We start from the raw sequence: 57,671 nt of genomic DNA on the forward strand, positions 1-57,671 counted from the left end.
GCGATTGCGCTTGATATTGATGCAGGTCTGACCGACAGCTCGGAAACTCTTTCGGTCACGGTTAGTGGTGTTCCGGACGGCGCAACCTTGTCTGCTGGTACGGACAATGGCGATGGCACGTGGACGCTATCTGCAGATGATCTTGAAGGTCTGACGGTCACGCCAGCCGATGACTTCTCCGGTAGTTTTGATCTTGGTGTGACAGCAACGTCTGCCGATGGTGAAGACGTTGCGACGACCACGGACAGCATCTCCGTTGATGTTGCCGGTGTGGCTGATGCGCCGACGCTTGAGACTGCTGATGCTTCTGGTTCTGAAGACAGCGCGATTGCACTGGATATTGACGCGGGGCTGACGGATTCTAGCGAAGTCCTGAGCGTAACCATCTCTGGTGTTCCGGATGGCGCAACCCTGTCTGCAGGTACGGATAATGGCGATGGCACCTGGAGCCTGAGCTCGGATGACTTCGAAGGTCTGACGATCACGCCAGCCGATGACTTCTCTGGTAGCTTCGACCTTGGCGTGACGGCCACATCTGCTGACGGTGAAGATGTCGCAACGACGACGGACAGCATCACGGTTGATGTGACAGGTGTGGCGGATGTACCGACGCTTGAGACGGATGATGCCAGTGGTTCGGAAGACAGTGCCATTGCACTTGATATCGACGCAGGCCTCACGGATTCCAGCGAAGTTCTGAGCGTGACTATCTCCGGTGTTCCGGAAGGTGCGACCTTGTCGGCAGGGACGGACAATGGGGATGGCACCTGGAGCCTGAGTTCGGGTGACCTTGAAGGTCTGACGCTCACGCCAGCTGATGACTTCTCTGGTAGCTTCGATCTTGGCGTCACTGCCCAATCTGCTGACGGTGAAGATGTTGCGACCACGACGGATACGTTGACGGTTGACGTTGCCGGTGTCGCGGATGCGCCGACGCTTGAGACGGCCGATGCCAGTGGTTCGGAAGACAATGCGATCGCATTGGACATCGATGCAGGTCTGACAGATTCGAGCGAAACTCTTTCGGTCACGATTAGTGGCGTGCCGGATGGCGCGACCTTGTCTGCCGGGACCGATAACGGAGATGGCACCTGGAGCCTGAGTTCGGATGACCTTGAAGGTCTGACGGTCACGCCAGCGGATGACTTCTCTGGCAGCTTTGATATTGGCGTCACCGCTCAATCGGCTGACGGCGAAGATGTTGCGACGGCAACTGACAGCATCACGGTTGATGTTGCCGGTGTCGCGGATGCACCGACTTTGGATGTGGCTGATGCCAGTGGTTCGGAAGACAATGCCATCGCATTGGATATCGACGCCGGTCTGACGGACAGCTCGGAAACCCTCTCAATCACGATCAGTGGTGTTCCGGATGGTGCAACCCTGTCTGCGGGTTCAGACAATGGTGATGGCACCTGGAGCTTGAGCTCTGATGACCTTGAAGGCCTGACGATTACGCCAGCTGATGACTTCTCTGGCAGCTTTGATCTCGGCGTCACCGCCCAATCGGCTGACGGCGAAGATGTTGCCTGTTGCGGGTGTTGCCGATGCGCCAATACTTGATGTCGCCGATGCTTCGGGTTCTGAAGACAGTGCGATCGCATTGGACATCGATGCGGGTCTGACCGACAGCTCGGAAACTCTCGCAGTCACGATCAGTGGTGTTCCGGACGGTGCAACCTTGTCTGCCGGTACGGACAATGGGGACGGCACCTGGAGCCTGAGTTCGGACGACCTTGAAGGTCTGACGCTCACGCCAGCGGATGACTTCTCTGGCAGCTTTGATCTTGGTGTCACCGCCCAATCTGCTGACGGCGAAGATGTTGCAACGACCACGGATACGTTGACGGTTGATGTTGCGGGTGTTGCTGATGCGCCGACGCTTGAGACTTCTGATGCTTCTGGTTCAGAAGACAATGCCATTGCACTCGACATTGATGCTGGTCTGACCGACAGCTCGGAAACTCTTTCGGTCACGATCAGTGGTGTTCCCGATGGTGCAACCTTGTCTGCCGGTACGGACAATGGCGATGGTACCTGGAGTTTGAGCTCTGATGATCTTGAAGGTCTGACGATCACGCCAGCGGATGATTACAGCGGATCATTTGATCTTGGTGTGACGGCAACCTCTGCCGATGGCGAAGATGTTGCGACGACCACGGACAGCATCACGGTTGATGTAGCCGGCGTTGCCGATGCGCCGATACTTGATGTCGCGGATGCGTCGGGCAATGAAGACACCGCGATTGCGCTTGATATTGATGCAGGTCTGACCGACAGCTCGGAAACTCTTTCGGTCACGGTTAGTGGTGTTCCGGACGGCGCAACCTTGTCTGCTGGTGCTATCTGCAGATGATCTTGAAGGTCTGACGATTACACCAACGGATGACTTCAGCGGTTCGTTTGACCTTGGTGTCACCGCCCAATCTGCGGATGGCGAGGATGTCGCAACGACGACGGATACGTTGACGGTTGATGTCGCTGGTGTGGCGGATGCGCCAACGCTCGAGACTTCAGACGCCAGTGGTTCGGAAGACAGTGCAATTGCATTGGACATTGACGCGGGGCTGACGGATTCCAGCGAAACTCTTTCGGTCACGATCAGTGGCGTGCCGGATGGCGCGACCTTGTCTGCAGGTACGGACAATGGCGATGGCACTTGGAGCCTGAGCTCGGATGATCTTGAAGGCCTGACGATTACGCCGGCTGACGATTACAGCGGTTCGTTTGATCTTGGTGTGACGGCAACCTCTGCGGATGGCGAAGATGTTGCGACCACGACGGATACGTTGACGGTTGACGTTGCCGGTGTCGCGGATGCGCCAATACTTGATGTCGCGGATGCGTCGGGCAATGAAGACAGTGCAATTGCACTCGACATCAATGCGGGCCTGACCGACAGCTCGGAAGCTCTGTCCGTGACCATCTCCGGCGTGCTGGATGGTGCAACCTTGTCTGCCGGGACCGATAACGGCGATGGCACTTGGAGTCTGAGCTCGGACGATCTTGAAGGTCTGACGATCACGCCAGCCGATGACTTCTCTGGTAGCTTCGACCTTGGCGTGACGGCCACATCTGCTGACGGTGAAGATGTCGCAACGACTACGGACAGCATCACGGTTGATGTGACAGGTGTGGCGGATGCACCGACGCTTGAGACGGATGATGCCAGCGGTTCGGAAGACAGTGCCATTGCACTTGATATCGACGCAGGCCTCATGGATTCCAGCGAAGTTCTGAGCGTGACCATCTCCGGTCTTCCGGACGGCGCGACCTTGTCTGCCGGGACGGACAATGGGGATGGCACCTGGAGCCTGAGTTCGGACGACCTTGAAGGTCTGACGATTACGCCAGCCGATGACTTCTCTGGCAGCTTTGATCTTGGTGTGACAGCAACCTCTGCCGATGGCGAGGATGTTGCCACCACAACCGATAGCATCACGGTTGATGTTGCCGGTGTTGCCGATGCGCCAACGCTCGAGACTTCTGATGCTTCTGGTTCAGAAGACAATGCCATCGGACTGGACATCGATGCCGGCCTTACAGATTCCAGTGAGGTTCTGAGCATCACGGTTAGTGGTGTTCCCGATGGTGCAACCTTGTCTGCGGGTACGGACAATGGGGATGGCACCTGGAGCCTGAGTTCGGATGACCTTGAAGGTCTGACGGTCACGCCAGCGGATGACTTCGGCGGTTCGTTTGATCTTGGTGTGACAGCAACGTCTGCCGATGGCGAGGATGTTGCGACGACCACCGACAGCCTCACCGTTGATGTTGCGGGTGTTGCCGATACCCCGACTTTGGATGTCGCGGATGCTTCGGGCAATGAAGACAGTGCTATTGCATTGGGCATCGACGCGGGGTTGACCGACAGCTCGGAAACTCTCTCGGTCACGATCAGTGATGTTCCGGACGGTGCAACCCTGTCTGCCGGGACGAACAATGGTGATGGCACCTGGAGCCTGAGTTCGGATGATCTTGAAGGTCTGACGATTACACCGGCTGATGACTTCTCTGGTAGCTTCGACCTTGGCGTCACCGCCCAATCGGCTGACGGTGAAGATGTTGCGACCACAAGTGGTTCTATCACTGTGGACGTTGCCGGTGTTGCGGATGCGCCGACGCTTGAGACGGCCGATGCCAGTGGTTCGGAAGACAGCGCGATCGCTCTTGATATTGATGCAGGCCTGACAGATTCGAGCGAAGTTCTGGGCGTGACGATCAGTGGTGTTCCGGACGGCGCAAGCCTGTCTGCGGGGACGGATAATGGGGATGGCACTTGGAGTCTGAGTTCGGATGACCTCGAAGGTCTGACGATTACGCCAGCGGATGACTTCTCTGGCAGTTTTGACCTTGGTGTCTCTGCCCAATCTGCTGATGGTGAAGATGTTGCGACGACCACGGATGCGTTGACGGTTGATGTTGCGGGTGTTGCCGATGCGCCAACGCTCGAGACTTCTGATGCTTCGGGGTCGGAAGACAATGCAATCGCTCTGGACATTGACGCAGGCCTCTCAGATTCCAGTGAAACTCTCTCGGTTACCATCAGGGGTGTTCCGGATGGCGCGACCCTGTCTGCGGGTACGGACAATGGCGATGGCACGTGGACGCTATCTGCAGATGATCTTGAAGGTCTAACGATTACGCCAGCCGATGACTTCTCTGGCAGCTTTGATCTCGGCGTCACCGCTCAATCGGCTGATGGCGAAGATGTTGCAACGACCACGGACAGCATCACGGTTGACGTTGCCGGCGTGGCCGATGCGCCAACACTTGATGTCGCGGATGCTTCTGGTTCGGAAGACAGTGCGATTGCGCTGGATATCGATGCCGGTCTGACCGACAGCTCGGAAACTCTTTCGGTCACGATCAGTGGTGTTCCGGACGGTGCAAACTTGTCTGCGGGTACAGACAATGGTGATGGTACCTGGAGCCTGAGCTCAGATGACCTTGAAGGTCTGACGATCACGCCAGCGGATGACTTCTCCGGTAGCTTCGATCTTGGCGTCACCGCCCAGTCGGCTGATGGTGAAGATGTTGCAACGACCACGGACAGCATCACTGTTGACGTTGGATACGCCGACGCTTGAGACTTCTGATGCTTCGGGCAATGAAGACAGTGCTATTGCATTGGGCATCGACGCGGGGCTGACCGACAGCTCGGAAACTCTTTCGGTCACGATCAGTGGTGTTCCGGACGGTGCAAACTTGTCTGCGGGTACGGACAATGGGGACGGCACCTGGAGCCTGAGCTCGGATGATCTTGACGGTCTGACGATCACGCCAGCTGATGACTTCAGCGGTTCGTTTGATCTTGGGGTGACAGCGACGTCTGCCGATGGCGAAGACGTTGCGACGACCACGGATAGCGTCACGGTTGATGTGGCAGGTGTGGCCGATGCGCCGACTTTGGATGTCGCGGATGCTTCGGGGTCGGAAGACAGTGCGATTGCGCTGGATATCGATGCCGGTCTGACCGACAGTTCGGAAAGTCTCTCGGTCACGATCAGTGATGTTCCGGACGGTGCAACCTTGTCTGCGGGTACAGACAATGGGGATGGCACCTGGAGACTGAGTTCGGATGATCTTGAAGGTCTGACGATTACACCGGCGGATGACTTCTCTGGCAGCTTTGATCTTGGTATCACCGCCCAATCTGCTGATGGTGAAGATGTTGCCACCACGACGGACAGCATCACGGTTGATGTTGCCGGTGTCGCGGATGCGCCGACGCTTGAGACGGCTGATGCCAGTGGCTCAGAAGACAATGACCGACAGCTCGGAAATTCTGAGCGTGACCATCTCCGGTGTTCCGGACGGCGCGACCTTGTCTGCAGGTGCCGACAATGGAGACGGTACCTGGAGCCTGAGCTCTGATGATCTTGAAGGCCTGACGATCACGCCAGCGGATGACTTCTCTGGCAGTTTTGACCTTGGTGTCTCTGCCCAATCTGCTGATGGTGAAGATGTTGCCACGACCACGGATGCGTTGACGGTTGATGTTGCGGGTGTTGCCGATGCGCCAACGCTTGAGGCTTCAGATGCCAGTGGTTCGGAAGACAGTGCCATTGCACTCGACATCGATGCCGGTCTGACCGACAGTTCGGAAAGTCTCTCGGTCACGGTTAGTGGTGTCCCGGATGGTGCAACCTTGTCTGCGGGTACGGACAATGGCGATGGCACGTGGACGCTATCTGCAGATGATCTTGAAGGTCTGACGATTACGCCAGCGGATGACTTCTCTGGCAGCTTTGATCTCGGCGTCACCGCTCAATCGGCTGATGGCGAGGATGTTGCCACCACGACGGACAGCATCACGGTTGATGTTGCCGGTGTCGCGGATGCGCCGACGCTTGAGACGGCTGATGCCAGTGGCTCAGAAGACAATTCACCGACAGCTCGGAAGTTCTGACGGTCATCATCTCTGGCGTTCCGGATGGCGCGACGCTGTCTGCGGGTACGGACAACGGCGATGGCACCTGGAGCCTGAGCTCTGATGATCTTGAAGGGCTGACGGTTACGCCGGCCGATGACTTCTCTGGCAGCTTTGATCTCGGCGTGACGGCAACCTCTGCGGATGGCGAGGATGTTGCGACGACCACGGATAGCCTGATTGTCGATGTTGAAGGCGTGGCCGATGCGCCGACTTTGGATGTCGCCGATGCTTCTGGTTCAGAAGACAATGCGATCGCATTGGACATTGATGCGGGGCTGACAGATTCCAGCGAAGTCCTGAGCGTAACCATCTCGGGTGTTCCGGATGGCGCGACCCTGTCTGCAGGTACGGACAATGGCGATGGCACCTGGAGCCTGAGTTCGGATGATCTAGAAGGCCTTACGCTCACGCCAGCTGATGACTTCTCTGGCAGCTTTGATCTCGGCGTGACGGCAACCTCTGCCGATGGCGAGGATGTTGCGACGACCACCGACAGCATCACGGTTGATGTTGCCGGTGTTGCCGATGCGCCAACACTTGATGTCGCCGATGCATCGGGCTCCGAAGATTCCGCGATCGCATTGGATATCGATGCCGGCCTGACGGACAGCTCAGAAACTCTTTCGGTCACGATCAGTGGTGTTCCGGACGGCGCAAGTCTGTCTGCGGGGGCGGATAATGGAGACGGCACCTGGAGCCTGAGTTCGGATGACCTTGAAGGTCTGACCGTCACGCCACCGGAAGATTACAGCGGAAGCTTTGATCTGGAGATTACGGCGAGTACGCAGGATGGCATTGATATCGCGACTGTGACCGATACGGTTATGGTGAATGTGATTGGAGAAGCCGATCTGCCGACGCTTGAAATTTCAGATGCCAGCGGTTCGGAAGATAACATAATCGCACTCGACATCGACGCTGCCCTGACGGATTCCAGTGAAGTTCTGAGCGTGACCATATCTGGCGTACCGGACGGAGCGACCCTGTCGGCCGGAACGGACAATGGGGATGGTACCTGGAGCCTCAGTCCGGATGACTTTGAAGGTCTGACGATCACACCGGCTGACGATTATAGCGGATCGTTTGATCTTGGCGTTACTGCTCAATCTGCGGATGGTGAAGATGTTGCCACCACGACGGATACGTTGACGGTTGAGGTTGTGGGTGTGGCCGATGCGCCGACTTTGGATGTGGCTGATGCTTCTGGTTCAGAAGACAGTGCGATTGCACTGGATATTGACGCGGGGCTGACAGATTCCAGTGAAGTTCTGAGCGTGACCATTACCGGTGTTCCGGACGGTGCAACCTTGTCTGCTGGTACGGATAATGGTGATGGCACCTGGAGCCTGAGTTCGGACGATCTTGATGGTCTGACGATTACGCCAGCCGATGACTTCTCCGGCAGTTTTGATCTTGGAGTGACGGCAACCTCGGTAGATGGAGACGACAGCAGCAGTTTGACGCAAAGTCTTCAGGTTACCGTTGAGGACGATCCGAACGATACGGTTATCGGAACTGGTGGCGAAGATGTTATTTCAACCGGCGAAGGCGATGATTATATCAACGCAAAGGGCGGGAGCGACACAATCGATGCCGGTTCGGGGGACGATACGGTTTATGCCGGTGGTGGCCGCGATACCATTAGCGCAGGCGACGGAGATGACTACATCAACGCCGGCGGGTCGCATGATATTGTCAATGCGGGTGACGGCAACGACACGATTATAGGTGGTGGTGGCAAAGATACGCTGTCAGGGGGCGAAGGCGATGATTATATCAATGCTGGCAACTCCAGCGATATTGTAGCTGGCGATGCCGGTAACGACACCATTCTTGGCGGCAGTGGCAAAGATACCCTCGATGGTGGCGACGGAACCGATACCCTTTATGGCGGGAGTTCGCATGATATCCTGACCGGGTCAGGGGATGACAAACTTTATGGTGAATCAGGTTCTGACGAAATCCGCTATACGGTCGAGCTGGATGGAGAGGGAACCGGGATTATTGACGGCGGTTCTGATACAGACAGCCTGAAACTTTACCTGACAGCAGACCAGCTTTCATCCGATGGCGTGATTGATGCGCTGCAAGACTTGCAGGATCATATTGAATCTGGAGACGGCGGGAGCCTTTCGCTGGAGGCGCTTGGTGTTGAAGTTGATAACATCGAGAACCTTGAAATCTATGTAGATGGCGCGCTCTATGATCCGGCTGCAGAAGCACCGACATTATCGGCGTCCGACGCAGCAGGTGGCGAAGATACTGCGATTGCGCTTGATATTGCTGCGGGGCTGACGGACAGCACCGAGATCCTGACAGTCACCATCTCCGGTGTGCCTGATGGCGCAAGCCTGTCGGCAGGTGCGGACAATGGTGACGGCACCTGGACACTCAGTGCAAGCGACCTTGACGGTTTGGCCATTACTCCTGCTGATGATTACAGCGGGTCGTTCGATCTGGACATCACTGCAACTTCTGCATCCGGGAATGACAGCGCTACCCAAAGTGACACGATCACGGTTGATGTTGAAGGCGTGGCAGACGCACCGACACTTGATGTCGCGGATGCGTCAGGGAATGAAGATAATGCGATTGCGCTCGATATTGATGCTGGTCTGGCAGACAGTTCTGAGGTCTTGACCGTCGATATTTCAGGCGTGCCCGATGGCGCGACCTTGTCGGCAGGTACGGACAATGGCGATGGCACCTGGACGCTATCTGCAGATGATCTTGAAGGTTTGACGATCACGCCGGCCGGTGACTTCTCTGGCAGCTTTGATCTTGGTGTGACGGCAACCTCTGCTGATGGCGAGGATACGGCAAGTGTATCCGACACCATTACGATTGATGTTTCGGGCATCGCAGACACGCCAACACTGGAAGTGTCTGATGCGTCGGGCAATGAAGATACGGACATTGCGCTTAATATTGATGCGGGTCTGTCCGACAGCTCGGAAACTCTCTCAGTCACGATCAATGGCGTTCCGGAAGGTGCGACCCTGTCTGCGGGTACGGATAACGGGGATGGCACGTGGAGTTTGAGTTCGGACGACCTTGAAGGTCTGACGATCACACCGGCGGATGATTACAGCGGATCGTTTGACCTTGGCGTTACGGCAACTTCTACCGATGGCGAGGACGTTGCGACGACTACAGATAGCATTACGGTTGATGTGGCGGGCGTTGCTGATGCGCCGACTTTGGAACTCGCGGATGCGGCGGGCAATGAAGACAATGTGATTGCGCTTGATATCGACGCGGGGCTGTCAGATTCCAGCGAAGATCTGAGCGTTACGATTTCCGGTGTTCCGGACGGTGCGACCCTGTCGGCCGGGACGGATAATGGGGATGGCACCTGGAGCCTGAGCTCGGATGACCTTGAAGGTTTGACGATCACGCCGGCCGATGACTTCTCTGGCAGCTTTGATCTTGGTGTGAGGGCAACTTCTGTTGATGGCGAGGATACGGCAAGTGTATCCGACACCATTACGGTTGATGTTGCAGGGGTGGCAGACACGCCAACACTTGATGTGGCGGATGCGTCGGGCAATGAAGACAGTGCCATCGCATTGGACATCGATGCAGCACTGAAGGATTCTAGCGAAGTCCTGAGCGTGACGATCAGTGGTGTGCCGGATGGCGCGAGCCTGTCTGCCGGGACGGATAATGGGGATGGCAGCTGGAGCCTGAGTTCTGATGATCTTGAAGGTCTGACGATCACGCCTGCTGATGACTTCTCCGGCAACTTCGATCTTGGTGTGACAGCAACGTCTGCCGATGGTGAAGACGTTGCGACGACCACGGACAGCATCTCCGTTGATGTTGCCGGTGTGGCTGATGCGCCGACTTTGGATGTTGCGGATGCCTCCGGTAATGAAGATTCTGCAATTGCTCTGGATATTGATGCGGGCCTAACCGACAGTTCGGAAATTCTTAGCGTAACCATCACCGGTGTTCCGGACGGTGCGACGCTGTCTGCGGGTACGGACAATGGGGACGGTACCTGGAGTCTGAGTTCGAATGATCTTGACGGTCTGGCGATTACGCCTGCTGATGACTTCTCTGGCAGCTTTGATCTTGGTGTGACGGCCACCTCTGCTGATGGCGAAGACGTTGCAACCGCGACGGATACGTTGACGGTTGATGTCGCGGGTGTTGCGGATGCCCCGACGCTTGAGACTGCTGATGCTTCTGGTTCGGAAGACAACGCAATCGCTCTGGACATTGATGCAGGGCTGACAGATTCCAGTGAAGTTCTGAGCGTGACCATCTCTGGTGTTCCGGACGGTGCGACCCTGTCGGCAGGTACGAACAATGGCGATGGCACCTGGACGCTGGGGGCAGACGATCTTGAAGGTCTGACGATCACGCCGGTCGATGACTTTTCTGGCAGCTTTGATCTTGGTGTCACAGCGACGTCTGCTGATGGTGAAGATGTTGCAAGTCAGAGCGATACGATCACGGTTGATGTGGCCGGTGTGGCCGATACACCGACCCTTGATGTTTCCGATGCCAGCGGTGATGAAGGTAACAGTGTTGCACTTGATATCGACGCAGCCGTGACCGACAGCAGTGAAACGCTGAGCGTGACCATCTCAGGCGTTCCGGATGGCGCGACGTTGTCGGCCGGAACCGATAACGGTAATGGTAGCTGGACCATGACGGCAGCCCAACTAACGGGGCTTACGATTACCTCTGCCAGTGACTACTCAGGTACATTCGAATTGACCGTATCGGCCCAGTCTCGTGATGGTGATGATACTGCCACCACATCAGCAATCATCGAAGTCACCATAGAAGACAATTCCGATCCGGATGAGGTCGAATGGGGGAATTGGTGGAGCGAGGATATCGAAACCGGATCAGGGGACGACACCATTTCTGCTGGTAGCGGCAACGACACCGTTTCAAGCAATGCGGGTGACGATACGATCTGGGGCGGAAGCGGCAATGATGTGATTTACGCCGGTGAAGGCCACGATAGCGTTTCGGGCGATAGTGGAAATGACTATATCAATGCCGGTGAAGGCGATGACAGCATTTCTGCCGGGAGCGGCAATGACACAGTCATTGGGGGTTCGGGCGACAACATCGTTAATGCCGGCGAAGGATCAAATATCGTATGGACCGGCACCGGGAACGATACAATTTCCAGTGGTTCGGGCAATGATGTGATCTATGACGAAGGCGGGGACAATACCGTTTCTGCGGGCGAAGGCAATAACACCATCTGGACCGGAAGCGGGGATGACACCATCTCTTCCGGCAGTAAAAGCGATACCATTTATGGCGGGGACGGGGACGATTCGATCAGTGCCGGAGATGGGAAAAACAAGGTATGGGGCGAAGGCGGGGATGATTCGATCCATGGCGCCTGGGGCGACGATACTTTCTATGGTGGATCGGGGGACGACATCCTCGAAGCCGATGGTGGTGACAACTATTTCGATGGTGGCGAAGGCAACGATACCCTGACCGCGGGATGGGGGGATGACACTTTCTATGGCGGGTCGGGTGATGACACGCTTGATGGTGGTGGAGATGATGACAGCTTGTACGGCGAGGAGGGCGATGACAGCCTTCTGGGCGGTGCAGGCAAGGATTCCCTGCTGGGCGGCGCAGGCAACGACATGCTGCTGGGCGGGGACGACAACGACACCCTGATTGGCGGCATCGGCGACGATACATTGTATGGAGACGGTGGATCAGACCTGTTCATCTTCAATATGGGGGATGGCAATGACCATGTGGATGGTGGTGCCAACGGCTGGACCACCGATACCATTGAACTGAACGGCTATGATGGGGGCAAAATCGACTCGAGCGACTGGACCCTTGTCCTTGATGAAGGTGAAATTACCAAGAGCAAGGGCAAGTCGATTGAACTAACCACCGATTCGTCAGGAACAATCGTCTTTTCGGACGGTTCCGAGTTGACATTTTCCAACGTCGAACGTATCGAGTGGTGACAAATTCACAATTCGAATGCCGTCGGATGAAATTACCGGCGGCATTGCCGGTTTTCTGGGGGTAAACACGCTGTCACGAGTTGACAGCATTGGTGTGAAGCCCTATACAGCGGACCTCGAATTTTATCGGATTACCTTATTTAGAACGGAGTAAGTGCAGTGAAGCGCACCTACCAGCCAAGCAAACTCGTACGGAAACGCCGCCACGGCTTCCGTTCCCGCAGCGCGACCGTCGGTGGCCGCCGTGTGCTTACCGCACGCCGCGCCAAGGGCCGCAAGCGTCTGTCGGCCTAATGTTGTGACCGTTTCGGTGGACCGCCTTAAAAAGCGTGCGGAATTTCTCCGCGTTGCGGGCACCCGCCGGAAATGGGTTACACAGGGATTGATCCTGCAGGGGGCTCCGCGCCCGGGGATCAAACCGAATACAGAATACGCCGGTGAAGACCGACTCGCACGAGTCGGGTTTACCGTCACCAAAAAGGTGGGAAAGGCCGTCGTCCGCAATCGCGTTCGGCGGCGTTTGCGTGCTGTGGCAGAGCAATTGATGAGCGAACACGCATTGCCCGGATGGGATTATGTTGTGATCGGTCGCGCCCAGACCATTGACCGGCCGTTTGAAAAGCTGATCGATGATATGCGGTTTGCCCTGCGTCGGGTCCCTGATGCCAAGCCGTCTGCACCGGATGCGCGCCGTCCCCGTAAAGGACGCGGCGCCAGACAGTCAGCCGGTTCGACGAAGGCAGGAGATCAGGCAAAATGACGTCTTATCGTCCCGCATCCGGATTCCCTGCTCGTCTTCTTCAAATCGCTGTTCGCGGTTATCAGCTGCTTTTGTCGCCATATATTGGGTGGTCATGCCGCTATCAGCCGACCTGTTCGGCTTATATGATAGAGGCATTAGCCCGTCACGGCGCATTAAAAGGTGGCTGGATGGGATTTAAACGGATAATGCGTTGCCATCCATGGGGTGGTCATGGTTATGATCCCGTGCCCGGATGTGGCTGCGAACAAAACAAAGCGTCGTCGGATGGTGAAAACCGGTCCCCGGCGCTTTCGTCATGTAAATAGAATATGCGGTCGGCGAAGCTGGCTGAAAAAAGCGGAAAGAGGCGATGAACGAACAACGTAACCTGTGGGTGGCAATTGCATCGGCAGTTGTGATTCTTATCGGGTGGCAATTCTTCTTTGCGCCCGAACCTGGTCCTCAGGTTCGTGAGGCGCAGGTTCGCGAACAGCTTAATGCGGACGGAACCAACACGCCCCAGGTATCAAGCCCGAGTGCCCCCGGTGGGCCGGTTGTCCCGGCTGTGGACCGTGAAGGCGCATTGGCAAAGTCGCCGCGTATCGCAATTGACACCCCGCGCGTCGAAGGTTCGATTCGCCTTGTCGGTGGTGTGATTGACGATATCCAGCTTCAGGACTACCGCGAGACTGAAGAACCTGACAGCCCGTTGATCCATGTGTTGAACCCGACCGGCAGCAATGATGCCTATTTCGCCGAGTTCGGCTGGGTTGGTTCGACAAAGGACATGGCGCTGCCCAACAGCGATACCCAGTGGTCCGCAAGTGGCGAAACACTGACACCAGACAGCCCGGTCACCCTGACCTGGGACAATGGTGAAGGCCTGACCTTCAAACGTGAAATCGCGATTGACGAGAACTATCTGTTCACCGTCAACCAGTCGGTCGTCAACAACAGCGGTGGCGACGTCGTTCTGTATCCGTATGGCCTGATTTCGCGCAAGAACAAGCCGGAAACGGCCGGGTTCTATATCCTGCACGAAGGTCCGCTTGGTGTGATCGACGGCACGCTCACCGAGATCGACTATGACGATCTTGCTGATGATGGTGCGGTTGAGAATACCACGACCGGTGGCTGGTTGGGGATTACCGACAAATATTGGCTGGTTGCGCTGGCGCCGTCCTCGGACGAGGTGATGACCACGCGCTTTAGCCACCATGTCGCCGAAAATGCTGACAAGTATCAGACTGACTATCTTGGTGCCCCGCGTACCATTGCCAATGGTAGCGAAGGCGCGGCAGAGACTCGCCTGTTTGCCGGTGCCAAGGAAGTTGCCCTGCTTGATACCTATGCCGAAGACTACGGCATCACCAACTTCGATCTCGCGATTGATTTTGGCTGGTTCTACTTCCTGACAAAGCCGTTCTTCCTTGTCCTGCAGTGGATGTACCATCTGGTTGGCAACTTTGGTGTGGCGATCCTTCTGATCACGGTTGTGGTCAAGGCGATCATGTTCCCGCTGGCCAACAAGTCGTACAAATCCATGAGTGCGATGAAAAAGCTGCAGCCGCAGATCACCGAGATGCGCGAGAAATTCAAGGATGATCGTCAGCGTCAGCAGCAGGAAATGATGGCGCTTTACAAGCGTGAAAAGATCAACCCGGCGTCCGGGTGCCTGCCGATTATCGTGCAGATTCCGGTCTTCTTTGCGCTCTATAAGGTTCTGTTTGTCAGCATTGAAATGCGCCATGCGCCGTTCTTTGGCTGGATTCAGGATTTGTCGGCACCCGATCCGACTTCGTTGTTTAACATGTTCGGTCTGATCCCGTGGGATCCGCCGCAGATTCTGATGATTGGCATCTGGCCGCTGATCATGGGTCTGACCATGTATCTGCAGCAGAAATTGAACCCGGCGCCGGCTGATCCGACCCAGGCGAAGATCATGATGTTCTTGCCGTTCATTTTTACCTTCATGCTGGCAAGCTTCCCGGCAGGTCTGGTGATTTACTGGGCATGGAACAACCTGCTGTCGATCGCACAGCAACGCTACATCATGTACAAGATGGGGATGTAAATCCCCATCTACCCTTCATGGGTTGATCTTCCCTTTCAAGGGAATACCCCGCAGGTTCGGGGAAGGAATAATAATGACACAAGAAAATCTGCCGTCGGCAACAGCCATACCGACGCACGAAGACTCAGTCATCGAAGCCGGGCGGAAGCTTTTTAGCCGCCCGGTTAACTTCGTTCTTGGCGTCGCACAGCTTGAACAGTTGCCAGCCGAGGATAAGACCGAGATCTGTTTTGCCGGTCGATCAAACGTCGGCAAGTCCAGCCTGATCAATGCGATCACGGGGCGCAAGGACATCGCCCGGACTTCGAATACGCCGGGCCGTACTCAGCAGCTGAACTATTTCGATCTGGATGGTGCCTGCTATGTCGTCGATTTACCCGGCTATGGCTTTGCTCAGGCCCCCAAGGATATCGTCGATACGTGGCATGCCCTGATCAAACAGTATTTGCGCGGGCGTGTGACTTTGCGCCGTGTGTTTGTTCTGATCGATTCCAGACATGGCTTCAAAAAGGCTGATCTGGATATGATGAAGCTGCTTGATGAGGCCGCTGTGCCATATCAGGTTGTGCTGACCAAGTCAGACAAGCTAAAAAAAGGACAACTTGAAAAACGCATCAAGGAAGTGGTCGACGGGTTGGTCAAGCATCCGGCCGCGCTGCCACAGATTTTTGCGACATCAAGCGAGAAAAACACCGGACTTGCCGAATTGCGGGCAGAGATTTCCACCCTGCTTTAAGGGGCGCGACGTGGCAGAGTCTGGTTCAAAGCGTAGTTATGGGGAAGTGAGATGAACGAAGAAATCCGTTCTGAAGAAGAGAATTCGGAATCCAGTGCCTACCGGACGCTGGCACGTGCAAAAGTTCTTTCCGAGGCTCTTCCCTATATGCGCCGATTTAACGGCCAGACCATCGTGATCAAATATGGTGGTCACGCCATGGGCGACCCGGAACTTGCCCGCCTGTTTGCACAGGATGTGGTGCTGCTTAAACAGGTCGGGATGAACCCGATCGTGGTTCACGGCGGTGGCCCGCAGATTGGCCAGATGCTCAAGCAGCTTAACATTCAGTCAGAATTTATTGACGGGCTTCGTGTGACCGACCAGCAGACCATTGATGTTGTTGAAATGGTTCTGGCTGGCAAGATCAACAAGGAAATCGTTTCCAATATCAATGCCGCAGGCGGTATCGGTGTTGGCCTGTGTGGCAAGGACGCGCACCTGATTACGGCGCGGAAACTCACCCGCACGAAACGGGACCCGGAAAGTAATATCGAAAAGGTTCTCGATCTTGGCTTTGTCGGGGAACCGGTAAAGGTCAATCCGCATGTTCTGGATTGCTTCGTGAATACCGATATCATCCCGGTAATTTCGCCGATTGGCGTAGGTGAAGACGGTCAGACCTACAATATCAACGCCGATACGGCTGCCGGTGCGATTGCCAAGGCAGTTGGTGCACGCCGTTTGTATATGCTGACCGATGTGAAGGGTATCCTTGATCAGGATAAGAACCTTGTAAGAGATGCTGATATGCACCACATCAACCAAATGATCGCCGACGGCACCATCCAGGGTGGTATGATCCCGAAAACTGAAACATGCATGGATGCAGTCGAGAACGGGGTTGAAGCCGCTGTTATTGTCGACGGTCGTGCACCACATGCAGTTCTGCTGGAACTGTTTACCGAACGTGGTGCCGGTACGATGATCCACGGAAACTAAGCCACCCTTTAGTATAGGAAAAAGTGACGTAAGTCTGGTTTCGTATCGTACATTGGGTTATGTTAATTCGAAATAGCACATAAAAATGTGCATAACGAATTGATATAACAATTAAAACACGAGCCGGAGCACCGTTGTGACAACGACGGAACAACAGAACTTACGCCATTGGGATTATGCCGAGGCGACCCTTTCCGCCTTGCGCGAACGGGGGCTTCGTCCCACCCCTGAGCTGTACCACGTATGGTTTGTTTATTTTGCCGAAGAAAATCCGGAAATTCTTCGGGTAATTGATGCTGTTCAGGCCAGTGGTGATGATCTGGCCGAAGATACGCTTCTTGAGCTGTATTACCGTTACATCTTTGACCGTCATGCCGCCGACTTCCTGCAGCGTGGTATGGAAGACTTTTCGGAACTTGTTGAAAACAGTGATGAATGTCTGATCGCCGCCCGCACGGGGCTGAGCAACTATGGTGATCTTTTGAAGCGTTCGGTGGCCACACTTGGCAAGCACAAGAACGTCGCGCCAGTTGTCGCCGAGATTGCCGAGAAGACCGACGAAATGCATCAGACGATTGATAATCTTCACAAGCGTCTTGATCGCTATCTTGGTCAGGTTGCGCTGCTTCAGCGTGAGCTCGAAGAAACCCGTGAACGGTCCTATACCGATGGATTGACACGTGTTTCCAATCGCATGTTCTTTGAAGAGCAACTCACCCAATTGGCGGCGGAATATGACACTGGTGATAAACCGGAACCGTTTTGTGTGATGATGGTCGACCTTGATCAGTTCAAGACGGTCAATGACAAGTTTGGTCATCGCATTGGCGATGAAATCCTGGTTTTGATCGCCTCGATGCTGAAAGCCAACATCAAGGGGCGCGATATTGTGGCACGCTACGGCGGGGACGAATTTGCGATTCTGTTGCCCCAAACGCCGCTTTCCGATGCGATGATTCTGGCCGAGGACATGAGCAAACGTATCGCCGCGCGCGAAATCAAGGCCAAGAGTTCCGGAACTTCTTATGGCCAAATGACGATTTCTGTGGGGGCGGCGGAATATATTGCCGGTGAAGGCGGGCCAAAGCTGATCGACCGGGCTGACAATGCGCTTTACCGCGCCAAGAAGGATGGGCGGAACCGTAACGTCGCTGCCCAATAGGGTCTTCTGCCATCAGTGCCCATAGCACAGGGTGATTTGCGCGCCTGATGCATGTGTGCCATGAAGGGCCCGGACTTGCATTGAGGCGTTCAAAAGCGTATGTAACGAGCGCCCGGCAAGGTCATTTGGCCTGTGCCGGGCGTTCCGCACTTGCAGGTGTTTTGCCAACAGTGCAGGCGGAATGTTTCCCAAATCCGAAAGTGATCGCAGAAGACCGAGCATGACAGAGCCGCGCGTCGTTACATTTGGTTGCCGTTTGAACACCTATGAATCCGAGGTGATGCGCGATCATGCCAAAACGGCGGGTCTGGATGATGCGATCATTATCAATACCTGTGCCGTCACGACCGAGGCCGAACGTCAGGCGCGTCAAAGCATTCGCCGCCTGCGTCGTGAAAACCCGGATGCCAAGATTTTCGTGACTGGCTGCGCAGTTCAGGTTAACCCGGACAAGTTCGCCAATATGGGCGAGATTGACCGTATCTTTGGCAATGATGCCAAGATGAAGGCTGAAACCTTCATGATGCCGGACCACGAACGTGTTGTTGTTAACGACATCATGTCGGTCGAAGAAACCGCAAGCCATCTTGTGTCGGGCTTTGAAGGGCGCGCACGTGCGTTTGTGCAGGTCCAGAATGGTTGTGATCATCGCTGCACCTTTTGCATCATTCCGTTTGGCCGCGGTAATTCGCGCAGTGTTCCGATGGGCGAGATCGTCAGTCAGGTGCGTGAACTGGTCGCCAATGGCTATGGCGAGGTGGTTCTGACCGGGGTGGATATCACGTCCTATGGTCATGATCTGCCGGGGCAGCCGACATTGGGGCAAATGTCGCGCCGCTTGCTGGCACAGGTGCCCGAACTGCCGCGTTTGCGGATTTCATCCATTGATCCGGTTGAGGTCGATGAAGACCTGTTTCGCTTGATCGAGACAGAACCACGCCTGATGCCGCATATGCATATCAGCCTGCAGGCCGGGGATGACATGGTGCTGAAACGCATGAAACGTCGCCACCTGCGTCAAGACGTTGTTGATTTCTGCCAAAAGGTCCGCGATCTGCGTCCCGATGTAACCTTTGGGGCAGATATCATTGCAGGTTTCCCGACCGAAACCGATGAAATGGCGGAAAACACCCTGCGTCTGGTCGAGGAATGCGGACTGATTTATCTGCATGTCTTCCCGTATTCCTCCCGCCCGGGGACGCCGGCGGCCAAAATGCCGCAAGTGCCCAAGGACCTGCGCAAGGAACGCGCGAGCGCCCTTCGCGAAGCAGGCGAGGTGCAACTCAACAAATTCCTGCAGTCACGCGTGGGCATGATCGAGAATGTGTTGGTTGAAAAGGAAAATACCGGCCATACGGAGCATTTTGCTCCCGTTCTGCTAGATCGCGTGATAGAACCGGGCACGATAGCAAAGGCCAAGATAACCGGCCTTGAAGATGGAAAACTGATTGCGGAGCTTACTTGATGAGTGAAGAGGGGAAGAAAAGCTGGTTTAGCCGCCTGAAGGACGGGCTGAAACGGTCCTCTTCAAAGCTGACCACAGGTATTTCCGATATCTTCACCAAGCGCCGTCTTGATGATGATGCGCTTGAGGAATTCGAAGACCTTCTGATTACATCCGACCTTGGGGTCACGACCGCAGCCAAACTGAGCGCGGAACTGTCCAAGACCCGGTTCGACAAGGAAGTCGATTCCGCCGAAATTCAGGAATTCATTGCCGAAGAAGTTGCCAAAATCCTTGATCCGGTTGCCAAACCGCTGGTGATTGATGCGACCAAGAAGCCACATGTGGTTCTGGTTGTCGGTGTCAATGGATCGGGTAAGACAACCACGATCGGCAAACTTGCAAAAACCTACAAGGATCAGGGCCTTAAGGTCATGATGGCAGCGGGTGATACGTTCCGTGCTGCCGCGGTGGAGCAGCTTAAGGTATGGGGCGAGCGCACCGATTGCCCAGTGGTTGCGCGTGATACTGGTGCGGATGCTGCCGGGCTTGCCTTTGATGCGATTGAGCAGGCCCAGCGCGAAGGCTATGACCTTTTGCTGATTGATACCGCCGGTCGTTTGCAGAACAAGGCGCATCTGATGGACGAGCTTAAAAAGATCGTCCGCGTCATCAAAAAGCGTGATGAAACCGCCCCGCATGATACGCTTTTGGTGCTTGATGCCACGACGGGTCAGAATGCGCACTCACAGGTGGAAACCTTTGGTCAGGCCACGGACGTTTCCGGTCTGATTGTGACCAAACTGGATGGAACGGCAAAGGGCGGTGTCGTTGTTGCACTGGCCGAGAAATTCGGTAAACCCGTTCATGCCATTGGTGTGGGTGAAACGGCCGAAGATTTACGCCCGTTCGAAGCCGAGTCCTTTGCCAGAAGCCTTGCCGGGCTTGAGGATTAAGGCCTGATCTGCCCGGTGTGATCATTTCCGATAATTGAAAATAACAGCCGGAGCGACCGCGCCAAATGCGCCGTCGCTCCGACGTGTTTAGATCTGGGCGTAACCGCCATCGACGAATATTTCACTGCCCGTCATGAAGCTGCTGTCATCGGACGCCAAAAAGGCTGCGACCGCGGCTGTTTCCGCCGGATTCCCCATGCGTTCCAATGCCGTTCCGTTGCTTAGTTCCTCGATGATCTCGGGGGTTAGCAATTCATCTATCTTGTCGGTTTGGGTTGGTCCGGGGCTAAGGACATTGACGCGGATAGATGTGCCGCGCAGGTCTTGCGCCCAGCTGCGTGCCAGATTCCGAACGGCTGCCTTTGATGCGCTATAAATACTCATCGCAGGCGTTCCCATGACCCCGGTGGTGGAGCCGGTCAGAATGATCGAGCTCCCCGGTTTCAGAAGCGGCAGCGCCTTTTGCACTGTAAAAACAGTTCCCTTCACATTGATGTCAAAGGTGTAGTCAAGGTGCTTTTGGGTGATCTCGCCCAGGGGAACCAGTTCTCCGACACCGGCATTGGCAAATACGACATCAAGCGTTTCGCGCTCCGCCCGGATGGTTTCAAATACGCGATCAAGATCTTCTGGATTTGTAATGTCAGCCTGAAGTCCACGAACAGAGCTGCCGATTTCCTTCACTGCGGACTCAATCACGTCCTTGCGACGCCCCGAGATGTAAACAAAGGCACCCTCGGCGACGAACCGCTTTGCCGATGCGAAACCGATACCGCTCGCACCACCAGTAATCAGCACTGTCTTTCCTTCGAGTTTGGTCATCTTTCTGGTCTCCGAAATTAAGGTTGACCAAAACGATACGTATGGACATACTTTTTAACAAGTATGCACCTTTTAGTAAGTACCATGTCAGATCGTACAGAAATACCAGCTCAACCGTTCATTTGTGGTCTTGATGCCGCCCTTCGGGTGATTGGCGGCAAGTGGAAGCCATTGATTTTGTTCTTTTTGGCAAAGGAACCCAGGCGTTATGGCGAACTGAAAAGATGTGTTCGCGGGGTCAGCGATAAAATGTTGATCCAGCACCTCAAGGAGCTGGAAGTTGATGGTGTTGTTCTGCGCACCGACTATCAGGAAATTCCGCCGCGTGTTCTTTATGAACTTTCCCCGTTCGGTTTCAGTCTGGCAGATGCCCTTGTCCCGCTGTGTCGCTGGGGGGACGAGAATGCTGAAATCATTGAGAAAAATCTTAACGCCAAACGCGATAGCTGATTTTCAGGTATATGGAACCTGCGGGTGCATCTGGACTCGGGGCGTTGATTTGAAAAAAGGCAGCCTGATGGGGCTGCCTTTTGGGTTTCTAGTGTGATTTGACGATGTCGCGCAGTTTTTGCTGCATTTCGGTGATGACACGATCCAGCTCTCGGACCGGGGCTTTGATATCGTCTGGTAAGTCTTCAGTCGGAAGGTCGCTGATTTCGGTTTCAAGCAATTCCGCACGGGCCTTGAGGCCATTGACAAGGCGTGTGTCGGCGTCTTCAACCAGCCAGCCCATCACCTTGTCGCGAAGTTCCTCCAGATTCTTTAAATCCGGGTCCGGTGAGGCCGCATTGATCCCATAAGGCCGCACACCCAGTTCAAGCTGACGGGCAATGTTGCGCAGGTTCCCAGCGCCATCATGGCAAAGCGCCTTAAGCGTGCTGCTTTCCGCAACGGGGTAGATCGCCTCCAGCCGCAAGGCGAAATCAACGATGTCACGCATGATGTCATTGATCGCACCTTGGTGTGGCAGCGATTGTGACAGCGTGTCGTCATCTGAATTGATCTGATCAACAAAGCTGTTGGGGGCAAATACCGCCAAGACCCCGGCGCGAATTTCAAAGTGCGCGGGTAGTTCGCCAATGATTTCCCCATCGGCAAGAATGGGGGCGCCATCTTCGCCTTCAATCACGATGCGGTCGCATTCCATCGAGGTGGCATAGCTGCTGTCATCGACGGAGCCGAATAAAAGTTCGGCTGCGATATCAAGACCGCTTAGGGTGTCGACGCTGTCGCGTATGGCAAACATATGCAGAAGCCCGTCTTCCGGGCTTTTGGTTTCACTCGGGCGCAAGCCGCCCCCGAAATAGCGTCCGTTGGTAATGGTCACCTGGCGCAGTTTCCAGTTTTCTGCGGGGGCGTCGCCACATTTAATTGTCAGATCCAGCGGATCCATTTCATGCCAGCTTTGCCAGTTGGCAACGGCATAGCTGATTGCACCAAAGGTACGTTTCAAATCCGGGTTGATGCGTTTGCGAGCATCCGCAGGAACGCCGATGCTGGCGGCATTGATAAAGCGACGGTCGTTTACACTGCCGACATCAAGCATTCTGATCTGCCCGTGAATTGACGCACGTGCGGCATCAATCAGGTCATCTGGCAATGTCAGGGTACGCGCAAAGTCATTTGCGGTGCCAAGCGGGATCGGAATTAAAACGACTTTCCGGGCAATGATTGTATCGAGAACCGCATTGATCGTGCCGTCTCCACCCCCGACAGCAACGATGTCGCCAGCTGTGCAGTTGGTGTCGATCTGTGTGCAGATGTCGTCAGGCGTATCGCAGAGGGTCAGCTCCGTCTGATAGCCGGCATCTTCGAAGACGCCGCGCAGTGGCTGTGCGCCATTGTTGCGCCAGTCTTCCGGAAGCTTCCCCTTAGTCAGGAAAATGCACACCTTGCCTGTCAGATCAGAACTTTTCACGATAGCGCCTCATTGTTTGTCGACAAAAAAGAACCGGCGCCCGAAAGCGCCGGTCCATCTTATCACATGTTTCGATCAGGAGGCCGTTGCACGAAGCATCCAGATGGCTTCTTCGTGAACGCCGATGCGTTCGGTCAGAAGGTCGGCGGTTTTGACATCCTCGACTTCCTCGGCAGCCGTCACGCCATCGCGAATGAGGCGCGCCATTTTCTCGTGATCCTCGATCAGATCGGTCACCATGTCGTTTGTCGCGAGAAGTTCGGTCTGATCGGAAATGACCGAGTTTTCCATCATGTCGTTAAGGCCGGTCGGCGCCGAAAAGCCAATTGCACGAATGCGTTCTGCCATATCGTCAATTGCTGTGTTGAGGTCTTCGTATTGCTCCTCGGTCATCTTGTGAAGCGAATAGAAGGCCGGGCCGACCACATTCCAGTGAACGCCACGGATTTTGGCATACAGTACATGCGACGACCCAACGATTTGCGTCAGCATCTTCGCCAGTTCGCGACGATCCTTGCGATCTACGCCGGTTTCGACGGGAAATTCCTTCGCAACGGTCTGCATACTGCTATGTGCCATAACTAAAACTCCTTTGTTTATCAGATGCCCGTAAGTCGGTTAGCGCATCTCAACTGCGCTGTACCCCGCTTTGTTGGTGGGCACTTGTATGGATAACGCGGGCCTGTTTCGAAGGTTCCACAAAATAAAATCAACACAATTGGAACATTGTTTTGAACCATCCGTTGTTAAGGGTAAGCAGCGCGCAAGTAATTGCGCTGTTTTTATTAAATATGGAGGTTGTGATGTTGAGCAAGAATATGCTGATGATCGGTACTGTACTTATGTCTGTTTCTGTTATGGCGCCGGCCTATGCCGGGTCGGCTTCTGATGCCGATACGATGAAGACCGATGATGCCATGAAAGCGGATGCCAAAGAGCTGCGCAAAGATCTGGCAGCTCAGTACGAAGAGGCGGAGGACTTCACATACGATCAGAAAGAAGACTTCTTTGATTGGGTGAATGCCAAGGCAGAACAGCTTGGCGATCAATATGACGACGTTTCCGCCCAGGTCAAAAATGACAGTGAAGAAGCGGTCGATGAATTGGCCGAAGCCTGGGACCACGCCAGCGATGAGCTGAGCGATGCACTGGACAATGCCCAGGATGCATCTGCTGATACCTGGGAAGAGGTAAAGACCGATACTGTCAATGCGCTTGAAGATGCGCAGAAGGCCATCTCGGATAGTCAGTCAGCCGAATAAGATGTCACAACCTGAACTCGGCGACATGACGTCCGAGGGCAGCAGCCCGCCCGGTTTCGGGCGGGCTGTTTTTTGTTTGGGCCATCAAAGGGCACGCAATGACCAAGACTGAACAGCAAACGGCATCCGGACCAAAGAGTGCGATGAAATATGCCCAAAAGCGGCTGGCGCAACTTGCCGAAGGGCGCAAGGGGCTTTGGGGTATTTCTGGTGCATCGTTTCTTGAGACGACAATTATTCCTATCCCGATCGAGATAATTATTGCTCCGATTATGGCTGCGTCGCGGACACGTGGTTTTATTGTTGCAACGGTGACCCTTGCAGGCAGTGTTGCGGGTGCTTTGGCTTTATATCTATTGGCGCGGGTTCTGTTTGATGATGTTGCACAGCCGCTGATTGATCTTCTTGGTGGGCAGCAAGAATTCAAAGACCTGCAAGACAAGTTTGAACAGGGTGGCTTTTGGGTTGTTTTTGCCATCAGCATTACGCCCGTGCCAATGCAATTGGCAGCCCTTGCGGCCGGTGCAGCGTCTTATCCCGTTTGGTTGTTTGTTATCGCAATCACCGCATCGCGAGCTTTGCGATACTATGGATTGTGGCTTTTGGTTCTTGGGTTCGGAACAGGGATCGCCAGAATATTTGAAGGTCGAAAACCAAAACTGGGTGCGGATCATCCATCCTGATTTCCCGACGGTTCATTGGAATAAACAGAAAGGCCCGGCAAAATGCCGGGCCTTTCTGTTGGGGAGATACGTTTTTTTATTCCGGATCAACCCGGAAATCGCTGGTGGATTTTCCATCTGTATCGGGCTCTTCGAGATCTTCAGAGACCAACCCGCGACGAATGAGCTCGCGGATCGCGGCTGCGCGGGTGGGCATCCGATGTTCAAAGCGCCAATCGTCAATGACTTTCAGCTCCTCATCATCAAGCATAATCTGGAGCTTTTCTGTTCTTTTCGACGTTGCCACGTGGGTTTCCTGTCAATTAAAGCGGCTCATGCATCCGCCTGAAGCCATTGAAAATCAAAGCATTCAAGAATTTTGGAGTAACTTACGTTACCGCTGTTTCCTCCGTAAGACAACCACCTTGCGGATAATCGGTATGTGTCGTCGCCGATGTAAGTAATGTAAAGTAATTAGTTGGTGTTGTTAATGTAAAGTGATCAAGTTAATTACAATGTGTCACTCATGTGTCTTAATATTGTTGTGTATTTAATGGTTGTTCACTGTATTGCCTAAGTTGACTATACGATTTTACTTTAAATTTTATTTTTATTTGTTAGGGTCAGCTCATCCGAACAAGGAGGTTGTGATGTCTAAACAAGTGATGAACGAAATCGAAGACCATGTACCCGCGTTGCGCCGTCATGCATATCGCCTGACCGGCAGCACCGATCTTGCGCAGGATTTGGTTCAGGACACGCTGTTGAAAGCCATCAGCAAAAAGGATCAGTTCGAAGCAGGGACAAGCCTGAAAGCTTGGCTGCACCGAATTCTTTTCAACACATTCATTTCCGGCAAGCGTCGTGAGAAGACGCGTGGTCCTCAGGTCGACTGGGATGATCTTGGCGACGTCTATGGTCATGGTAGTAACCAGATGGCGCGATTGCAGCTTCGGGATGCCGACCGTGTTCTCGAAGAACTGCCGGAACAGGAACGCGAAGCGATCATGCTGACCGCTGTTGGTGACGTGTCCTATCAGGATGCAGCTGATCAGATGTCGGTTGAAATTGGCACGGTAAAATCCCGTGTTGGCCGTGCGCGCCGTAAACTGCGTGAATCGGTTGGTCGAATCGAATCCCGTGAGCATGCGTCGCGCTATGTCGCAGAGGCGGCATAAAATGTGCCCCGTTCTTGCGATATACGGCAAGGAGGACATTCTTGGCTATATAAACGGCACGCTTGAAGATGCCGAAGAAGAACAGGACATCGAAAGCCTGGTCGAAAATGACCCGCGCGCTGCCGAAATTGTCTGTAACCTAAGTAATTCCCATTTAGGTGACCATAAGACATTTGATGCTGACGCGCAGAAAAGGTTGGAGAAACTCCGGAAAATTGCCGTTAACGCAAATCACATGGCATAGGTGTCCGAGATAAACATAGAGAATGATTGTCGATTAAATTTGACATTAATGACCGTTGGTCATATAAATATGGATATCAGGGTTGATCGTCTTTTCCCTCAACGTCTAAGGCCCTTCCCTGAAATTGCCGAAACCGTCCCCCGGTTTCGGCATTTTTTTTTGCCCATTTCCAAAATTCACCTGCTGTTCATTGTCCTGAGGCGAAGGTTGTTTGCGCTGGTTATGGCCGATGCATCAAAACTGTCATTTGGAATTTTTGAAGATAAACCCGACATATAAAAAGATAACCTGCTGAAACCACCGGAAAAGTGACCGGTTTTGGGATGAAACTGGATCTCCTTCATGTACCATTTCACCCACAGATTGATAATGGTCATAAATTTTTCGGTTGTCAGTAGGCGGGCGAGCGGTGATAAATCTCTCGCTCCAAGGGCTTTTGCCATTGATCGGGCGCGGTTTCGCGTACCTTGATCAAGCGAAAGAACCCGAACAAAAATAACAAAAAGGAGCATCCAATATGGTTTCTGGAGTCCACGGATCGGTTCGCGATCTGTTTGAATTTACCGACGCAGACAAGGCACTTGCGCGCATCAAGGATATTTATGCGACCGGTGCCAATGCCGTCCAAGAGGCCTTCAACCGTTTCGGTGAAGGTCAGCAGTCTTCCCCTGTGCGCGCCTATTATCCGTATCTTGGTATCGAAGTGCCGCCGGAAAAACTGCATGTTGAAAGCACCCTGTCATTCGGTGCGCCGCGTGATCCGGGTGTGTATGGCACGACGCTGACCCGTCCGGACCTGTTTGAAGAATACTACCGCGAGCAAATCGAACTTCTGCTGAAAAACCATGATGTTCCGGTCGTGGTTGGCGTTTCGGATCGTCCGATCCCATTGCCGTTCCTTGTCGCATCAGCAACCGACAGCATCGGTCCGACCGACATTCGCCCGATGCAGTTGATCTTTGATATGCCGGATCTTGCGCGTACTGACGATGATATCGCCAATGGTGTGCATTACGGATTGAACGCGGCACCGGGGTCAAAGCCGCTGTCGCTGTTCTCCGGGGAACGCGTTGACTATTCACTGGCGCGTTTGCGCCACTATACGGCGACCGCGCCCGAACATTTCCAGAAGTTTGTGCTGTTTACCAACTATCAGCGCTATGTCGATGAATTCATCGAATTTGCCAAAACCCAGCTTGAAGATCCCAAAAGCCCCTATGTTGCCTTTGTCGAACCGGGACCGAAGGTCCATGTTCGCAAAAATGCACCAAAGGGCTGGAAGGAAACCGGCGAGGCGGTCAAACAATTGCCGCAGATGCCGTCCTACCATCTGATCCGGGAAGACGGCCTGGGTGTCACACTGGTCAATATCGGTGTTGGCCCATCCAATGCGAAAACGGCAACAGACCACATTGCCGTACTGCGTCCGCACTGCTGGTTGATGCTTGGTCACTGTGCCGGTCTGCGTCGCAGTCAGTTGCTTGGCGATTACGTTTTGGCACATGGTTATGTCCGCGATGACCATGTGCTTGATTCCGACTTGCCGCTTTGGATTCCCGTGCCGCCGATTGCCGAGGTGCAAGTCGCACTTGCCAATTCGGTAACCAAAATCACCGGGCTTCAGGGCCGGGAGATGAAGGCACGCATGCGCACCGGTACGGTTGCCACGACCGATAACCGGAACTGGGAATTGCGTTATAGCGAATTGTTTGTACGTCTTAACCAGTCGCGCGCAATTGCAGTGGATATGGAAAGTGCGACCATTGCTGCCAACGGTTTCCGGTTCCGCGTGCCATACGGGACGCTTTTGTGTGTGTCCGATAAACCGGTGCATGGGGAACTGAAGCTGCCGGGCATGGCGAACAATTTCTATCGCCAACGGATTGGACAGCATTTGCAGGTGGGGCTTGATACGATTGATACGCTCCGTCAGGACGTCAATCAGCTCCATTCGCGCAAATTGCGCTCATTGGACGAACCTGCGTTCCGCTAGGCAAAATTCTCGCCCTGTTGTTGTGGCCTTGATTTTTAAACCCCGCCATCAGCATCACGCTGCTGGCGGGGTTTTGTTATAAATTCATGACGAATGAAGGCCGGGCCGCTTTTGGCTATGCGGCCCCCTTCTGATTGCGTAAGGTCTGGAAAATTTGACCGGCACAAAGTGATCAGAAGGCAACATATATGTCAGATACGACGCCAACCAGTCCGTCAGCGAAACCAGAAACCGGCACGGCTGAAGCCGTCCTGCCAACCGGCGGTGTGGGACTTTGGCAGATTTTCCTGATATTCCTGCGTCTTGGTTTGACCAGTTTTGGCGGGCCGGTTGCCCATATCGGTTATTTCCGCGAAGAATTTGTTGCGCGCCGCAAATGGCTGAGTGACGCGCGCTATGCCGATCTTGTCGCGCTGTGTCAGTTTGCCCCCGGTCCGGCCAGTTCGCAGGTTGGCATGGGAATTGGCATGGCGCTGGGCGGCATGCGAGGGTCGCTGATGGCGTGGCTGGGGTTCACCATGCCGTCGGCAATTGTTCTGGCAGCTCTTGGCATGACGTTTACCGGGCTTGATGTTGGTGGTGCAGACGGCATCATTCGCGGGCTTAAGCTGGTTGCGGTTGGTGTGGTGGTCCATGCGTTGTTGGGGATGGGGCGGACGCTGTGTCCGGATATTCCGCGCATTGCCCTTGCGGTTATTGCCGCCGCGATCATGATCGCCAGCGATACGGTCATGGCACAGTTTGCTGTCATTCTTGGCGGCATGGTCGCAGGTTTTATCCTGTTGCGGGGCATGGTAAGCCCCGATCTTGATCCCGGTCAGGCACCGCATTCTGCCAAGGGTGCCGTCTTTGCGCTTTTTGCATTCTTTGCCTTGCTGTTGACCTTGCCGGTTCTTGCCAAACTTGATCCAACCGGATTGTTTGCGGTGATTGACGGGTTTTATCGCAGTGGCGCGCTTGTGTTTGGCGGCGGGCATGTTGTTTTGCCCTTGCTGCAAAATGCTGTTGTGGCGCCGGGCTGGATTGATGCCGAGACCTTCCTTGCGGGGTATGGGGCGACCCAAGCCGTGCCGGGTCCGATCTTTACCTTTGCCGCCTATCTGGGGGCAGCACTTCACACTGGAAGCGGTGGCGCAGGTATCGCTGTCAGTGCGGCAACATCCATGGTCACGCTGATTGCGATCTTTTTGCCGGCGTGGCTGTTGGTGGTGGGGCTTTTGCCGTTTTGGGACCGTGTGCGTCATATTCCGTCAATGCGCGCAGGCCTTATGGGGGTAAATGCCGCCGTCGTCGGTTTGCTGGCTGCTGTGCTTTATGATCCGATCTGGACCGGGGCCATTCTTGATGTGTTTGATGTCGGCTGTGTCGTTCTGGTGTTCGCCATCTTGCAATGGCGTATTATTCCGGTTTGGGCGGTTGTCGGTGCCGGAGCGCTGCTTGGCTATTTGGCCGGACTGTTCTGATCGGGCGTTTCGCAGTGCAGGTCGTCTTCAATCCAAACGGAAAACGTCCTAACTCGGGGCCTCGGCGTCTTGCGAACCGTTCGATGTATCAGCATTTGGCGCGTTATCTGACGTGTCGGGGAAGATTGCGCTTAGATCGGAAATGAACTTTCGCAGATCAAATGCTGCGCGCTTTCGTGTCACGCCCAACCGGACAACCACCAGGTCTTTTGACGGAATAACACTTAGCGACTGACCGTCGTGCCCCAGCGAGAAGAAGGCATCTTCCGGCAATTGCGGGGCGCCGTCACGTGTGCTGCCGTCCTCGTTGCGACCACCGGGAAGGTCCAGCCACCAATGGGCGCCATAGACGCCGTTTTCGTCTTCTGCAGCGGGGCTGGTGGAATAGCCCACCCAACCTTCCGGCAACAGGCGTTCCCCGTTCCAGACGCCATCCTGCAAGAAAAGCTGTCCCAGTTTTGCCCAGTCACGTGCGGTCGCATGCATGAAGCTTGACGCGACAAAATAGCCTTCCGGGTCGGTTTCGATAACGGCATTTGCAATGCCAAGCGGCCGGAAGACAAGTTCTGTCGGGCGGCTCATATATGCAGCCCGTGACCCACTCAGGTTTCGGATGGCTGCAGACAGGATATTACTGGCCCCGGAATTATATGAAAAAACGCTGCCCGGCGTGTTTTCAAGGGGTTTGGAAACGGCAAACCCTGCTGCCCCCGGTTCGACGAACAGCATCTGCACCACATCGGAAAGCGGATTGGCATAGCTTTCATCAAACTTAAGGCCGCTGCGCATTCGAAGCAGATCGTCATAATTGATCTTTGCACGGCTATCGCTGGCGTCCGTCCGCCATTCATTGATCAGAACCGGGTCATAGACGTCCGTGATCATGCCTTCGTGGCGCATACGCCCAAGGATGATGTTAAAAACGCTTTTGGTCATTGACCATCCCGGCAAGGGGGTCTGGCCTGTGATGCCCTGTGCGTAACGCTCGGCGACGACTTTCCCCTGATGCAGGATGACAACTGCCCGTGTTCGGCGTTCGGGGTGCACTCCGGGTTCATCCATCACATCAAACAGGACGTTGTTCAACGCCCGCCGGTCGACGTTCGCTGGCAGTGGGCTGGTTAACAATTCCTGTGGGGTAATCGGCCTTAAGAACGGGGTCGAATTGCGCAGTCGGGCAATGTGGTCTGTGTCTTCGGCAAGGGTGCAGCCCAGATTGGGGCGGTAGATAGCGAATCTTTTTCGAAAGCCGAACGCATGGGCGCTGACGGTTTGATTGCGCAGGTCTACATTGGTGGTGATGAGCGTCAGAAGAGGATTGTTGTCTGCCAGGACATCAACTTCCCGCGCACGACTTGATGGCAGGCCGTTCACAAAAATGGCTGAACACATGATCTTGGCACTATAGGCAGCACCGACCGGGGCAAGCCAGATGAAGAACACTGCAAGAACAGAAAGGCCGATCAATATCAGTCCGATAAAGATGGCCTTGATCCACTGCATTCCACTTCCCTGAACTTTTTTAAGTTATCTGCCGTTGAAGGGTCGCTCGCTTCGGTATGGAGGTCAAGTCATCGTGATGTATAGTTTTGTGATGTAGGTTGGCTGTTGGGCCATGGGCGGGCCGATATCAGGAATCCTGCAAAATAAAACCCGCCAAGGACGGTGGCCGCGCCGACCCATCCGTTCTGGTCAATCATCGCACCGGCAAACGGCGGGACAATCACGACAAAGATTTCCGCAAACTGTGCGAGCATCCCCTGAAGGGCGGGCATGGAAAGGCCATCTTTGGCAATGCCGGGCAGCAGGGCAAAGCACGTACCGGCAACGGCCCCCTGACAGATGTTGAAAATGATCAGGGCGGTAATGCTGATTGGCACGGATGTGCTGATAAACAGGGTGGATACGGCAATCGCCATCATGGGCAGGAACAGCACAAGAATGCTGCGCCCTGAAACGTTGCGCCCCAAAACGGTTCCGGCGGCAATGCTGCCGACCACGTTTCCACCAATCGCAGTTGTGCCGATGATGCCTGCTGACAGTGCAATTCCGATATCAAGGTTATCGGCAAGCATTGCGGGCATAAAGGCAAGGGCGGCGGATGTCGCGCCGGCAAAGGCGGAAAAGGTCAAGGCAACCCGAAGGGCTGCGCGTGATTTCAAAACACCAACCACCCCATGCACAACAGACCGGCGCGTGGTTGGCGTGCCTGGTTTGGTCATCAGGGCCAGAAGCGGCAGCAAAACCAGAACGGGCAGGGTGCATGCCACCACCGCCAGCCGCCAGTCGAGCCAGGTGACAACCGCCGCACTCACCCAGTTGCCAAGCGCGATACCCACCGGAATAAAGGTGCCCCAGATGCTCATGGCCATGGCGACCAGCTTGGGGTTGTTAAACCCTGCCATCCAGCTTGGCGCGCCAACAACAATCAGAAGATAGCCAATACTGGTAACGATACGCCCGACATAAAGCATGGTGCTAACATTGGCGGTGGCAAAAATGGCAGCACCCGCGATCATCATAAGACAGCCAAGAACAAGCGATTTGCGCAAACCCGCACGTGCGGCCCAAACCCCCGTCGGAATGGCACAGAGTGCACCCGCAGCGGTAATCAGGGATGCGACAAGGCCAAATTCTGCCTGGCTCAGGCCAAAACCCGCACGTAAATCCGGGGCAATCGGGCCAATCAGGCCAACCTGCATCGAGGCAGTAAGCCCAAGACTATAAAGAACAATGATGGCAGCAGTCGGCGGCATGGGGCAGTTCCGATGGAAAGGGAATGGGTACAGGGAAGCCGTTCGGCAAAGAAAATCCTGCACCTGTCTAGCCGAAAAGACGCCAAACGTGCCACGTATGAAATATACGCAAGGGCGGAACGCGCTGTTTAAATCTGTTTGGGGGCCTGATCGAAGCCGGTTGTCAGGCGCACCGCCGTGCCATCAGACAGGAAAAACCGTTCCCAAAGGATATAGGTATCCGTGATCCGCATCGGATCACCGTCGCGCCGGGATGTTTCAAATGTCAGGTGATCGGTCTGATCTTCGTGCCAGCCCATGCCATGCAGGCTTTTTTCCGCGGACGCAATTTCCGGGGTGGCAAAGCGCCAAAGCGATGTGCCGATCAGCGCGGTACTATCGCGTTGCCATTCCTGTTCGCGTGGGTTGGATGCACACAGCAAACGATGGGATCTGTCTTCGATCAGGTGCACCCGCTGGGATGAATGTGTCACCAGCCGCTTCACCGCATGATCAAGGCGGAAATTGCGTTTGCGCGTCATCATCTGGCGGATCAGGTCATGTTGCAAGGGGGCGGGATGTTGTGTGCCATTTTCCCAGCGCGACACGGTTGCCTGTGTAACGCCCAGAATATCAGCCAGACGCGATTGTTTGATGTCGCTCGTCCGGCGCCAATGGCGCAACAGGCGGCCAAAATCCTGATCTGGTGCAGTCCGGGGTAGGGCTTTCATCACAACCAACCGTTTCAATGTCGATCAAAACGCTATCACAGTTTTTCTCGATTGGCAGCAGGTCGCAGGTGAATGGCTGCCTTGCGCTTGCGTTGATGTGGCCCTAGGCGTGAAACCGGCCGATATCAATTTGGCATTTGCCATACTTGCGACTGTCGCACAGATCAAACCCATCGAGATCGATTTCCGGATCACGCGGACTGCGTTCGGCAACAATCAATGTGTTGCGATCAATCCATCCCGCCTTGGCAAGGGCAGTGATGCTGATGCCAAGCAGCTCCTTGCCATAGGGCGGGTCAAGAAACACCATGCTTGCCGGTGCGGTTGCACGTGGGGGCTTGGTGGCGTCCGCCCGCTTGGCGCGGGCCTGATCGGCAATACGCAATTTTTCGATGTTTTGTTCAATGATCGCTACGGCCTTGCGATCGGTATCAAAAAACACCGCCTGATCGGCCCCGCGCGAAATGGCTTCAAGGCCAAGCGCGCCGGAACCGGCATAGGCATCAAGGATCACGCCATCATAAAGCGGGTTAAAGTCATCTTCGTACCAGCGCGATGCATGTGACAGGATGCTAAAAAGTGCCTCGCGCACACGATCAAGCGTTGGGCGTGTGTCGCGCCCTTCCGGGGCATTCAAAACCCGGCCACGATGGGTGCCACCGACAATCCGCATACGACTTAGTCCTTTTTACCGCGTGGGCGATTACCCGCCGGTTTGCGGCCCGGGGTGCTGTTGCCCGAATTGCCTGAACGACCGCCGGATTTGCTTGTCTGTTTGCTGGCCGGTTTGTTGCGCACGTCATTAAACCCGCCCGCAGCACGGCCCTTGCCGCCGCGTCCACGACCTTCGGAACTGCGATCATCAGTGCCTGCAGCCTTGCCGCCAGACCCATACCGCCCGCGCCCTTTATTGGTCGGGCGTGCGTCACCGCGTTCTTCGCGCATATCGCGTTCCTGCCGTCCCGAACCGGCGGCCTGTTTGCCACGGCCCCCTGCACGCGGGGCTGCTCCAATGCGCGGTCCTTTGCGTGCTGGTCCGGAACGTGCGTTGCCGTCACGCTTGTCTTCATTCTCGTCGGTTTGGGCATTCGCACCCGGTCCGCCTTGTGGGCGTTTGCGCTGTGCGGGTTGACCAAACACGGTGCGCGGCGCCTTGGGGCGCGATGTGCCGCCACGGGCGACGGATTTCTTTTCGGAAACCTTGGAATAATCGCCCTTAAAGAATGCGGCGAGCTGTTCTTTCATCACCTTGCCGGTGATTTCCTCGCAATCGCCCGGTGCAAGGCTGCCAAGCTGGAACGGACCATAGGACACACGCATCAGTCGCGTGACTGGCCAGCCAAGATGTTCCATGACACGACGGATTTCACGGTTCTTGCCTTCGCGCAGCGTGACCGTCATCCAGGCGTTCGATCCTTTTTGAACGTCAACTTCGGCGTGGATCGATCCGTAATTGATGCCATCAACCGTAACACCGTCTTCAAGCTGTTTAAGCTTTTCTTCCTCGATCCGGCCATGGACGCGCACACGATAACGTCGTGCCCAGCCCGTCGCGGGAAGTTCCAGATAGCGCGCAAGTTCGCCGTCATTGGTCAGCAACAGCAACCCTTCGGAATTCAGATCAAGACGGCCAACCGAAATCACGCGTGGAACGTAACTTGGCAGATGTTCAAACACCGTATCGCGGCCCTGCTCATCGCGGTGGCTGGTGACCAACCCGCGCTTTTTGAACAGACGCCAAAGACGCGGTTTTTCCTTTTCCGGCAATGGTTTGCCATTGACGTAAATTTCGTCTTCATCGGTTACGGTGACAGCCGGGCTATCAAGCACCTTGCCGTTCAGCTTGACCAGCCCTTCGGCGATCATGCGTTCGGCATCGCGCCTGGAACAGACACCGGATCGCGCAATGCGCTTGGCAATGCGTTCGGGTTTGTTATCGTCTGGAGTTTGGGTCTTGTCGCTCATTTGCGGGCCTCGGAAATCAGGGCGTCGAAAATCTTCGCATCGCCCGAACTGATATGAAATTCGGGATGCCACTGGACCCCGAGACAATAACGATATTTCGGATGTTCAATTCCCTCGATCACGCCATCTGGTGCATAGGAATTGATAATCACATCCGGGCCAACCTCGTTTGCCGCCTGATGGTGGGCGGAATTAACCGAAAGCGTTTTGACATCGCCAACAATTTTCGCAAGCAGCGTGTCGGCCTCAACCGTAACATCGTGGCCCGCTTCATCGCGCGGGTTCGGCTGTTCGTGGGCAAGGCAGTTTTCAACAACATCTGGGATATGCTGAATAAGCGATCCACCGAGAATAACGTTCAAAAGTTGCTGACCACCACAAATACCCAAAACCGGCATGTCGCGCTTAAGCGCGCCTTCGGCCATGGCCCATTCAAATTTGGTGCGCCGATCCTTGGTAATAACCGTGTCGTGTTTTTCGGTCGCGCCAAAAAGGCTGGGATCAACATCAAACGCCCCGCCGGTCACAACCAGCCCGTCAATCAGGTCCAAAAGATCAGGCACCAGTTCAACTTCGTGGGGCAGGGGCATGGGAATGCCGCCCGCTTTGGTAACCGCACCGGCATAGTTTTCACGCAGCGCATACCACGGGAATTTGGAATAGCCCCCCGGTTCTTCGGAATCGAGTGTGATACCAATGATCGGCTTGCGCGTGGTCATGACGGGTAAACCCCAGATGCTTGTGACGTGATGGCGAATAAATTCTTGCGGAAACTACCTGTGTAACAGGCTTAGGGCAACGGCATTTCACGCGGACGGTCCATGCGTTCACTGCAGATGATATGCGATCAAGGCCGTAGTGATGCCTTTCGGATCATGGCTTGACCGATCATCTGGTTGGTAGCACTCTGACCCGACACGTCCTAAAACGAAGTAAAAACAAACCCGATAAGACAAGCCGCGTCATTTGTCGCCAACGTCAACGGAATGGAACATCATGAGTGCAGACAGCTATATGGATATGGCCCTTGAAGAAGCCCGTGCCGCAGCACGGCGCGGCGAAGTACCTGTCGGGGCCGTTCTGGTAGATGCTGACACCGGCGAAGTCTTGGCACGCGCTGGTAACCTGACCGAAGAAATGAACGACCCCACGGCACATGCCGAAATTCTTGTCATCCGGGCCGCCGCCGGGGCCAAGGGCGAACCCAGGCTTCCCAATTGCGATCTTTACGTCACACTCGAACCCTGCCCGATGTGCGCAACCGCCATTTCATTTGCCCGCCTCAGGCGGGTTTATTTCGGTGCCTATGACCCCAAGGGCGGGGGGGTTGATCACGGCCCACGCGTGTTTGAAAGCACAAGCTGCCATCACCGCCCGGAAGTTTACGGCGGCATTGGCGAGGTCGAGGCCGCAACCCTTCTCAAGGATTTCTTTGGGTCCTTACGTTAAACCTGCTGCTGGTTGCTGAGGGCTGGCAAATGCTGAAACATCCATGTTTCACTGAGCGGTGCGTCATTGCGTTTCAGGTACATCCGTAAATCCACCGGATCATCGCCGGTGACTTTCAAGTCAAAGGCCGCCCGCCAGATGCGGGTATCCATGATCGGTTCGATTTTGGTGCGCGTGATTTCCCCGCGTGAGGTCGAAACAACGATTTCCGGAAATTCGCCGTATGCCAGCGTCCCCAAAACATCGCCTTCAAACTCGACCGAAAACTTGATTTCGTCCTGTGGCCGGTTCGTGCCCGGCTCCCCGCCGCGGCCCATGCGGGTGGCGGTGGCGGTGGCAAGTTCCTTGACCGGGAACGGGTTATGGGCCTGCCAGTACAGGCGGTATTTGAACTGATAAGAATTGCCAGCCTTGGCGGGGCCGTCGGGCACCCAGAAGGCGGCAATGTTATCGTGAATTTCATCATCGGTCGGGATTTCGATCAGCTGTACCGCGCCGTTTTCCCAGTCGCCTTGCGGTTCGACCCACAGGCTGGGGCGGCGGTGATAGCGCACGCCATCAAGATAGTTTTTCACATCCCGGTCACGCTGCATCAGGCCAAAGCCGCGCGGGGTACGATCGCCAAAGGCCGATGCGCGGATGGTTTCGGGGTTGTTAAGCTGCCGCCAGATGCGTTCTCCGCCGCCGGTCCAAAGTTCAAGCCCGTCGCTGTCATGCACTTCGGGACGCCAGTCAAAGCGGAACGATTTGTTTTGTTCGGAATACCAGAACATGCTGGTCAGTGGCGCGATGCCAAGCCGTTCGATGTCTTTGCGCACAAACAGATGCTTTTCAACATCCATCGTCACCCCTTTGCCGCGATAAAGCAGGAACTTATAGGCCCCCGTGATGCTTGGCCCATCAAGCAGCGCATAGACCGTCACCGGGTCTTCGGGGTTTTTGGCCGGTTTGATAAAGAACTGACGGAAATCAGGGAATTCTTCGGGAATTGAGGTCGCGGTATTGACCGCAATGCCACGTGCAGACAGGCCATATTGGCCTTCATCACCAATGGCGCGGAAATAGGACGCGCCAAGGAACGCGGCCCAGTCCTGGGTTTTCCAGTCATCACGTGCCTGATTTTCATGCAGGCGGAACCCGGCAAAGCCGCTGTTGGCGGGAAGCTGGCGGGCAATGCTGTCTTTTGGCATGTCAAAGTAATCGGGCTTATAGATGACTTCGCGCGCAGTATCGTTTTCAAGCAGATACATGTGCACCGGTTTGGCGAAATACATGCCCAGATGAAAGAACGTCGCCGGATAGGTGCCCGATCCATCGGAAAACGGCGAATGGTCGCGCTTGTAATGCAGCTTGCCGTGGGTGTCGTAATCGATCTTGCCGACAATTTCCGGGTTGGGGGCAACAGGTGGTTCATAGGCCACCTGTGCCATGGCCTTGGCACGGTTGATCAAATCATTGAAATCAAACTTTTGTGCTGTGCCAAGATCAAGTCCGGGGACATCGGCCAAAGCATGTTGATAGATCGACATGCCCGGCAGGATCAAACCGGCAGCGGCAATGGATTTCAAAAAGCGTCTGCGTTCCACAGAAGTCGTCATGTGCATCATGTTCCGATGGTTTCGATTTGTCGCGCAAGCTTACCGACCAGTGTGGAGGTATTCGGGACGAAACATGGCAAATTCAAGGTTGTTTTGACGTGATCTGGTAAAGTGCCCGACGCACAAAAAAGGAACGGCATCGCATTGCGATGCCGTTCCTTGGGCGATGTTCCGGTTGATCCGGGGTGGGGGAGGTTTCAGATCACCCGGCCATCAAAGCAAGATGATTAGAAAGCAGAGGCGGTTGGTCGAACGATCACCTCGTTGACGTCAACATCTTCTGGTTGATCAAGGGCATATAGTACAGCCCGTGCAATGGCATCCGGGCTAAGTGCGATTTGGCGGAATTGGGCTAGAAGCTCCTTGCCCGTCGGATCGGTAATGTCATGACCCAATTCGGTTTCGACCACGCCGGGCGAAATGGTGGTCACTCTGACATTGGTGCTTTCCTGGCGAAGACCTTCGGAAATCGCCCAAACCGCATATTTGGTGCCACAATAGACTGCAGCGCTTGGCGCAACCATGTGTGCAGCGATCGAGGCGGTGTTGATCACATGACCGCCGCCCTGTTGTTCAAACAGAGGCAGAACAGCAGCAATGCCGTTCAGAACGCCACGAATATTGACGTTGATCATGTTGTCCCATTCGTCGGTTTTGAGTTCCGACAAATGGGCAAGTGGCATCACGCCAGCATTATTGAAAATCGCGTCTACGCGGCCAAACAGGTTATGTGCCTGATAGACAAGGCCTTCGACACTGTCTGCCTGGGTCACGTCAACAGCACGTGCCATCGCTGTGCCGCCAGAAGCTTCGATTTCGGTGACAATTTCGTCCAGGCGTTCGGTCCGGCGTGCCGCGAGAACGACTTTTGCTCCCCACTGGGCCAGAAGTTTGGCCGTGGCTTCACCGATGCCGCTACTGGCACCGGTGATAATGATGGTTTTGTTTTCGACGTAATTGACTGGACCCGTCATGACATCCTCCGTTTCGTTTGTGTCATGCGCTTACTGTGTCGGTTAAGGCCGGTTTGCTGAATACACAGAACTCGACATCGATTGCCTATTTCTCCAAATCAGCTTGGTGGTTCTTTTCGGTGGTGTGCGTGCGTGTATATTATGGCCTATGAAATCAAAGGGATTTGGCGATGGATACCTATCAGCGACTATGCGACCTGATTGACAAATACTGCGAGCCGGATGGTTCAGTGCGCACAGATATCGATCCGGTCTGGCTTTATAGAACCAGTTCACCAAGCCTGAAGGTTCCAACGATCTACAAGCCGTGCCTGTGCCTGATTGTATCGGGTACCAAGGAAGTCACGCTGGGACACGAAGTGTTTTGCTATCAACCTGGGCAGCTTTTGGCCGCCTCGGTTGATTTGCCGATTGTCGGGCATGTGACCAAGGCCAGTTCCGAAATACCCTATCGCAGTTTGTCGCTTGATCTTGATCCACAGATATTAAGCGAGCTGGTCACCAGCATGAATATGGACATCGCAACAGACGACGAAAGCACACGCGGACTGTTTGTCGAACAAACCTCAGCGGAACTTGTGAATGCCGTTTTGCGGGTGGTTGAATTGATTGAACATCCCCAGGAAATACCGGTGATGTTGCCGCTTCTGATGCGCGAAGTGCATTATCGATTGCTGCAAACCGGCAAAGGCGCGCTGATAGCGCGTCTTGCAATGGGGGGCAGCAACATGCAGCGTATTTCCACCGTCCTGCAGGTAATAAAGAATAATTTCGAAAAGCCGCTTCGCGTTGAAGAGCTTGCCCGCCACGTCAATATGAGTCCGTCATCCTTCCATCATCACTTCAAGCAGGTCACTGCCATGAGCCCGCTGCAATATCAAAAACGGTTACGCTTGACGGCAGCACGTCAAATCATGCTGGCCGAAATGAAGGATGCTGCCAGTGCGGCCTATGCAGTGGGCTATGAAAGCACATCGCAGTTTAGCCGCGAATACGCCCGAATGTTTGGGGCACCACCCATGCGTGATGTGACCTCGATCCTCACGACGTCAAACGCTGCCATGCCCACAGGCATTTAGAGTCTGCGTATTTTGTTGACGCTTTTGGGTGCCTTGTGACATCAACAATACCGTCGGTATCCGAAATTCGGATAAAGGGAATTCGACGTGATGTGTCTTGGGTTCTTACCTTGACAGATCACCAACCGAAGCTGCCCCCGCAACTGTAGGCGGAGAGCATTTTTTCCAATCAGTACCACTGGGATTATTCCCGGGAAGGTCAGGAAAATGCCGTGACCCGTGAGCCAGGAGACCTGCCGACACAAACACGACGGACCGGGCGGGGTGCCCCGGAGGATGTCGGTGCGTGTCATGCAATACACAGTTTGAAAGAAATGCAATCTGTGTGCCGGTTCTGACATTTCCCGCCATTTTTCAGCACACTCGCCAGTCCCTTGACGGTAGAAACATTGATGTTATGTTATAACATAACATCAATAAGGTGATATGTTTTTGACGGACGGCGAGCCCGTCGGTCGGCATATCCGCGAAAGGGTACAACGTGATCAATTTGACAAAACAGAACCTTGCAGTCGGGGTGTTTGCTGCGGGGTTGGTGTCTTTTGCGCAAGGCGCACAGGCAACGGATTATCCACTGACAATCGAAAACTGCGGACGCAGCGTGACCTTTGATCAGGCACCGGAGCGGGTTGTTTCACTGGGACAAAGCAATACCGAAATTTTATATATGCTGGGCCTTGCGGATCGGGTGGTTGGGACGGCCGTCTGGTTTAATCCGGTGGCGGAAAAATTCCGCGATGCCAATGCCAAAATTCCGCGCCTTGCCGATAATGATCCAAGTTTTGAAAGTGTCCTGGGCCAGAAACCCGATCTTGTGACCAATCAGTATCAATGGCATGTCGGGCCAAATGGGGCAGTTGGCACCATTTCGCAGTTTTCCGAACTATCCATCCCGGTTTACACCGCACCGGCCGATTGTGTTGGTAAGGACAACACGACGGGCGGCGACGGCACCCGGCTTGATGCCTTTTCCATGGATCTGATTTATCAAACCATCACCGAAATGGCGCAGATTTTTGATGTCGAAGACCGGGGTGAAAAACTGGTTGCGGACCTTAAGGCGCGCGAAGACGTGGCACGTGCGCGTGTCAAAAACGTTGATGGCAGCGGCATCAGCGCACTGTTTTGGTTCTCAAGTGCCGAGATCGATGTTGATCCATTTGTTGCCGGGCAAAAGGGCGCACCAGCCTATATCGCCAATGCGCTTGGTGTCACCAACGTTATCAAAAGCGATGATGAATGGCCCAAGGTCGGCTGGGAAACCATTGCACGGTCCAACCCCGATATCATTGCGATTGGCAAAATGGAACGCCGCCGGTTCCCAGCTGATGACTGGGAAATGAAAGTCAGGTTCCTGAAATCCGATCCGGTAACCAGCCAAATGGCCGCTGTGCGCAATGACCGGATTGTCGTGCTTGATGCGATGTCGATGAACCCGACCATTCGGACCATCGACGGGATCGAAAAACTGGCAGACGCCGTTACCCGTTTTCAGGCGAGCAACAGCAATTGATCAGCACCCTTTCATCCATGATCGGGCTTCGGACCAGCGCGGTGCTTTCTGCGCTGGTCCTGCTGACCCTTGCATTGGCCTTTGCTGCAACAATCGGCGAAACATCAATCCCGGTCAAAACGGTATTTGATACCATCGCCAATCATCTTTGGAATGCCGGGCACGCCGTTGACCCGATTGATGCCGGGATCATTTGGAACTATCGGCTAAGCCGGGCGGTGGTGGCGGCATCCTGTGGTGCGGCATTGGCCCTTTCGGGGGCTGTGTTACAGGCGCTTTTGCGCAATTCACTTGCCGATCCCTATTTGCTGGGTATTTCTGCGGGCGCATCCACCGGTGCTGTCAGTGTTGCCATTCTTGGTGTGGGTGCGGGGATGCTGGGGCTTTCACTTGGGGCCTTTATCGGGTCGGTTGTGGCATTTGCCTTTGTTGCCTTGCTGTCGCTTCAGGCCGGGCGGGGGACAGGTGCGATCATTCTGGCCGGGATTGCCGGTGCGCAGCTTTTTAACGCCGTGACGTCCTTTATCGTGACCAAATCGGCCAGCGCCGAAGAAGCCCGCGGGATCATGTTCTGGTTGCTGGGTAATCTAAGCGGGGTGCGCTGGCCCGATGCGGGATTGGCATTGCCGATCACGCTTTTGGGACTGATCGTATGTCTTTGGCATGCGCGCGCCCTTGATGCCTTTACCTTTGGCCGCGATTCTGCGGCATCCCTTGGCGTGCCGGTTCGCCGGGTCTATGTGATTTTGATCGGGGTATCTGCCCTGATGACAGCGGTGATGGTCAGCATCGTCGGATCCATCGGCTTTGTCGGGCTTGTCATTCCGCATGCGGCGCGGTTATTTGTCGGCACCCGGCACGGGCTTTTATTGCCCCTCTCGGCCGTGATCGGTGCGCTGTTTCTTGTCGGTGCGGATGTGGTGTCGCGTGTCATCGTGCCGGGGCAAGTCCTGCCCATCGGGGTGATCACTGCCCTGATCGGGGCGCCGTCATTTGCGCTTATCCTCTGTCATGGAAGGGTTCTGAGATGACGTTGGAATTACGCGATGTCGGCTGGTCTGTTGGGTTCAAAAAGATTGTTCAGGATGTCTCGCTTCGGGTTGAGCCGGGCGAATTTTTGGGATTGATCGGCCCGAACGGATCGGGAAAAACCAGTTTGATGTCGGTTTTGGCCGGACTTCGCCCGCCAACAATTGGCACCGCCCTGCTTGACGGGCAACCGATGAAAAGGGTGGGGCGACGCACATTGGCGGGCCGGATCGGTTTTGTTGAACAACAGGCCGATACCATTGATCGCATCACCGTGCGCGAGGCCGTTTCACTTGGGCGTACACCTTACCTGAGCTTGCTTTCGCCCTGGTCTGCGGGGGATGACGCGATTGTCGCGGATGCGCTGGATCGTGTAGCGATGGGCGATATGGCCGATCGGATGTGGCAGACCCTATCGGGTGGGGAAAAACAGCGCGTGCATATTGCCCGTGCCTTGGCGCAACAGCCTGATTTCCTGTTGCTGGATGAACCGACAAACCATCTTGATATCCGCCATCAACTGGGCTTGTTAGAGCTGGTTCATAGCTTGCCGTTGACGGTGGTGGCGGCCTTGCATGATCTTAATCACGCGGCCCAGTTCTGCGACCGGATTGCAATGATGGATGGCGGGCGGTTGATTGCCATCGGCACACCGACGGAAATCCTGACGGTCGATAATCTGCACAGGGTGTTTGGGGTGAATGCCGATATCGAACATGGGCTTGATGGGCGGTGCCACATTCGGTATCGCGTCGGGGTGGATGTTAGCGTTGCCGATAAAAAAGACCGGGTCGCGTAACCCGGTCTTTTAAAACACTGCCTTGGCTTGATGCCGATAGGCTTATTTCTGTTCGCGGGCAACCGCACGCCAGCCGATATCACGGCGACAAAAACCGCCTTGCCAGTCAATCGCATCCACCGCTTCATAGGCGCGTTTCTGGGTTTCGGTCACGGTTGCGCCGCGTGCGGTCACGCCCAACACGCGTCCACCGGTGGCAAGCAATTTGTCGCCATCCATTTTCGTGCCGGCATGCAGGACTTTGACCTTGTCCATGGCATCGGCGGCGGCGACATTTTTGATCTCGGTGCCTTTTTCATAGGACCCCGGATATCCCTTGGCGGCCATCACCACGACCATGGCGGTTTCGTCATGCCATTCGGGTTTGACGGTATCAAGCGTGCCTGTTGCCGCGCCATCAAGGATATCAAGCACATCTGATTTCAGACGAGTCATCAGAACCTGACATTCCGGGTCGCCAAACCGAATGTTATATTCGATCAGTTTCGGATTGCCCGCATCGTCAATCATCAGACCGGCAAACAGTACCCCCTTGAACGGATGGCCTTCATCGGCCATGCCTTTGACGGTCGGGATGATGATCTGATCCATGACCTTGGCTTCGACCGCGTCGGTAAAGACCGGGGCCGGGGAATAGGCGCCCATACCACCGGTATTCGGGCCGGTATCACCTTCGCCAACAGCCTTGTGGTCCTGGGCCGCGACCAGCGGAATAACGTTTTTGCCATCGCACACCGCAAAAAATGAGGCTTCCTCACCTTTTAGGAATTCTTCAATGACGATTTCTGCACCGGCATCGCCGAACTTGCCGCCCACCATGCATTCGTCAATCGCGGCAAAGGCTTCGTCATTTGTCATACAAATGGTGACACCCTTGCCCGCAGCAAGGCCATCGGTCTTGACCACGATCGGCGCGCCCTGTTTTTCAACAAAGGCCTTGGCGTCTTTGGGTTCGGTGAAACGCCCATAGGCGGCTGTCGGCACGCCGAACTTTGCGACCATATCCTTCATAAAGCCCTTGGAACCCTCAAGCTGGGCTGCAGCCTTGGAACAGCCGAATGATTTGATGCCCTCAGAGTCCAGCGCATCAACAAGACCGGCCACCAGCGGGGCTTCGGGGCCAACAACAACCAGATCAACCGCGTTGTCCCTGGCAAATTTCACCAGACCATCAATATCGCCATCGGAAATCGCGACGCATTCGGCTGAGTCCGCGATCCCGGCATTGCCCGGTGCGCACCACAGTTTGGAAATGCGCGAGCTGCGCGCAATTGCCCAGCATAATGCGTGTTCACGTCCGCCGCCGCCAACGACCAGAACCTTCATGACTTTATCCTTCGACTTGTCCGATTGCTTGATGGTCCAGGCGCGATGAACTAGGCTTGTCTCCAAGTTCGCCACGCCCTGTATTTAAAGCGGGCTTTTAGCATAAAGTACCCTTGATGACGCAAGATTTGTTCGACCCATATGCCCCGGTTCCCGAAACGCCTGTAAAATCTGGCAATACGCCGGAATTTTCAGTTTCCGACCTGTCCAATGCGCTTAAAAGAACGGTCGAGGATGCCTTTTCCTTTGTTCGGGTGCGCGGCGAAATTTCCGGGTTCAAACGCGCTGCCAGCGGGCATATGTATCTTGCGCTTAAGGACGACAAGGCGGTGATTGATGGCGTGTGCTGGCGCGGGCAGGCGGGCAAGCTTGGCCTTGTGCCCGAAGACGGTATGGAAGTCATTGTTACCGGGCGGCTGACCACATTTCCGGGGCGTTCGAAATATCAGATCGTGATTGAAACGATGAAAGTCGCGGGCGAAGGGGCGCTTTTAAAACTTCTGGAAGAACGTAAAAAGAAACTTGCCACTGAAGGCCTGTTTGATCCCGAGCGCAAAAAGCCGATCCCGTTCCTGCCCGATGTCATTGGCATCGTCACATCGCCCACCGGGGCCGTGATCCGCGATATCATGCATCGCCTGCGTGATCGTTTTCCGCGTCGGGTGTTGTTGTGGCCAGTCCTTGTGCAGGGGCAGGGGGCGGCCGATCAGGTGGCCGAAGCCGTGCGCGGTTTTAATGATCTTTTGCCCTATGGCCAGATTCCCCGCCCGGATGTTTTGATTGTTGCGCGCGGTGGCGGATCGCTTGAAGATTTATGGTCGTTTAACGAAGAAGTCGTCGCCCGTGCAGTGGCGGAGTCCGACATTCCGGTGATTTCGGCGGTTGGGCATGAAACCGACACCACTCTGATTGATTTTGTGTCGGATTTGCGTGCACCCACCCCGACGGGTGCGGCGGAAAAGGCCGTGCCGGTGCGCATCGATTTGATCGGCCAGATCGAAGAAGGTGGACATCGTCTGGCGCAAGCTGTTCGGCGTTTGGGCGTTGAAAAGAAAACCGCACTTGAAAGTCTGGCCCGTGGGCTGGGTGATCCCAAACGGATGTTGGAGGAACGCAGCCAGACGCTTGATAACTGGGCAGACCGTTTGCCGCGCGCGACCATCAATGTCACGCAACAGGCGCGTGCGCGGTTGAACGAAGCTAGTGCACGACTGGTCAGCCCGCGTGAACAGCTTTCGGAAAAACGTGGACGTCTGGAAAACGCAGCACTTCGTTTGGATGGGGCGATGAAATCCGCCCTTCAGATGCAGCAATCGCGTCTGGATCGTGCCGGGGCCGGTTTGCGCCCAAGCGACGCCAAACGCGATATCGCACGCGCAGATAAAGAGATTAATGATCTGGCAACCCGTATGGCATCGGCGGTTAAAAACGTGCTGAACCGCGAAGCCGAAGGGCTGGCGCGCTATGACCGGCTTTTGGAAAGCTATTCTTATCGCAATGTGCTTAAACGCGGCTTTGCTGTCGTGCGCGACGATGTGGGCAATCTGATCGAAGACACAGCCGATATTGTTGCCGGGCAGGGATATGACCTTGAAATGCGTGATGGTGTCACCCGAGTGACGGCGGGGACAGACGGCACGGCCAAGGCGTTGGAAAAGGACGATGATAGCGCTACCATCGTCGCCGAAACCCAACAGGTTACTGCGCCCGCGTCAGCAAAACCAAGTAAGCCAAAACCGGCAAAAAAGAAAAACCCGCGTCCCAAGGACGATGACAGGCAAGGGAGCCTTTTGTAATGCGTTTGGCGATCACAAGCATTTTGGCGGCAACGGGTTTATTGGCCGCAAGTCTTTCTGGGCAGGCGGCCGAGCCGACCTATGAGGGGCAGTTTGTTCAGGGCGGGATTGTGTTCGGGCAAACCGATGCCGGGGCCAAGGTGATGCTTGATGATGTCGCGATTGATACCATTGCCCCGGATGGTCGTTTTATCCTGGGCTTTCCGCGTGATTACGAAGGGCCGGCGAATGTTTCGATCAAGCATGCCGATGGCAGCGTCGAGGAATTTACCTATGACATTGGTGATCGCGCATTCAACATCCAGCGGATTGATGGTCTGGCGCCGAAAATGGTGACACCGGACCCGGATGTGATCAGCCGCATTCAGGATGATTCGCGTCAGGCCCGCGAAGCCCGCAAAGAACGGTTCACCGAGAATTTCCTGCAAAGCGGTTTTGTCTGGCCAGCCTTGGGGACAATTACCGGCGTTTATGGTTCTCAGCGTATCCTGAACGGTGAACCCCGTGCGCCGCATTGGGGGATTGATATCGCGGTGCCGACGGGAACGCCGGTCATTGCCCCGGCAGACGGGATCGTGACGCTGGCGCATCCGGATATGTATTTTTCGGGGGCGACGCTTTTCATTGATCATGGTCTTGGTGTTGTGTCGGCCTTTTTGCATCTTTCAGAAATTGATGTGAAAATTGGCGACGTTGTGCGTCAGGGCGATGTGATCGCCAAGGTGGGATCGTCGGGCAGATCAACCGGCCCGCATCTTGACTGGCGGGTCAATGTTGGAACGGCACGTATTGATGCCCAACTTCTGGTGCCACCAATGCAAGAGGCCCAAAAGGCAGCACGTGCGGGGAATTAGGCCCTTGGCCTGAACGGTGCGAAATGGACGGGAAAGGCATGCCATGAAAACCCACGGAGCCGTTGCCGCAGGACATGACATCACTGCACAGGCGGCTGCCCGTGTGTTGGACGAAGGCGGCAATGCCTTTGACGCGGTGATTGCCGCGATGTGGGCGGCCTGCGTTGCCGAACCGGTTTTGGCTTCCCTTGGTGGTGGCGGGTTTGTGATGGCGCGCCCTGCTGGTGCGCCGCCCCGGTTATATGATTTCTTTGTTGAAACCCCGCTGACAAAACGATCGCGCGAAAACCTTGAATTTGAAAGCCGCCTTGCGACCTTTGCTGGCGGTGTCACACAGGAATTTCACGGCGGTTACGGATCGGCTGCGACCCCGGGCGTCGTCGCAGGCCTGTTTAAGGTCCATGATGATTTGGCAAAATTGCCCATGGCGCAACTGGCAGAACCGGCCATCACGGCTGCACGTGATGGTGTTAAGCTTGATGGGTTTCAGCGCTATGTCATGGGGATTGTTGAACCCCTTTTGGCGTTTTCCACTGAGAGCCGAAAGGTCTTTGGCAAGGCGGGCAAGACCGGCGAAGATAGCTTTCAGCTTTTGGATGAAGGCACGGTTCACCGGCAACCCGATCTTGCTGAAAGTATCGAATATCTGGTTCGAAGCGGCGCTGACGGGTTTTATCACGGTGATCTGGGGCAGGCGCTGATTGGGGCATGCAAGGAATATGGCGGTTATCTGCGTGCACAGGATTTGGCCGATTACCGTGTTTTGCTGCGCGATCCGCTGCTGGTCTCCGGGCGCAAGGGACGGTTTGTCCTAAACGCACCGCCGGCATCTGGCGGGGTTCTGGTTGGTTTCGGGTTGAAACTTGCACGTGACATGGCGTTGGGCAGCTTTGGATCGGAACGCCATCTTGAAGCCGTTTCACGCATCATTCACGCCACCGGTCTTGTGCGTGGTGCGCATGGGGCAAGTTCGGCCATTCTGGCCGATGAACTGTGTGAACGCTATCGTCTGATGATTGGGGAACGTCCGCTTAGCCAGCAGGGAACAACGCATATTTCGGTTGTCGATCAGGATGGCAACCTTGCCGCAGCGACGATTTCAAACGGGTCATCTTCGGGGCGGATCGTGCCGCAAACCGGCATCATGATGAACAACATGCTGGGTGAAGCCGATCTTGCGCCCGATGGATTTCATAACTGGCCCTGTGGTGTGCGGATGACATCAATGATGACACCCGCCCTGTATCTGGGCGATGACGGGGCATCGGTGGCACTTGGTTCAGGCGGGTCGAACCGTATCCGGTCGACCATGCTTCAGGTGTTACTCAATATCGATGCGTTCGACATGACCCTGCATGGGGCGGTTTGTGCACCGCGCATGCATGTCGAAGATGATCTTTTGTCCGTTGAACCGGGCTTTGATCAGGCATTGCTGAATCGCCTCAGCCTTGAAAATCAGCATCGTTGGGAAGATGAAGACATGTTCTTTGGCGGGGTACATGCCGCCAAGGTCAGCGCAGATGGCAAGACATTTTCGGCCGTTGGCGATACCCGGCGCAATGGGCATCAGATGATTGGCTGATTTTATCGGAACCGCTGAATGACCAGAAAGATCATCGAAAAAATCGTAATCAGGATGATGGCGACAGTCGCAATCAACAAGGCCTGTTTGGTGCGCAGTTCATAGGCCTGTTTGCGTTCGACATAAATTATCACATCGCGGCGCAACTGATCCATTTCCGGGGCAACATCAAGACTGGTGAGATACAGCTTTGCTCCTGCACGCGCCAGAAGGTCGTTGGTTCTGTTCATTTCCTTGGTAAACAGGGCAAACCGTTCTTCGGTATCAGACAGATCCCCAAGAAGGTTTTCATCTTCCGGGCCTGCGTTGGAAATGGTGATGGTTGTCTTGGTCAGACTGTTGGCATCAGTCGCGACACATTCAGACAAGGTTTTTCTGGGGGCATCGGATTCGCATTCAACCGGGCGATTGCCAAATTCTTCAAGCGCACGCCGGAGATGTTCTTTTAACTGCTGATCAAGCTGCGATATCTGCAACCGGATATCGCGCGCTGTTTCCCTGATTGTTACGTCATCCTGATCAAGTGCCAGTGTTGGCCAGGCGACAAAAATCGACCCGCCAAGGATTAGGCACAAGATGATCAAAAGACGGCGCAATTAAAATAAGCTCCGATGAAATGGCGGGGCTCAGGACCCTGAAAAACACGAACTGCGAGTGTGGGCAAACAGGGTTCTTATTCGGTTAACTTAGCGGAAAAATCCGGATTGGCTTAATTGGGCCAGCGCCGATGCACCCAGAGCCACTGTTCGGGGCGTTCGCGGATCCAGTCTTCCATGGTCGCGTTCACTTTTGTCATGATCGCAAGAATGTCCGCATTGCGGTTGCCCGTTTGCGGGACGGCAAGTGGCGGATAAAACGTCATGCGGAAATGTGCGCCGTTAAGGCGTTCGACACGAACCGGCACAATCGGCGCATCATATTTGATGGCAAATTGTGCCAGTGCGGGGGCCGTCATCGCATCCCGACCAAAGAACGGTACGGCAATGCCATCGGCCATCTTCTGATCGACCAGCATACAGGCGTGGCCGCCCTGTTTCATGAAGCGGGTCAGCTTGCGGGCACCATCAGGGCCCTTTTTGACCAATTGCCCCCGAAAGGTTTTGCGCGCACGCATGAACAGGTTGTCGACCCACGGGTTATCTGGCGCGCGATAGACGCTCATCATGTCCATCTCAAGCACTGTGGCGATGCACATGCTGACTTCCCAATTGCCGATATGACCGGTAAAGAACAAGCCTGCCTTATCGTCATCCTTTGATGCCAGACCGTGTTCTGCGCCGACAATTTCTATGCGTGGGCCACCGGGTTTAAGCTTGTGCAGATGGGGAATTTCGCCGGCTGATCGCCCAAGGTTTTCCCACATGCCGGTGATGATGTTTTCGATCTCATCGGCAGATTTTTCGGGAAAGGCGCGTACAAGGTTGTTGCGGGCCTTCTTGGATTGACCAACTTTGGGACCGATGGTGCGCAGAAGCCACCCACCGAAATTCGATGCCATGTCGATGGGCATTGCGGCAAACATCCAATAAGCCAGATACGCCCCAAACCCCTGAAGCGGGTGAGAGATGTATTTCTGACGCATCTTGTAAAGGGTGCTGTTCTTATCCATCGGCAAGTACTGAGGTCACAATTCTGGAAAGCTGTTCGGGGTCTTCAAACATCAGTCGAATGTTCAGACTGCTTATGCCGGTCCGGCTTTCCGATGGCAAGCGCATCCAGTCTTTTTGTGTGGTAACCAGCATTGCATTTTGGCGCGTGGCTTCTGTGCGCAGCGCAGAAATTTCGTGATCGGTAAAGGGATGATGATCGGCGAAGTCACGCGTAAGGACAACGTTGGCGCCAACCTGTTTCAAACTGTCGTAAAACTTTGCCGGGCGGCCAATCCCGGCAAAGGCAACGATCTTGCGATCCTTGAAATCAGCGCCGTTCACAGGCGTCACATGGGCGCGTAGAACCGGCACAGAAGCAGGCAGGTCGTTGATGAAATCTGGTGTTTGATCCCCAACCAGGATAATTGCGTGCACTTTTTCCAAACCACGCAGCAGCGGTTCGCGCATCGGTCCTGCGGGCATTACGCGCCCATTACCAATGCCATAGGCACTGTCGACGACAGCAAAGCTGCAATCCTTGATCAGGGACGGGTTCTGTAAACCGTCATCAAGAATGATGGCGTTGGCACCAGCGTTACGGGCGGCTTCCGCCCCCAGGGAGCGCATCCGCGAAATCCATGCCGGACCTTCTTGGGCAAGCAACAATGGCTCATCACCGACCTTGTCGGCGTGATCCTTGACTGGATCAACCTGATGGGGGCCTGTGATCGATCCCCCGTAGCCGCGACTGACGAAATGCGGGGTGCGCCCAAGGCGCGTGAGCAGATCAAACAATGCAATGGCCGTCGGTGTCTTGCCGGCCCCACCCACGGTAAAGTTGCCAACACAAAATACCGGACAACCGGGATGACGTGCGGTGGTCGTTGCGGTGCGAATGCATGCGCCTGCACGCCAAACCGCTGAAAGCGGGCTTAGGAGCTTTGCCGCAATGCCGTCTTTTTGCCAGAAGTCGGGATCACGCATGATCCACCTCTTTGATGCCTTTTTCACGCATTATCGGGCGCAGTGCATCAAGTGTACGCTCAAGGACTTCGGCTTTGGAGTTGGCATAGCCAAGTGCGGCTTCGGCAAGGTTTTTGACTGTTTCGGGATCGTGCAACAGGGCGTTGACCTGCCGTGTCAGGTCATCGGCATCAGATGCGGGGCGGCAGGCACCGGCTGCCAGCATTTCGCGGCTGATGGTTGCAAAGTTGCTCATATCCGGGCCATGCAGGATGGCACATCCAAGCCGGGCTGGTTCCAGCGGGTTTTGCCCGCCCTTGGCAGACAGGCTTTTGCCGATAAAACATACCGGGGCCAGACGGTAAAACAGGCCCAACTCACCCATGGTATCGGCCAGATAGATATCGGTTTGGGCCGTGATCAGGTGTGCGCGACTGCGACGTGATACTTCAAGGCCCTGTGCGATCAGGCTGGCTTCAATGTCATCGGCGCGATCAGGGTGACGGGGCACGATAATGGTCAAAAGGCCGGGATGTTCGGGAGCCAGTTTCTTGTGCGTGTCCCCGGCAATGCGTTCTTCGCCGTCAAAGGTACTTGATGCCAGCCAAACAGGGCGGTTACCGATCTGTTCTTGCAGTGTTGCCAAATCAGTCGCATCGGCAGGAAGCGGCGGGGCTGCAAATTTCAGGTTTCCGACCGCAGTGACCGACGTGCCGCCAAGGCTTTCGAACCGTTCACTTTCATCGCTGCTTTGGGTCAGGATGATATCAAAAGCAGAAATCACCGGACGGATAAACGATGGATACCTCGAATAGCCCTTGAAGCTTTTTTCCGAAATTCGTCCGTTAAGCAGCGCAAGCCTTGTGCCGGCCTTATTGGCCTTTGTCAGAAGGTTGGGCCAGAAATCGCTTTCAAGCCACAATGCCAAATCCGGTTTCCAGTGGTGGAGAAACCGTGCGACACAAACCTGCCGGTCAATCGGCACAAACTGGTGAATGACGCCGTCGGGAAGACGGGCGTGCATCAGTGTGGCGGATGTGACAGTTCCCGTCGTCATCAGGATGGAAACGTCCAAGTAACGTTTACGGATTTCCTCAATTACCGGCAATGCCGAAAGGGATTCACCGACACTGGCACCATGTATCCAGATCAGATGCCCTTTGGGGCGTGGGGCCCCGGGATGACCAAACCGTTCGCCAATGCGGCCCGCATCTTCCTTGCCGCGCTTTTTGCGCCGGTTAAGATATAAATGCAATGCCGGGCCAAGCAGGCGGGTCGCCGCGCGATAGGCGTAAAACAGGCTCATTTGCCAGTTTCCCCCGCAGCGATGGCGGATCGTTTTTGTTTGGGTTTTTCGTCCGGGCCTGCCGGTGGGATGACCTCAAGGCCAAGGCTGCGGTCTGTTTCCTGGGTAAGCTTGGTCAGGGCATTTTCAAGTTCGATCCGCTTGGCTTCAAGGCCTGCGTCGTCAATCTTGCGCTCAACAAACACCGGGTCGCCCCAGTGGAAGACCCCACGCGAAAACGGCAGCGGCAGGACGAAACGGTCCCAACTGCCAAGGACCTTGCGGTTTGACGCGGAATAGGTCAGCGGAAAGATCGGCACACCGGCCATGCGGGCAGCCTGAATAACCCCGTCAGATGCCCGCATCCGCGGACCACGCGGACCATCCGGGGTCATGCCGACAACTTCGCCCGCCTTAAGCGCCTTGATGATCTGACGCAGGGCGGCGGCCCCGCCTTTGCCCTTGCCGGTCGAACCGGCGATTGTCTTGATGCCGAAATGGGCGATGGTGCGTGAAATAATCTCGCCATCGCGGTGGGCGGAAATCAGCATGTTGAACGGACGGTCCCCGCCAACAGAACGCCAAGTATAGGGCATCATCAGCAAACGTTGATGCCAGAACACAACGATGAACGGTTTGCCTTCTGTCAGGTAGTGTGCGGGATGGTCGCCGCCTTCGGTCTGCCAGCGCCCGGTCGCACGGATCAGCCGGACATAACCGGCCGCAAGCCCGGACAAGGTACCGCGCATTATACTGCTTTTGATAATCCGTTTATGCCACTGCACGCCCGATATTCCTGAAATTGCCCGGATCAGTTTCCGTTTTCTTCGGAGAATTGCAAGCTATAGAGATGCGCATAAGCCCCCCCAAGTGCCAGCAATTCTTCGTGTTTACCCTGTTCGGTGACCTGACCATTGTGGATCACGCAAATCTTGTCGGCATCAACAATGGTTGACAGGCGATGCGCGATCACAAGGGTGGTGCGGCCCTTCATCAGTTCAGTCAGTGCGCCCTGAATGTGACGTTCTGACTCGGTGTCCAGTGCAGAGGTCGCTTCATCAAGCAGCAGGATTGGCGCGTTTTTGAGCATCGCACGCGCAATTGCAATACGCTGGCGCTGCCCCCCTGAAAGCTTGACGCCATGTTCGCCAACAATGGTGTCATAGCCGTTTTCAAGCAGGCCGATGAAGTCATGGGCTGCTGCATTGCGTGCGGCTTCTTCGATTTCCGCATCGCTTGCGCCCGCTCGGCCATAGGCGATGTTTGCGCGCACGGTGTCATCAAACAGGGTGATTTCCTGACTGACCAGTGCGGTGGCCTTGCGCAGGCTATCAAGGGTGATGCTGCGAATGTCCTGACCGTCAATGGTGATCGTGCCATTATCAATGTCATAGAACCGCGGGATCAGGTTCAGGATGGTGGATTTACCTGCGCCGGACTGACCAACAAGTGCCACGGTTTCACCCGCCTTGATATCAAGGTTGATGTCGCGAAGGGCGGTGATTTCCGGGTTATAGGAAAAGGCAACATTGTTGAAGTTGATGTTGCCACCCGAAACAACCAGTTGCTTTGCATCCGGCGCGTCCTTGATTTCCGGTTCGATATCAAGAACCGTGAAAACACGCTGGGATGCGGCAAGACCCTGCTGCAGGGTGATGTTGATGTTCGCCAGACGCTTGACCGGTTCATAGGCCAGAAGAAGGGCGGTGATAAAGGCAAAGAAGCTGCCCGGGTCACTGGCACCGTCGATCACACGGCTGCCACCATAAATGATGATTGCGGTAATGGCGGCACCACCCAGCGTTTCCATGATGGGCGATGAACGCGCGCTTACGGTCTGTGCCTTGAAGCTCAGCTTGAAGACGGTTTCGACAAGCTTGCCCATGCGCGAACATTCGTAGGGCTCCATGCCATAGGCCTTGACGTGGCGGATGCCCTGAAAGGTTTGTTCCAGAAGGGTGGCAAATTCGCCAATCTGTTGCTGGGTGTTGGCCGATACCTTGCGCATGCGTTTGCCAAGTCGCGCAATCGGATAAATTGCAGCGGGGAATACGGTAAATGCGATGATGGCCAGCAGCCAGTCCTTGTAGAACATCACACCAACCAGAACGACAGCCGTCAGAAGGTCCTTGCCAAACCCGGTCAGCGAGTTTGACACGGCGGCGCGCATCGAGGTGATGTCGCTTGTAAAGCGCGTGATCAGTTTGCCGGTGTTGGTGCTGTGGAAAAAGCCGATATCCAAGCGGATGACATGCTCATACAGGCGGTTCTGAATGTCGGCAAGAATACGCCCGCCGACGTAGCTCATCAGCACCGTTTGCCCATAGTTGGCAAAACCCTTTAGGGCGAATGCGCCAAGAACAGCAGCACCGACCGGCACCAGCATGTTTTCCTTCTTGTTGATGAAAACATCATTGATGATCGGGTCCATCAACAGGGCATACAGACCGGTCGCCCCGGCCATCAGGGCCATACACAGAAGGGCAAGAACAATCTTGCCAAAATAGGGGGCAACCGCATCTTGCACGATACGCTTGACCAGCGGCCAGGTACCCCAGTGTTCTGCAGTATGATCCAACGTATTCTTTGGCAATTATTTGATCCCGGCCTTCTTTGCCATTTCCAGATTGTATCGAATTGATACTATCGTTATGGATACGGCATCATAAAAGTTAAATTACACGCGCTGTTGCTAGCACGCTCGGACAAGGGCGGCAAGCCGCAGAGCGTATATACGGGACACAAAAATGGTCTGTGCGTGGGTTGGTCGCGCAACGACATATAAGACAAAAAAATGAACGAGCAACTGCACGCACTTGTCGAACGTACCCTGCAACAGGGGGTGGGTGCCCGTGTTTTTCCCTTGAGGTGGGAAAACCGGCGTATCTGGGTCAAACAGGCCGTTCCGGCAAAACAAAAAATATGGCATCGCCTGCAACGGTTTGCCGCCAACATCACCGGTATTCCACTGCTGCGTCCGACTGTGTCGCTCGGCGGACAGGATGGTCTTGAAAGCGAGGCTGGCGTTCTACGCAAACTTGCCGCGTGTGGCATTCTTGTGCCCGACCTGATTGAAGTCGGGGAAAGCTGGATCGCAATCGGTGATAATGGGCGTATCCTGCAGACCTGCATCGAAGATGATGTCGACAAAGGCAGTGATGATGCCATCCGTCAGCATGTGGTTAATGCAGCAACAGCACTTGCGCGCCTGCATGCCCAGGGCGTTGCCCACGGTGCGCCATTGCTGCGCAATATGACGCTCCGCGATGACGGTCAGATTGGTTTTATTGATTTCGAAGAAGACCCAAACGCCCGCATGCCGGTGGTTGATGCACAAGCACGTGATATTTTGCTGTTTGTTTTTTCAATCCAGCGCGAGTTTAAAAAACGCCCTGAACTGCTGCGCACGGGCTGGCAGGCCTATGTCAAGGCGGCCGGTGCAGATGCCAAACAACTTGTGCCCTTGCGCAAGGTCATTGGCCTTCTGCGCCCGGTTTATGTGATGCTGCGCCCGTTCCGCCGTTGGCTTGGGACGGATGCGATCAATGGGCTTCTGGCCTATCGAACCCTGCGCAAAAGCCTTCATCGCAGGCCCTGAGTCTAAGCCTGACCCTAAGCTGGGGCCGATAGGCCAGTATTTTTACCACAGGGTTTACTGTGCAGGCTGCCCAACCGGGGATGTGCTGGTTATCTCATCGCCATCGGATGTTTGGTGGCTGTTGTCCGCCTTTTGCGCGTTAGGGATATTGGCGGCGTCTTCAACCGAAATGCGTGTGGCCTCAACCCCGTCAAACCCGCCGGAAAATGGCGCAAGGTTATGCAGGAACTGGCTGGCGGAGTTGTGCCAGCTATATTGTTCTGCCAAGGCACGGGCATCGTCGCTTTTCAGGTTAAGGGCGGCCATCGATGCTTCGCGCAGGTCGGCATCAATGGCACCGGCCTTGGTCCCGCGCACGATGTCAGCCGGCCCCTGAACCGGGAAGACGGCAACCGGGGTGCCCGATGCCAGAGCTTCGAGGATCACAAGGCCGAATGTATCGGTCTTGCTGGGGAAGACGAAAACGTCGGCCGATGCAAACGCGGTTGCCAATTCTTCGCCAACCTTTTTGCCAAGGAACTGTGCATTGGGGTATTTGCCCTTAAGCTCGTTGAGTTGCGGGCCATCACCGACAACGAACTTCGTGCCCGGCAGGTCAAGATCAAGAAAATGACCAATATTCTTTTCGACCGCGACCCGCCCGACAAACAGCCAGTGCGGTTTGGGAAAATCGCCAAAGCTGGCGTCCGGGCGTGGCCGGAACAGATCAAGGTCGACCCCGCGTGACCAGATGTGCAGATTTTCAAACCCCCAACCCGACAGTT

General features: G+C 55.1%; 52 protein-coding genes and 1 riboswitch (1 of these 53 running past the window's edge). Of the genes, 31 read left to right on the forward strand and 21 right to left on the reverse strand.

The annotated features are described in order from the left end of the window. The 15 genes from JF44_RS20480 to ftsY form a co-directional block, all read left to right on the forward strand. Positions 1 to 1,563: autotransporter outer membrane beta-barrel domain-containing protein (locus tag JF44_RS20480; protein ID WP_033069206.1), on the forward strand; the 1,563-nt coding region annotated here is incomplete at its 5' end. Then, positions 1,523 to 2,356, forward strand: coding sequence for an Ig-like domain-containing protein (locus tag JF44_RS0111790; RefSeq protein ID WP_033069207.1), 834 nt, complete (start codon positions 1,523 to 1,525; stop codon positions 2,354 to 2,356). The genes JF44_RS20480 and JF44_RS0111790, both read left to right, overlap by 41 nt. Beyond that, the gene (locus tag JF44_RS0111795; protein ID WP_033069208.1) at positions 2,340 to 5,090 is read left to right on the forward strand and encodes a beta strand repeat-containing protein; all 2,751 of its coding nucleotides are present in this window, start codon (positions 2,340 to 2,342) and stop codon (positions 5,088 to 5,090) included. The genes JF44_RS0111790 and JF44_RS0111795 overlap by 17 nt, the downstream gene beginning before the upstream one ends. Continuing rightward, complete coding sequence (locus tag JF44_RS0111800) at positions 5,065 to 5,877, forward strand: Ig-like domain-containing protein (RefSeq protein WP_156111675.1); 813 nt, start codon at positions 5,065 to 5,067, stop codon at positions 5,875 to 5,877. Before JF44_RS0111795 ends, JF44_RS0111800 begins: the two co-directional genes overlap by 26 nt. Continuing rightward, a complete protein-coding gene (locus JF44_RS0111805) occupies positions 5,795 to 6,412 on the forward strand; it encodes an Ig-like domain-containing protein (RefSeq protein WP_156111676.1) in 618 nt (205 codons plus the stop codon). Before JF44_RS0111800 ends, JF44_RS0111805 begins: the two co-directional genes overlap by 83 nt. 146 nt (positions 6,413 to 6,558) lie before the next feature. After that, positions 6,559 to 12,405 carry a calcium-binding protein gene (locus JF44_RS0111810; RefSeq protein ID WP_033069211.1) on the forward strand — a complete coding sequence of 1,949 codons (5,847 nt, stop codon included), beginning with the start codon at positions 6,559 to 6,561 and terminating at the stop codon, positions 12,403 to 12,405. Between the two features lie 159 nt (positions 12,406 to 12,564). Beyond that, positions 12,565 to 12,699 (forward strand): 50S ribosomal protein L34, encoded by a 135-nt coding sequence (gene rpmH / locus JF44_RS0111815; protein WP_007091264.1) that lies wholly within the window; start codon positions 12,565 to 12,567, stop codon positions 12,697 to 12,699. 4 nt (positions 12,700 to 12,703) lie between these two features. Next, positions 12,704 to 13,165, forward strand: a complete 462-nt coding sequence (gene rnpA, locus JF44_RS0111820; RefSeq protein WP_033069212.1) for a ribonuclease P protein component — start codon at positions 12,704 to 12,706, stop codon at positions 13,163 to 13,165. Further along, positions 13,162 to 13,473, forward strand: coding sequence for a membrane protein insertion efficiency factor YidD (gene yidD / locus JF44_RS20180; protein ID WP_081944433.1), 312 nt, complete (start codon positions 13,162 to 13,164; stop codon positions 13,471 to 13,473). The genes rnpA and yidD overlap by 4 nt, the downstream gene beginning before the upstream one ends. Positions 13,474 to 13,517: 44 nt before the next feature. Next, positions 13,518 to 15,221, forward strand: a complete 1,704-nt coding sequence (yidC, locus tag JF44_RS0111825; RefSeq protein ID WP_033069213.1) for a membrane protein insertase YidC — start codon at positions 13,518 to 13,520, stop codon at positions 15,219 to 15,221. Between the two features lie 73 nt (positions 15,222 to 15,294). Further along, positions 15,295 to 15,957: a ribosome biogenesis GTP-binding protein YihA/YsxC gene (gene yihA / locus JF44_RS0111830; protein WP_052065815.1), complete on the forward strand. Its 663-nt coding sequence runs from the start codon at positions 15,295 to 15,297 to the stop codon at positions 15,955 to 15,957. Positions 15,958 to 16,008: 51 nt separating this feature from the next. Then, a complete protein-coding gene (gene argB / locus JF44_RS0111835) occupies positions 16,009 to 16,938 on the forward strand; it encodes an acetylglutamate kinase (protein ID WP_052065817.1) in 930 nt (309 codons plus the stop codon). A 136-nt stretch (positions 16,939 to 17,074) separates the two neighbouring features. Next, complete coding sequence (locus JF44_RS0111840) at positions 17,075 to 18,100, forward strand: GGDEF domain-containing protein (RefSeq protein WP_033069214.1); 1,026 nt, start codon at positions 17,075 to 17,077, stop codon at positions 18,098 to 18,100. Positions 18,101 to 18,320: 220 nt separating this feature from the next. Beyond that, entirely contained in the window at positions 18,321 to 19,565 is a 1,245-nt protein-coding gene (gene mtaB / locus JF44_RS0111845) for a tRNA (N(6)-L-threonylcarbamoyladenosine(37)-C(2))-methylthiotransferase MtaB (protein ID WP_033069255.1), read from the forward strand. Further along, positions 19,565 to 20,500, forward strand: coding sequence for a signal recognition particle-docking protein FtsY (gene ftsY / locus JF44_RS0111850; protein WP_033069215.1), 936 nt, complete (start codon positions 19,565 to 19,567; stop codon positions 20,498 to 20,500). The genes mtaB and ftsY overlap by 1 nt, the downstream gene beginning before the upstream one ends. 87 nt (positions 20,501 to 20,587) lie before the next feature. Here the strand turns inward: ftsY and JF44_RS0111855 are convergent, their stop codons facing one another. Continuing rightward, entirely contained in the window at positions 20,588 to 21,322 is a 735-nt protein-coding gene (locus JF44_RS0111855) for an SDR family NAD(P)-dependent oxidoreductase (RefSeq protein ID WP_033069216.1), read from the reverse strand. Between the two features lie 84 nt (positions 21,323 to 21,406). On the opposite strand from JF44_RS0111855, the gene JF44_RS0111860 reads away from it, so the two are divergent. Further along, positions 21,407 to 21,772 carry a winged helix-turn-helix transcriptional regulator gene (locus tag JF44_RS0111860; RefSeq protein WP_033069217.1) on the forward strand — a complete coding sequence of 122 codons (366 nt, stop codon included), beginning with the start codon at positions 21,407 to 21,409 and terminating at the stop codon, positions 21,770 to 21,772. An 88-nt stretch (positions 21,773 to 21,860) separates the two neighbouring features. Here the strand turns inward: JF44_RS0111860 and JF44_RS0111865 are convergent, their stop codons facing one another. Beyond that, on the reverse strand, positions 21,861 to 23,240 hold the full coding sequence (locus JF44_RS0111865; protein ID WP_033069218.1) for a diacylglycerol/lipid kinase family protein: 1,380 nt from the start codon (positions 23,238 to 23,240) through the stop codon (positions 21,861 to 21,863). A gap of 75 nt (positions 23,241 to 23,315) precedes the next feature. After that, entirely contained in the window at positions 23,316 to 23,819 is a 504-nt protein-coding gene (locus JF44_RS0111870) for a Dps family protein (RefSeq protein ID WP_033069219.1), read from the reverse strand. A 224-nt stretch (positions 23,820 to 24,043) separates the two neighbouring features. Between JF44_RS0111870 and JF44_RS0111875 the strand changes: the two genes are divergently transcribed. After that, positions 24,044 to 24,502, forward strand: a complete 459-nt coding sequence (locus tag JF44_RS0111875; protein WP_033069256.1) for a hypothetical protein — start codon at positions 24,044 to 24,046, stop codon at positions 24,500 to 24,502. 98 nt (positions 24,503 to 24,600) lie between these two features. Further along, positions 24,601 to 25,185 (forward strand): YqaA family protein, encoded by a 585-nt coding sequence (locus JF44_RS0111880; RefSeq protein ID WP_033069220.1) that lies wholly within the window; start codon positions 24,601 to 24,603, stop codon positions 25,183 to 25,185. A 76-nt stretch (positions 25,186 to 25,261) separates the two neighbouring features. Here the strand turns inward: JF44_RS0111880 and JF44_RS0111885 are convergent, their stop codons facing one another. Then, entirely contained in the window at positions 25,262 to 25,471 is a 210-nt protein-coding gene (locus tag JF44_RS0111885; RefSeq protein WP_033069221.1) for a hypothetical protein, read from the reverse strand. Between the two features lie 343 nt (positions 25,472 to 25,814). Here JF44_RS0111885 and JF44_RS0111890 point away from each other — a divergent pair, with 343 nt between their 5' ends. Both JF44_RS0111890 and JF44_RS0111895 read left to right on the forward strand, forming a co-directional pair. Then, positions 25,815 to 26,342: a sigma-70 family RNA polymerase sigma factor gene (locus JF44_RS0111890; RefSeq protein ID WP_033069222.1), complete on the forward strand. Its 528-nt coding sequence runs from the start codon at positions 25,815 to 25,817 to the stop codon at positions 26,340 to 26,342. 1 nt (position 26,343) lies between these two features. Continuing rightward, on the forward strand, positions 26,344 to 26,586 hold the full coding sequence (locus JF44_RS0111895; RefSeq protein WP_033069223.1) for a hypothetical protein: 243 nt from the start codon (positions 26,344 to 26,346) through the stop codon (positions 26,584 to 26,586). Between the two features lie 176 nt (positions 26,587 to 26,762). Here JF44_RS0111895 and JF44_RS20345 read toward each other — a convergent pair whose 3' ends face one another. Then, complete coding sequence (locus JF44_RS20345) at positions 26,763 to 27,098, reverse strand: hypothetical protein (RefSeq protein ID WP_156111677.1); 336 nt, start codon at positions 27,096 to 27,098, stop codon at positions 26,763 to 26,765. 5 nt (positions 27,099 to 27,103) lie between these two features. Here JF44_RS20345 and JF44_RS0111905 point away from each other — a divergent pair, with 5 nt between their 5' ends. Next, complete coding sequence (locus JF44_RS0111905) at positions 27,104 to 28,579, forward strand: AMP nucleosidase (RefSeq protein ID WP_033069225.1); 1,476 nt, start codon at positions 27,104 to 27,106, stop codon at positions 28,577 to 28,579. Positions 28,580 to 28,767: 188 nt separating this feature from the next. Then, positions 28,768 to 30,042 (forward strand): chromate efflux transporter, encoded by a 1,275-nt coding sequence (gene chrA / locus JF44_RS0111910; protein WP_052065819.1) that lies wholly within the window; start codon positions 28,768 to 28,770, stop codon positions 30,040 to 30,042. 48 nt (positions 30,043 to 30,090) lie between these two features. On the opposite strand, the gene JF44_RS0111915 is transcribed toward chrA, so the two are convergent. From JF44_RS0111915 to JF44_RS0111940, 6 genes are all read right to left on the reverse strand, one after another. Next, positions 30,091 to 31,545: a serine hydrolase domain-containing protein gene (locus JF44_RS0111915; RefSeq protein WP_033069226.1), complete on the reverse strand. Its 1,455-nt coding sequence runs from the start codon at positions 31,543 to 31,545 to the stop codon at positions 30,091 to 30,093. 68 nt (positions 31,546 to 31,613) lie between these two features. Further along, entirely contained in the window at positions 31,614 to 32,798 is a 1,185-nt protein-coding gene (locus JF44_RS0111920; protein ID WP_052065821.1) for an MFS transporter, read from the reverse strand. A gap of 128 nt (positions 32,799 to 32,926) precedes the next feature. After that, positions 32,927 to 33,508, reverse strand: a complete 582-nt coding sequence (locus JF44_RS0111925; RefSeq protein WP_052065823.1) for a helix-turn-helix domain-containing protein — start codon at positions 33,506 to 33,508, stop codon at positions 32,927 to 32,929. Positions 33,509 to 33,611: 103 nt separating this feature from the next. Beyond that, positions 33,612 to 34,181, reverse strand: coding sequence for a 16S rRNA (guanine(966)-N(2))-methyltransferase RsmD (gene rsmD / locus JF44_RS0111930; protein ID WP_033069227.1), 570 nt, complete (start codon positions 34,179 to 34,181; stop codon positions 33,612 to 33,614). A 5-nt stretch (positions 34,182 to 34,186) separates the two neighbouring features. Continuing rightward, the gene (locus JF44_RS19985) at positions 34,187 to 35,473 is read right to left on the reverse strand and encodes a pseudouridine synthase (RefSeq protein ID WP_052065825.1); all 1,287 of its coding nucleotides are present in this window, start codon (positions 35,471 to 35,473) and stop codon (positions 34,187 to 34,189) included. Further along, positions 35,470 to 36,192: a gamma-glutamyl-gamma-aminobutyrate hydrolase family protein gene (locus tag JF44_RS0111940; RefSeq protein ID WP_033069228.1), complete on the reverse strand. Its 723-nt coding sequence runs from the start codon at positions 36,190 to 36,192 to the stop codon at positions 35,470 to 35,472. The genes JF44_RS19985 and JF44_RS0111940 overlap by 4 nt, the downstream gene beginning before the upstream one ends. A gap of 277 nt (positions 36,193 to 36,469) precedes the next feature. Here JF44_RS0111940 and JF44_RS0111945 point away from each other — a divergent pair, with 277 nt between their 5' ends. Then, the gene (locus JF44_RS0111945; RefSeq protein ID WP_033069229.1) at positions 36,470 to 36,922 is read left to right on the forward strand and encodes a nucleoside deaminase; all 453 of its coding nucleotides are present in this window, start codon (positions 36,470 to 36,472) and stop codon (positions 36,920 to 36,922) included. On the opposite strand, the gene JF44_RS0111950 is transcribed toward JF44_RS0111945, so the two are convergent. Continuing rightward, positions 36,919 to 38,520 carry an OpgD/OpgG family glucan biosynthesis protein gene (locus tag JF44_RS0111950; protein ID WP_033069261.1) on the reverse strand — a complete coding sequence of 534 codons (1,602 nt, stop codon included), beginning with the start codon at positions 38,518 to 38,520 and terminating at the stop codon, positions 36,919 to 36,921. The genes JF44_RS0111945 and JF44_RS0111950 overlap by 4 nt on opposite strands. Before the next feature lie 227 nt (positions 38,521 to 38,747). Beyond that, positions 38,748 to 39,494, reverse strand: coding sequence for an SDR family oxidoreductase (locus tag JF44_RS0111955; protein WP_033069230.1), 747 nt, complete (start codon positions 39,492 to 39,494; stop codon positions 38,748 to 38,750). A gap of 170 nt (positions 39,495 to 39,664) precedes the next feature. Between JF44_RS0111955 and JF44_RS0111960 the strand changes: the two genes are divergently transcribed. The 4 genes from JF44_RS0111960 (at position 39,665) to JF44_RS0111975 (ending at position 43,914) form a co-directional block, all read left to right on the forward strand. Next, positions 39,665 to 40,573 carry an AraC family transcriptional regulator gene (locus JF44_RS0111960; protein ID WP_033069231.1) on the forward strand — a complete coding sequence of 303 codons (909 nt, stop codon included), beginning with the start codon at positions 39,665 to 39,667 and terminating at the stop codon, positions 40,571 to 40,573. 37 nt (positions 40,574 to 40,610) lie between these two features. Then, positions 40,611 to 40,828, forward strand: a riboswitch (cobalamin riboswitch). 226 nt (positions 40,829 to 41,054) lie between these two features. After that, entirely contained in the window at positions 41,055 to 42,086 is a 1,032-nt protein-coding gene (locus tag JF44_RS0111965; protein WP_052065827.1) for an ABC transporter substrate-binding protein, read from the forward strand. After that, on the forward strand, positions 42,083 to 43,117 hold the full coding sequence (locus JF44_RS0111970) for a FecCD family ABC transporter permease (protein ID WP_420340865.1): 1,035 nt from the start codon (positions 42,083 to 42,085) through the stop codon (positions 43,115 to 43,117). The genes JF44_RS0111965 and JF44_RS0111970 overlap by 4 nt, the downstream gene beginning before the upstream one ends. Then, the gene (locus JF44_RS0111975; protein ID WP_033069232.1) at positions 43,114 to 43,914 is read left to right on the forward strand and encodes an ABC transporter ATP-binding protein; all 801 of its coding nucleotides are present in this window, start codon (positions 43,114 to 43,116) and stop codon (positions 43,912 to 43,914) included. Before JF44_RS0111970 ends, JF44_RS0111975 begins: the two co-directional genes overlap by 4 nt. Before the next feature lie 42 nt (positions 43,915 to 43,956). Here the strand turns inward: JF44_RS0111975 and purD are convergent, their stop codons facing one another. Beyond that, a complete protein-coding gene (purD, locus tag JF44_RS0111980) occupies positions 43,957 to 45,240 on the reverse strand; it encodes a phosphoribosylamine--glycine ligase (protein ID WP_033069233.1) in 1,284 nt (427 codons plus the stop codon). 116 nt (positions 45,241 to 45,356) lie between these two features. Here purD and xseA point away from each other — a divergent pair, with 116 nt between their 5' ends. From xseA to JF44_RS0111995, 3 genes are read left to right on the forward strand one after another with little or no spacing between them, the layout of a single operon-like run. Beyond that, complete coding sequence (xseA, locus tag JF44_RS0111985; RefSeq protein ID WP_033069234.1) at positions 45,357 to 47,036, forward strand: exodeoxyribonuclease VII large subunit; 1,680 nt, start codon at positions 45,357 to 45,359, stop codon at positions 47,034 to 47,036. After that, positions 47,036 to 47,890, forward strand: a complete 855-nt coding sequence (locus JF44_RS0111990) for a M23 family metallopeptidase (RefSeq protein ID WP_033069235.1) — start codon at positions 47,036 to 47,038, stop codon at positions 47,888 to 47,890. The genes xseA and JF44_RS0111990 overlap by 1 nt, the downstream gene beginning before the upstream one ends. Positions 47,891 to 47,933: 43 nt before the next feature. Beyond that, on the forward strand, positions 47,934 to 49,472 hold the full coding sequence (locus JF44_RS0111995; RefSeq protein WP_033069236.1) for a gamma-glutamyltransferase family protein: 1,539 nt from the start codon (positions 47,934 to 47,936) through the stop codon (positions 49,470 to 49,472). Positions 49,473 to 49,474: 2 nt separating this feature from the next. Here the strand turns inward: JF44_RS0111995 and JF44_RS0112000 are convergent, their stop codons facing one another. The 6 genes from JF44_RS0112000 to JF44_RS0112025 form a co-directional block, all read right to left on the reverse strand. Beyond that, positions 49,475 to 50,068: a hypothetical protein gene (locus JF44_RS0112000; RefSeq protein WP_033069237.1), complete on the reverse strand. Its 594-nt coding sequence runs from the start codon at positions 50,066 to 50,068 to the stop codon at positions 49,475 to 49,477. A gap of 113 nt (positions 50,069 to 50,181) precedes the next feature. Then, positions 50,182 to 51,081 carry an LpxL/LpxP family acyltransferase gene (locus JF44_RS0112005; protein ID WP_033069238.1) on the reverse strand — a complete coding sequence of 300 codons (900 nt, stop codon included), beginning with the start codon at positions 51,079 to 51,081 and terminating at the stop codon, positions 50,182 to 50,184. Then, positions 51,074 to 52,045, reverse strand: coding sequence for a tetraacyldisaccharide 4'-kinase (gene lpxK, locus JF44_RS0112010; RefSeq protein WP_033069239.1), 972 nt, complete (start codon positions 52,043 to 52,045; stop codon positions 51,074 to 51,076). Before lpxK ends, JF44_RS0112005 begins: the two co-directional genes overlap by 8 nt. Further along, positions 52,038 to 53,330, reverse strand: coding sequence for a 3-deoxy-D-manno-octulosonic acid transferase (locus JF44_RS0112015; protein WP_033069240.1), 1,293 nt, complete (start codon positions 53,328 to 53,330; stop codon positions 52,038 to 52,040). Before JF44_RS0112015 ends, lpxK begins: the two co-directional genes overlap by 8 nt. Further along, positions 53,327 to 54,058, reverse strand: a complete 732-nt coding sequence (locus tag JF44_RS0112020) for a lysophospholipid acyltransferase family protein (protein ID WP_033069241.1) — start codon at positions 54,056 to 54,058, stop codon at positions 53,327 to 53,329. Before JF44_RS0112020 ends, JF44_RS0112015 begins: the two co-directional genes overlap by 4 nt. A 62-nt stretch (positions 54,059 to 54,120) precedes the next feature. Then, positions 54,121 to 55,902 (reverse strand): ABC transporter ATP-binding protein, encoded by a 1,782-nt coding sequence (locus JF44_RS0112025; protein ID WP_238318436.1) that lies wholly within the window; start codon positions 55,900 to 55,902, stop codon positions 54,121 to 54,123. Positions 55,903 to 56,103: 201 nt separating this feature from the next. Between JF44_RS0112025 and JF44_RS0112030 the strand changes: the two genes are divergently transcribed. Continuing rightward, the gene (locus tag JF44_RS0112030; RefSeq protein WP_052065828.1) at positions 56,104 to 56,907 is read left to right on the forward strand and encodes a BUD32 family EKC/KEOPS complex subunit; all 804 of its coding nucleotides are present in this window, start codon (positions 56,104 to 56,106) and stop codon (positions 56,905 to 56,907) included. A gap of 54 nt (positions 56,908 to 56,961) precedes the next feature. On the opposite strand, the gene JF44_RS0112035 is transcribed toward JF44_RS0112030, so the two are convergent. Next, positions 56,962 to 57,671: the 3' portion of a glycosyltransferase family 4 protein gene (locus JF44_RS0112035; RefSeq protein ID WP_033069242.1), read on the reverse strand. It continues 436 nt past the right edge of the window; 710 of the gene's 1,146 nt are visible here — the last part of the coding sequence; its start codon lies beyond the right edge, outside the window — the gene reads right to left on this strand; its stop codon occupies positions 56,962 to 56,964.

The organism is Thalassospira australica (genome assembly GCF_000763295.1).
GTDB classification, from domain to species: domain Bacteria; phylum Pseudomonadota; class Alphaproteobacteria; order Rhodospirillales; family Thalassospiraceae; genus Thalassospira; species Thalassospira australica.

Excerpts from the sequence above, each read along its gene's own strand:
- JF44_RS0111790 (WP_033069207.1), top strand. The coding sequence starts at position 1,523 with ATGTTGCCTGTTGCGGGTGTTGCCGATGCGCCAATACTTGATGTCGCC.
- yidD (WP_081944433.1), top strand. The coding sequence starts at position 13,162 with ATGACGTCTTATCGTCCCGCATCCGGATTCCCTGCTCGTCTTCTTCAA.
- yidC (WP_033069213.1), top strand. The coding sequence starts at position 13,518 with ATGAACGAACAACGTAACCTGTGGGTGGCAATTGCATCGGCAGTTGTG.
- yihA (WP_052065815.1), top strand. The coding sequence starts at position 15,295 with ATGACACAAGAAAATCTGCCGTCGGCAACAGCCATACCGACGCACGAA.
- argB (WP_052065817.1), top strand. The coding sequence starts at position 16,009 with ATGAACGAAGAAATCCGTTCTGAAGAAGAGAATTCGGAATCCAGTGCC.
- mtaB (WP_033069255.1), top strand. The coding sequence starts at position 18,321 with ATGACAGAGCCGCGCGTCGTTACATTTGGTTGCCGTTTGAACACCTAT.
- ftsY (WP_033069215.1), top strand. The coding sequence starts at position 19,565 with ATGAGTGAAGAGGGGAAGAAAAGCTGGTTTAGCCGCCTGAAGGACGGG.
- JF44_RS0111855 (WP_033069216.1), bottom strand. The coding sequence starts at position 21,322 with ATGACCAAACTCGAAGGAAAGACAGTGCTGATTACTGGTGGTGCGAGC.
- JF44_RS0111860 (WP_033069217.1), top strand. The coding sequence starts at position 21,407 with ATGTCAGATCGTACAGAAATACCAGCTCAACCGTTCATTTGTGGTCTT.
- JF44_RS0111870 (WP_033069219.1), bottom strand. The coding sequence starts at position 23,819 with ATGGCACATAGCAGTATGCAGACCGTTGCGAAGGAATTTCCCGTCGAA.
- JF44_RS0111875 (WP_033069256.1), top strand. The coding sequence starts at position 24,044 with ATGTTGAGCAAGAATATGCTGATGATCGGTACTGTACTTATGTCTGTT.
- JF44_RS0111880 (WP_033069220.1), top strand. The coding sequence starts at position 24,601 with ATGACCAAGACTGAACAGCAAACGGCATCCGGACCAAAGAGTGCGATG.
- JF44_RS0111890 (WP_033069222.1), top strand. The coding sequence starts at position 25,815 with ATGTCTAAACAAGTGATGAACGAAATCGAAGACCATGTACCCGCGTTG.
- JF44_RS0111895 (WP_033069223.1), top strand. The coding sequence starts at position 26,344 with ATGTGCCCCGTTCTTGCGATATACGGCAAGGAGGACATTCTTGGCTAT.
- JF44_RS20345 (WP_156111677.1), bottom strand. The coding sequence starts at position 27,098 with ATGCTCCTTTTTGTTATTTTTGTTCGGGTTCTTTCGCTTGATCAAGGT.
- JF44_RS0111905 (WP_033069225.1), top strand. The coding sequence starts at position 27,104 with ATGGTTTCTGGAGTCCACGGATCGGTTCGCGATCTGTTTGAATTTACC.
- chrA (WP_052065819.1), top strand. The coding sequence starts at position 28,768 with ATGTCAGATACGACGCCAACCAGTCCGTCAGCGAAACCAGAAACCGGC.
- JF44_RS0111915 (WP_033069226.1), bottom strand. The coding sequence starts at position 31,545 with ATGCAGTGGATCAAGGCCATCTTTATCGGACTGATATTGATCGGCCTT.
- JF44_RS0111920 (WP_052065821.1), bottom strand. The coding sequence starts at position 32,798 with ATGCCGCCGACTGCTGCCATCATTGTTCTTTATAGTCTTGGGCTTACT.
- JF44_RS0111925 (WP_052065823.1), bottom strand. The coding sequence starts at position 33,508 with ATGAAAGCCCTACCCCGGACTGCACCAGATCAGGATTTTGGCCGCCTG.
- rsmD (WP_033069227.1), bottom strand. The coding sequence starts at position 34,181 with ATGCGGATTGTCGGTGGCACCCATCGTGGCCGGGTTTTGAATGCCCCG.
- JF44_RS19985 (WP_052065825.1), bottom strand. The coding sequence starts at position 35,473 with ATGAGCGACAAGACCCAAACTCCAGACGATAACAAACCCGAACGCATT.
- JF44_RS0111940 (WP_033069228.1), bottom strand. The coding sequence starts at position 36,192 with ATGACCACGCGCAAGCCGATCATTGGTATCACACTCGATTCCGAAGAA.
- JF44_RS0111945 (WP_033069229.1), top strand. The coding sequence starts at position 36,470 with ATGAGTGCAGACAGCTATATGGATATGGCCCTTGAAGAAGCCCGTGCC.
- JF44_RS0111950 (WP_033069261.1), bottom strand. The coding sequence starts at position 38,520 with ATGACGACTTCTGTGGAACGCAGACGCTTTTTGAAATCCATTGCCGCT.
- JF44_RS0111955 (WP_033069230.1), bottom strand. The coding sequence starts at position 39,494 with ATGACGGGTCCAGTCAATTACGTCGAAAACAAAACCATCATTATCACC.
- JF44_RS0111960 (WP_033069231.1), top strand. The coding sequence starts at position 39,665 with ATGGATACCTATCAGCGACTATGCGACCTGATTGACAAATACTGCGAG.
- JF44_RS0111975 (WP_033069232.1), top strand. The coding sequence starts at position 43,114 with ATGACGTTGGAATTACGCGATGTCGGCTGGTCTGTTGGGTTCAAAAAG.
- purD (WP_033069233.1), bottom strand. The coding sequence starts at position 45,240 with ATGAAGGTTCTGGTCGTTGGCGGCGGCGGACGTGAACACGCATTATGC.
- xseA (WP_033069234.1), top strand. The coding sequence starts at position 45,357 with ATGACGCAAGATTTGTTCGACCCATATGCCCCGGTTCCCGAAACGCCT.
- JF44_RS0111990 (WP_033069235.1), top strand. The coding sequence starts at position 47,036 with ATGCGTTTGGCGATCACAAGCATTTTGGCGGCAACGGGTTTATTGGCC.
- JF44_RS0111995 (WP_033069236.1), top strand. The coding sequence starts at position 47,934 with ATGAAAACCCACGGAGCCGTTGCCGCAGGACATGACATCACTGCACAG.
- JF44_RS0112005 (WP_033069238.1), bottom strand. The coding sequence starts at position 51,081 with ATGGATAAGAACAGCACCCTTTACAAGATGCGTCAGAAATACATCTCT.
- lpxK (WP_033069239.1), bottom strand. The coding sequence starts at position 52,045 with ATGCGTGATCCCGACTTCTGGCAAAAAGACGGCATTGCGGCAAAGCTC.
- JF44_RS0112015 (WP_033069240.1), bottom strand. The coding sequence starts at position 53,330 with ATGAGCCTGTTTTACGCCTATCGCGCGGCGACCCGCCTGCTTGGCCCG.
- JF44_RS0112020 (WP_033069241.1), bottom strand. The coding sequence starts at position 54,058 with ATGCGCGGTACCTTGTCCGGGCTTGCGGCCGGTTATGTCCGGCTGATC.
- JF44_RS0112030 (WP_052065828.1), top strand. The coding sequence starts at position 56,104 with ATGAACGAGCAACTGCACGCACTTGTCGAACGTACCCTGCAACAGGGG.